53 protein-coding genes and 1 tRNA gene (1 of these 54 running past the window's edge) are annotated in these 57,671 nt (G+C 46.7%); 32 read left to right on the plus strand and 22 right to left on the minus strand.

Features of this window, described 5'->3' with window-relative positions; translation table 11 throughout:
- Positions 1–161 precede the first annotated feature (161 nt).
- Positions 162–1,823 carry a DUF655 domain-containing protein gene (locus IQ263_RS00805; RefSeq protein ID WP_194065717.1) on the plus strand — a complete coding sequence of 554 codons (1,662 nt, stop codon included), beginning with the start codon at positions 162–164 and terminating at the stop codon, positions 1,821–1,823.
- 114 nt (positions 1,824–1,937) lie between these two features.
- Here the strand turns inward: IQ263_RS00805 and cax are convergent, their stop codons facing one another.
- On the minus strand, positions 1,938–3,035 hold the full coding sequence (gene cax, locus IQ263_RS00810; RefSeq protein WP_194065806.1) for a calcium/proton exchanger: 1,098 nt from the start codon (positions 3,033–3,035) through the stop codon (positions 1,938–1,940).
- Between the two features lie 194 nt (positions 3,036–3,229).
- Between cax and IQ263_RS00815 the strand changes: the two genes are divergently transcribed.
- Positions 3,230–4,000 carry a Uma2 family endonuclease gene (locus IQ263_RS00815; RefSeq protein ID WP_194065718.1) on the plus strand — a complete coding sequence of 257 codons (771 nt, stop codon included), beginning with the start codon at positions 3,230–3,232 and terminating at the stop codon, positions 3,998–4,000.
- Between the two features lie 278 nt (positions 4,001–4,278).
- Here the strand turns inward: IQ263_RS00815 and IQ263_RS00820 are convergent, their stop codons facing one another.
- From IQ263_RS00820 to IQ263_RS00830, 3 genes are read right to left on the minus strand one after another with little or no spacing between them, the layout of a single operon-like run.
- The gene (locus IQ263_RS00820; protein WP_194065719.1) at positions 4,279–4,902 is read right to left on the minus strand and encodes a DUF6391 domain-containing protein; all 624 of its coding nucleotides are present in this window, start codon (positions 4,900–4,902) and stop codon (positions 4,279–4,281) included.
- Positions 4,903–4,937: 35 nt separating this feature from the next.
- On the minus strand, positions 4,938–5,720 hold the full coding sequence (locus IQ263_RS00825) for an MORN repeat-containing protein (protein ID WP_370588902.1): 783 nt from the start codon (positions 5,718–5,720) through the stop codon (positions 4,938–4,940).
- Positions 5,717–7,132 (minus strand): hypothetical protein, encoded by a 1,416-nt coding sequence (locus tag IQ263_RS00830; protein ID WP_194065720.1) that lies wholly within the window; start codon positions 7,130–7,132, stop codon positions 5,717–5,719. Before IQ263_RS00830 ends, IQ263_RS00825 begins: the two co-directional genes overlap by 4 nt.
- Positions 7,133–7,356: 224 nt before the next feature.
- Here IQ263_RS00830 and IQ263_RS00835 point away from each other — a divergent pair, with 224 nt between their 5' ends.
- A complete protein-coding gene (locus IQ263_RS00835; RefSeq protein ID WP_228049702.1) occupies positions 7,357–8,070 on the plus strand; it encodes a retropepsin-like aspartic protease family protein in 714 nt (237 codons plus the stop codon).
- A 147-nt stretch (positions 8,071–8,217) separates the two neighbouring features.
- Here the strand turns inward: IQ263_RS00835 and IQ263_RS00840 are convergent, their stop codons facing one another.
- Positions 8,218–8,418: a hypothetical protein gene (locus tag IQ263_RS00840; protein ID WP_194065721.1), complete on the minus strand. Its 201-nt coding sequence runs from the start codon at positions 8,416–8,418 to the stop codon at positions 8,218–8,220.
- Between the two features lie 368 nt (positions 8,419–8,786).
- Between IQ263_RS00840 and gpmI the strand changes: the two genes are divergently transcribed.
- The 5 genes from gpmI (at position 8,787) to IQ263_RS29105 (ending at position 12,722) form a co-directional block, all read left to right on the plus strand.
- Positions 8,787–10,385 carry a 2,3-bisphosphoglycerate-independent phosphoglycerate mutase gene (gene gpmI, locus IQ263_RS00845; RefSeq protein WP_194065722.1) on the plus strand — a complete coding sequence of 533 codons (1,599 nt, stop codon included), beginning with the start codon at positions 8,787–8,789 and terminating at the stop codon, positions 10,383–10,385.
- Between the two features lie 400 nt (positions 10,386–10,785).
- Positions 10,786–11,025, plus strand: coding sequence for a preprotein translocase subunit SecG (gene secG / locus IQ263_RS00850; protein ID WP_194065723.1), 240 nt, complete (start codon positions 10,786–10,788; stop codon positions 11,023–11,025).
- Between the two features lie 103 nt (positions 11,026–11,128).
- On the plus strand, positions 11,129–11,860 hold the full coding sequence (locus IQ263_RS00855) for a peptidase (RefSeq protein ID WP_194065724.1): 732 nt from the start codon (positions 11,129–11,131) through the stop codon (positions 11,858–11,860).
- Between the two features lie 109 nt (positions 11,861–11,969).
- A complete protein-coding gene (locus IQ263_RS00860; protein ID WP_194065725.1) occupies positions 11,970–12,437 on the plus strand; it encodes a bis(5'-nucleosyl)-tetraphosphatase in 468 nt (155 codons plus the stop codon).
- A gap of 159 nt (positions 12,438–12,596) precedes the next feature.
- Complete coding sequence (locus tag IQ263_RS29105; RefSeq protein ID WP_255515779.1) at positions 12,597–12,722, plus strand: hypothetical protein; 126 nt, start codon at positions 12,597–12,599, stop codon at positions 12,720–12,722.
- 13 nt (positions 12,723–12,735) lie between these two features.
- On the opposite strand, the gene IQ263_RS00865 is transcribed toward IQ263_RS29105, so the two are convergent.
- Positions 12,736–13,233 (minus strand): rhodanese-like domain-containing protein, encoded by a 498-nt coding sequence (locus IQ263_RS00865; protein ID WP_333294451.1) that lies wholly within the window; start codon positions 13,231–13,233, stop codon positions 12,736–12,738.
- Between the two features lie 564 nt (positions 13,234–13,797).
- On the opposite strand from IQ263_RS00865, the gene IQ263_RS00870 reads away from it, so the two are divergent.
- The 3 genes from IQ263_RS00870 to IQ263_RS00880 are packed head-to-tail and all read left to right on the plus strand — an operon-like array spanning position 13,798 to position 18,008.
- Positions 13,798–14,520, plus strand: a complete 723-nt coding sequence (locus tag IQ263_RS00870) for a hypothetical protein (protein WP_194065726.1) — start codon at positions 13,798–13,800, stop codon at positions 14,518–14,520.
- A gap of 48 nt (positions 14,521–14,568) precedes the next feature.
- A complete protein-coding gene (locus tag IQ263_RS00875; RefSeq protein ID WP_194065727.1) occupies positions 14,569–16,548 on the plus strand; it encodes an ATP-binding protein in 1,980 nt (659 codons plus the stop codon).
- A gap of 2 nt (positions 16,549–16,550) precedes the next feature.
- Positions 16,551–18,008, plus strand: coding sequence for a DUF1802 family protein (locus tag IQ263_RS00880; RefSeq protein WP_194065728.1), 1,458 nt, complete (start codon positions 16,551–16,553; stop codon positions 18,006–18,008).
- 91 nt (positions 18,009–18,099) lie between these two features.
- On the opposite strand, the gene IQ263_RS00885 is transcribed toward IQ263_RS00880, so the two are convergent.
- Both IQ263_RS00885 and IQ263_RS00890 read right to left on the minus strand, forming a co-directional pair.
- Complete coding sequence (locus IQ263_RS00885) at positions 18,100–18,816, minus strand: Uma2 family endonuclease (RefSeq protein ID WP_194065729.1); 717 nt, start codon at positions 18,814–18,816, stop codon at positions 18,100–18,102.
- 48 nt (positions 18,817–18,864) lie between these two features.
- Complete coding sequence (locus tag IQ263_RS00890) at positions 18,865–21,876, minus strand: bifunctional diguanylate cyclase/phosphodiesterase (RefSeq protein WP_194065730.1); 3,012 nt, start codon at positions 21,874–21,876, stop codon at positions 18,865–18,867.
- Between the two features lie 397 nt (positions 21,877–22,273).
- Between IQ263_RS00890 and nfi the strand changes: the two genes are divergently transcribed.
- Both nfi and IQ263_RS00900 read left to right on the plus strand, forming a co-directional pair.
- Positions 22,274–22,927, plus strand: a complete 654-nt coding sequence (gene nfi, locus IQ263_RS00895) for a deoxyribonuclease V (protein WP_194065731.1) — start codon at positions 22,274–22,276, stop codon at positions 22,925–22,927.
- Positions 22,928–23,526: 599 nt separating this feature from the next.
- Entirely contained in the window at positions 23,527–23,757 is a 231-nt protein-coding gene (locus IQ263_RS00900; protein ID WP_194012612.1) for a KGG domain-containing protein, read from the plus strand.
- 5 nt (positions 23,758–23,762) lie between these two features.
- Here the strand turns inward: IQ263_RS00900 and IQ263_RS00905 are convergent, their stop codons facing one another.
- Together IQ263_RS00905 and IQ263_RS00910 are read right to left on the minus strand one after the other, a co-directional pair.
- Positions 23,763–23,921, minus strand: coding sequence for a hypothetical protein (locus IQ263_RS00905; RefSeq protein ID WP_194065732.1), 159 nt, complete (start codon positions 23,919–23,921; stop codon positions 23,763–23,765).
- 221 nt (positions 23,922–24,142) lie between these two features.
- Positions 24,143–24,298, minus strand: coding sequence for a hypothetical protein (locus tag IQ263_RS00910; RefSeq protein WP_194065733.1), 156 nt, complete (start codon positions 24,296–24,298; stop codon positions 24,143–24,145).
- A gap of 54 nt (positions 24,299–24,352) precedes the next feature.
- Here IQ263_RS00910 and IQ263_RS00915 point away from each other — a divergent pair, with 54 nt between their 5' ends.
- Positions 24,353–24,883, plus strand: coding sequence for an FHA domain-containing protein (locus tag IQ263_RS00915; RefSeq protein WP_194065734.1), 531 nt, complete (start codon positions 24,353–24,355; stop codon positions 24,881–24,883).
- 858 nt (positions 24,884–25,741) lie between these two features.
- On the plus strand, positions 25,742–27,745 hold the full coding sequence (locus IQ263_RS00920) for an FHA domain-containing protein (RefSeq protein ID WP_194065735.1): 2,004 nt from the start codon (positions 25,742–25,744) through the stop codon (positions 27,743–27,745).
- Positions 27,746–27,923: 178 nt separating this feature from the next.
- Here the strand turns inward: IQ263_RS00920 and IQ263_RS00925 are convergent, their stop codons facing one another.
- Entirely contained in the window at positions 27,924–28,346 is a 423-nt protein-coding gene (locus IQ263_RS00925) for a hypothetical protein (protein WP_194065736.1), read from the minus strand.
- Here IQ263_RS00925 and IQ263_RS00930 point away from each other — a divergent pair.
- The 7 genes from IQ263_RS00930 (at position 28,345) to IQ263_RS00960 (ending at position 36,649) form a co-directional block, all read left to right on the plus strand.
- Positions 28,345–28,773, plus strand: a complete 429-nt coding sequence (locus IQ263_RS00930; RefSeq protein WP_194065737.1) for a hypothetical protein — start codon at positions 28,345–28,347, stop codon at positions 28,771–28,773. The two genes, IQ263_RS00925 and IQ263_RS00930, sit on opposite strands and share 2 nt — an antisense overlap.
- Before the next feature lie 225 nt (positions 28,774–28,998).
- The gene (locus IQ263_RS00935) at positions 28,999–30,141 is read left to right on the plus strand and encodes a DNA cytosine methyltransferase (RefSeq protein ID WP_194065738.1); all 1,143 of its coding nucleotides are present in this window, start codon (positions 28,999–29,001) and stop codon (positions 30,139–30,141) included.
- A gap of 200 nt (positions 30,142–30,341) precedes the next feature.
- On the plus strand, positions 30,342–31,682 hold the full coding sequence (gene miaB, locus IQ263_RS00940; protein ID WP_194065739.1) for a tRNA (N6-isopentenyl adenosine(37)-C2)-methylthiotransferase MiaB: 1,341 nt from the start codon (positions 30,342–30,344) through the stop codon (positions 31,680–31,682).
- A 255-nt stretch (positions 31,683–31,937) separates the two neighbouring features.
- Positions 31,938–32,339 (plus strand): hypothetical protein, encoded by a 402-nt coding sequence (locus IQ263_RS00945; protein WP_194065740.1) that lies wholly within the window; start codon positions 31,938–31,940, stop codon positions 32,337–32,339.
- Positions 32,340–32,516: 177 nt separating this feature from the next.
- A complete protein-coding gene (locus IQ263_RS00950) occupies positions 32,517–33,608 on the plus strand; it encodes a D-alanine--D-alanine ligase family protein (RefSeq protein WP_194065741.1) in 1,092 nt (363 codons plus the stop codon).
- Between the two features lie 263 nt (positions 33,609–33,871).
- A complete protein-coding gene (locus tag IQ263_RS00955; RefSeq protein WP_194065742.1) occupies positions 33,872–34,954 on the plus strand; it encodes an AI-2E family transporter in 1,083 nt (360 codons plus the stop codon).
- Between the two features lie 450 nt (positions 34,955–35,404).
- Positions 35,405–36,649 (plus strand): HhoA/HhoB/HtrA family serine endopeptidase, encoded by a 1,245-nt coding sequence (locus IQ263_RS00960; RefSeq protein ID WP_228049703.1) that lies wholly within the window; start codon positions 35,405–35,407, stop codon positions 36,647–36,649.
- A gap of 191 nt (positions 36,650–36,840) precedes the next feature.
- Here IQ263_RS00960 and IQ263_RS00965 read toward each other — a convergent pair.
- Positions 36,841–36,925, minus strand: a tRNA-Ser gene (locus IQ263_RS00965).
- A gap of 214 nt (positions 36,926–37,139) precedes the next feature.
- Between IQ263_RS00965 and IQ263_RS00970 the strand changes: the two genes are divergently transcribed.
- The 8 genes from IQ263_RS00970 to moeB all read left to right on the plus strand — a co-directional run bounded on the left by IQ263_RS00970 (position 37,140) and on the right by moeB (position 44,603).
- Positions 37,140–37,508 (plus strand): 2Fe-2S iron-sulfur cluster-binding protein, encoded by a 369-nt coding sequence (locus IQ263_RS00970; RefSeq protein WP_194012927.1) that lies wholly within the window; start codon positions 37,140–37,142, stop codon positions 37,506–37,508.
- The gene (locus IQ263_RS00975; protein WP_339384835.1) at positions 37,505–38,182 is read left to right on the plus strand and encodes a thermonuclease family protein; all 678 of its coding nucleotides are present in this window, start codon (positions 37,505–37,507) and stop codon (positions 38,180–38,182) included. The genes IQ263_RS00970 and IQ263_RS00975 overlap by 4 nt, the downstream gene beginning before the upstream one ends.
- A 363-nt stretch (positions 38,183–38,545) precedes the next feature.
- On the plus strand, positions 38,546–39,361 hold the full coding sequence (locus tag IQ263_RS00980) for an inositol monophosphatase family protein (RefSeq protein WP_194065744.1): 816 nt from the start codon (positions 38,546–38,548) through the stop codon (positions 39,359–39,361).
- A 102-nt stretch (positions 39,362–39,463) separates the two neighbouring features.
- A complete protein-coding gene (locus IQ263_RS00985; protein WP_194065745.1) occupies positions 39,464–40,441 on the plus strand; it encodes a J domain-containing protein in 978 nt (325 codons plus the stop codon).
- 382 nt (positions 40,442–40,823) lie between these two features.
- Positions 40,824–42,059: an ATP phosphoribosyltransferase regulatory subunit gene (locus tag IQ263_RS00990; protein ID WP_194065746.1), complete on the plus strand. Its 1,236-nt coding sequence runs from the start codon at positions 40,824–40,826 to the stop codon at positions 42,057–42,059.
- Positions 42,060–42,324: 265 nt separating this feature from the next.
- Complete coding sequence (locus IQ263_RS00995; protein ID WP_194010874.1) at positions 42,325–42,552, plus strand: ferredoxin family protein; 228 nt, start codon at positions 42,325–42,327, stop codon at positions 42,550–42,552.
- A gap of 319 nt (positions 42,553–42,871) precedes the next feature.
- Positions 42,872–43,351 carry a M67 family metallopeptidase gene (locus IQ263_RS01000; protein ID WP_194065747.1) on the plus strand — a complete coding sequence of 160 codons (480 nt, stop codon included), beginning with the start codon at positions 42,872–42,874 and terminating at the stop codon, positions 43,349–43,351.
- Positions 43,352–43,430: 79 nt separating this feature from the next.
- Positions 43,431–44,603, plus strand: a complete 1,173-nt coding sequence (gene moeB / locus IQ263_RS01005; RefSeq protein ID WP_194065748.1) for a molybdopterin-synthase adenylyltransferase MoeB — start codon at positions 43,431–43,433, stop codon at positions 44,601–44,603.
- Positions 44,604–44,783: 180 nt separating this feature from the next.
- Here the strand turns inward: moeB and IQ263_RS29685 are convergent, their stop codons facing one another.
- Positions 44,784–45,098, minus strand: a complete 315-nt coding sequence (locus IQ263_RS29685) for a glutaminase (protein ID WP_333194458.1) — start codon at positions 45,096–45,098, stop codon at positions 44,784–44,786.
- Positions 45,070–45,708 (minus strand): glutaminase, encoded by a 639-nt coding sequence (locus tag IQ263_RS29690; protein ID WP_339384836.1) that lies wholly within the window; start codon positions 45,706–45,708, stop codon positions 45,070–45,072. Before IQ263_RS29690 ends, IQ263_RS29685 begins: the two co-directional genes overlap by 29 nt.
- Before the next feature lie 669 nt (positions 45,709–46,377).
- Between IQ263_RS29690 and IQ263_RS01015 the strand changes: the two genes are divergently transcribed.
- Positions 46,378–46,725 (plus strand): hypothetical protein, encoded by a 348-nt coding sequence (locus IQ263_RS01015; protein ID WP_194065749.1) that lies wholly within the window; start codon positions 46,378–46,380, stop codon positions 46,723–46,725.
- Here IQ263_RS01015 and IQ263_RS01020 read toward each other — a convergent pair.
- Together IQ263_RS01020 and pap are read right to left on the minus strand one after the other, a co-directional pair.
- Positions 46,722–47,765, minus strand: a complete 1,044-nt coding sequence (locus IQ263_RS01020; RefSeq protein WP_228049704.1) for a YdcF family protein — start codon at positions 47,763–47,765, stop codon at positions 46,722–46,724. The two genes, IQ263_RS01015 and IQ263_RS01020, sit on opposite strands and share 4 nt — an antisense overlap.
- Before the next feature lie 431 nt (positions 47,766–48,196).
- The gene (gene pap, locus IQ263_RS01025; RefSeq protein ID WP_194065750.1) at positions 48,197–49,684 is read right to left on the minus strand and encodes a polyphosphate:AMP phosphotransferase; all 1,488 of its coding nucleotides are present in this window, start codon (positions 49,682–49,684) and stop codon (positions 48,197–48,199) included.
- A gap of 796 nt (positions 49,685–50,480) precedes the next feature.
- On the opposite strand from pap, the gene IQ263_RS01030 reads away from it, so the two are divergent.
- Complete coding sequence (locus IQ263_RS01030) at positions 50,481–51,440, plus strand: GNAT family N-acetyltransferase (RefSeq protein WP_194065751.1); 960 nt, start codon at positions 50,481–50,483, stop codon at positions 51,438–51,440.
- Between the two features lie 238 nt (positions 51,441–51,678).
- Here IQ263_RS01030 and IQ263_RS01035 read toward each other — a convergent pair whose 3' ends face one another.
- From IQ263_RS01035 to IQ263_RS01060, 6 genes are all read right to left on the minus strand, one after another.
- Positions 51,679–52,578, minus strand: coding sequence for an ABC transporter ATP-binding protein (locus IQ263_RS01035; protein ID WP_194065752.1), 900 nt, complete (start codon positions 52,576–52,578; stop codon positions 51,679–51,681).
- Between the two features lie 125 nt (positions 52,579–52,703).
- Positions 52,704–53,477 carry an ABC transporter permease gene (locus IQ263_RS01040; RefSeq protein WP_194065753.1) on the minus strand — a complete coding sequence of 258 codons (774 nt, stop codon included), beginning with the start codon at positions 53,475–53,477 and terminating at the stop codon, positions 52,704–52,706.
- Positions 53,478–53,882: 405 nt separating this feature from the next.
- Complete coding sequence (locus IQ263_RS01045) at positions 53,883–54,926, minus strand: hypothetical protein (RefSeq protein ID WP_194065754.1); 1,044 nt, start codon at positions 54,924–54,926, stop codon at positions 53,883–53,885.
- A 107-nt stretch (positions 54,927–55,033) separates the two neighbouring features.
- Positions 55,034–55,783: a hypothetical protein gene (locus IQ263_RS01050; RefSeq protein ID WP_194065755.1), complete on the minus strand. Its 750-nt coding sequence runs from the start codon at positions 55,781–55,783 to the stop codon at positions 55,034–55,036.
- 390 nt (positions 55,784–56,173) lie between these two features.
- Complete coding sequence (locus IQ263_RS01055; protein ID WP_194065756.1) at positions 56,174–57,199, minus strand: ABC transporter permease; 1,026 nt, start codon at positions 57,197–57,199, stop codon at positions 56,174–56,176.
- A gap of 436 nt (positions 57,200–57,635) precedes the next feature.
- Positions 57,636–57,671 carry the 3' end of a hypothetical protein gene (locus IQ263_RS01060; protein WP_194010863.1) on the minus strand. 309 nt of this gene lie beyond the right edge of the window, so the window shows 36 of its 345 coding nt (coding positions 310–345); the start codon falls outside the window, past its right edge — the gene reads right to left on this strand; its stop codon occupies positions 57,636–57,638.

Genomic DNA, 57,671 nt, shown 5'->3' on the forward strand with positions numbered 1-57,671 from the left:
GAATTGTGGGTAAGCCTATAAGCTGTTGCTCATATAGATTGTGTATGGCGATGGAGGGGGAGAGGGGGAGAGGGGGAGAGGATTTGACGATTTTTTATGATCGTCAAAATATACAATGTTTATTTGCACAACATCTTAACCTCAATAATTTTTTAAATTTTGTGACTGTACTTTATGATAATTTACTCGGTTTGTGTTGTGCTGGACTGCTGGCGATCGCTCTGGCGGGTTGCGGACAAGCAAAGCAAAAGGTGCAGAATTTGCCTCCGAGTCTGCCTCCGCTGCCTCAAGACGCCTTGTTGCAAGTATACTTCAATCAGTCCCTCACTTCTAATTATACAGAGCCTTATCGCGCGCAAACTAGACCTGGGGATGATTTAGAAAAGTTGGTCGCCGAGGCAGTAGCCAGTGCTGGATCGACAGTAGATGTAGCGGTTCAAGAGTTTCGCTTGCCCGGTATTGCGCGACAAATGGCCGATCGCGCGCGATCGGGCATTAAAGTCAGATTAATAGTCGAACATCTGTATACACGCCCTTGGAGCGATTATACAACCCTAGAGTTAGCGAAATTACCCGAACGAGATCGCGATCGTTACAACGAATTCGTCCAACTTGCCGATACCAATAAAGACGGCAAATTAAGCCCCGAAGAAATCAAACAAAACGATGCTTTAGTAATTGTCAAAAATGCGGGAATTCCTGTCATTGACGATACTGCTGACGGCAGTAAAGGCAGCGGTTTGATGCACCACAAATTTGTAGTCATTGATAACAAAACAGTAATCGTAACTTCTGCTAATTTTACAACCAGCGATATCCACGGCGATTTCAAAACAGCAGCAAGTCGCGGCAATGCCAACAATTTATTAAAAATTGCCAGCCCTGAATTAGCAAAAATATTTACTCAAGAATTTAACATCATGTGGGGTGACGGGCCCGGAGGTAAACCGGACAGCAAATTTGGCATCAAAAAACCGTTTCGCTCTGTCCAAAAAGTAATAGTAGGAAATGCGACTGTTGCGGTGCAATTTTCGCCGACGAGTGCGACTTTGCCTTGGGAAAACAGCGTCAATAGTTTGATTAACAAAAAATTGGGCAGTGCGAAAAAGTCGGTGGATTTGGCACTGTTTGTATTTTCGGCTCAGCGGTTGTCAAATACTCTGGAAATTACCGCTAGGGGGGGTGTTGCGGTGCGAGCTTTGATTGACTCAAATTTCATTTATCGCCCTTACAGCGAAGGTTTAGACATGATGGGGGGGACTTTGATGCAAGATTGCCGCTGGGAAGCTGACAATCGCCCGTGGAGAAAGCCGCTGACTACGGTGGGGGTGCCGCTGTTACCAATGGGCGATCGCCTGCACCACAAGTTCGGCGTTATCGACGGAAATACGGTGCTTACAGGTTCTCACAACTGGAGTGAGGCTGCAAATCACGGGAATGATGAGACGCTGCTGGCGATCGAGAGTCCGATAGTTGCCGCCCATTTTGAGCGGGAGTTCGATCGGCTTTACAAAGGTGCAATCTTGGGAATTCCCCACCGCATCAAAAAGAAAATCGACGCTAAGAAACAAGAATGCGATTCACTACAAGCAGCCTCAAAATCTGCGAATGCTAAACCTCAAATTGCAGGAAAAAAGTTAGTTAATTTGAATGCAGCCACTAAACAAGAATTAGAAACCTTACCGGGAGTAGGCCCGAAGTTAGCGGAAAAAATTATTGCAGCGCGAGAAAAACAGCCTTTCGAGTCTTGGGAGGATGTCGAAAGGTTGCAGGGAGTCGGAAGAAAGACAGCGGACAAATGGCGCGATTTAGTCGCATTTTAAAAGGATTTAGTCGCATCTTCAAGATCGGACGACAATTATTGATTCAACCTGCGCCGGCAGGTTTTGTATAGGCGCGAATTATATTCGCCGTCCTATCTGCCAGCAATGATTGATTCAAGTAATGGGGTGAAAGTAAAATGCCGATGCTAACACAATATATGTTGCTAAAAGCAGCACTCCTTCCAGCCAATTAGAGCGCCCGTCGAGACTGATTAGATTAGCTATTGTTACCGCGATCGCAACTGCGACTACTTCAAACGGACTAAAGTTTAAATCCATCGGCTGATGAATCACTAATCCAATAATCACCAATATCGGCGCTACCAGCAAAGCCACTAGCAAACTCGAACCCATCGCGACAGAAACTGACAAATCCATATTGTTTTTCATCGCAACTCCCACCGCAGTTACATATTCGGCCGCGCCGCCCACAATCGGCAACAGAATAACTCCTGTAAACAGCGGTGTTAATCCCAATCCTTTGGTTGTTTCTTCGACAACGCCCACGAAAATTTCTGATTCAAAAGCAACGGCAACAGTTGAGGCAACTAACACCCCTACCCACAGCCACAAATTCGGTTTGTGCGCTGTAGGTTCATCGGTATTTTGAGGATTTTCTGACTCTAGTTCGACTAACCCAACATCGTAAAGATAGCTGTGAGTTTTTAAGGAAAATAGCAGAGTTAGGGCGTAAACTGCAATTAGGACGATCGCAGTTATTAACGAAAGATTCTGAATGGCTGCTGGTTCCACTCCGTTTGAGGTGTAAATCACCATCGCCGGCAGCAGAATTGCAATCACCGCTAAAGTCATTGTGGAACCGTTCACCCGCGCGATGACTGGCTTAAATTCTTGTTCTTTGTACTTTAGTCCTCCTAGCAGCATGGACAATCCCATAACTAATAGCAAGTTGCTGATAATTGTGCCGGTGATGCTGGCTTTTACAATGTCAATCAAGCCTGCTTTCAGGGCAACTATGGCAATAATTAATTCCGTAGCATTGCCGAAGACTGCATTTAATAAGCCGCCTATGGATGGCCCTGTGACGATCGCCACTTCTTCTGTTGCTGTGCTCAACCAAATCGCCAGAGGTATAATACCTAAAGCGGATGTGATAAAAACTGCCAGGGAACCCCAGTGCAAATACTCAGCGGCAATGGAAATGGGGATGAAAACTAACAGGACTATGGAAAGAATTTTTTTGATTGACATAGGAACTCGGATGGTGTAAAGAAGGGTGAGGTCGAGTTGTCGGGGCGATCGCAAAATTGATTTTACACTATTCAACTATTCTCTGACAATTCTGGTGGCGAGTGCGATCCATAATTGGGAATTTTTAACCGCAAATGCACGCAGATCGAGGCAGATTGAATATAATAGAGTTATATCGACATCGGTGAAAAGATATGTCTCAATCTGTAGTGCCAGTTGTTGAATCAAAGCAAATTGATACTTCACCCACCTTAACCTTTGAAGAATACCGATTTTATCAAACTGATTCCGATCTACAATATGAACTGTACAAAGGCAAATTAATTCCGATGCCAACCGCAACAGTTTTACATATCAAAATTTGCGAATATTTAGTTTACAAATTGCAGCGTTACCTAGCTGAACACAATCTTGAATTAGTAGCAAAAACAGGTTTAGGAGTAAGAACAGAAGAAGATACTTCTCGGATTCCTGATGTAGTTGTTTGCACTCAAAGTCTTTTGGAACAAGCTGCTGCTAGGCGTGGTGCAGGCATCCTCGATTTTGAGGAAAAGCCCCTGTTAGTTATAGAGGTAGTGAGTCAAAATCGGCGCGCCGATTACGTGATTAAACGAGCTGAGTACGAACTAGCTAACGTGCCCGAATATATCATTGTTGACCCTACACCTAACAAAGAATTGGTGCGAGTCTTAGCCTTTCCTGAAGGGGAAGACATCTATACCCAGACTGATTTTAGGGCGGAGCAACAAATGGTATCTGTAGTATTTCCCAATCTGACATTATCAGTGAATGAAATACTGTCTCCGCCATTAGTTGAAGGGTTGATTAAAGCAGAACAAGCTCGGTTCCACGAACTTGAGCAGCAAGCTGCGGTGGAGCGCCAACGGGCTGATGAGCATGGCCAACGGGCTGAAAGATTGGCGGCGAGGTTGCGAGAATTAGGAGTAGATCCCGATCGCATTTAGGAGCTTCGATGACCCAGAAGTTATGAGTTAATTGTTATTAGTTAGATTAAATCCGCGCTGCATCGGAATTATTCAGATATCTATTCTATTCATCTGCGTGAATCCGCGTCAATCGTTTGTCATCTACGGTGAAGAAATTCTCTTTTTTTGACCGCAGATACAGGCAGATTAACACAGATTAACGCAGATGAGTTAGATATATTCCGGTTGCACAGTCCTTGATTGTTGACACTTTTTTGCGTCCGTGACTGCGATCGATCGCGCTTGATACTGTGCAACTATTCAACCCAACGCACCCGCACAAAATGAGCTTCGCGTCCCCAGAAGTCATGACTTACAGTAATATCAACCACACTCAAATTAAACGGAATAGCAGTTGTGACGTAACGCTGAGCCAGAGAACCCGCGTCAGGAGCTAACTGAGCCGCAGCCGCAGCCGCAGCACCCAAACCTAAAAGTTGCAGGATGGGCCCTTTCGGCAGGGCTAAATTGATACCGACAGCAAGTCCAGCAGTCAGTAGCATTGCCACGGACAAATTGGTGCCGCAGCGGGGATGTACGGCTAAATCCCACTCTCCGCCAGCAATCCGGTGCAAAGCTTCGTCCACTGCGCGGCGCAACTGTGCGATGTCAACGTGACCGTAAAGATAAAATCCTTCGTCTGTGGACATCCCGCCCAATAACTGATTATCGGCTTTTGCTGCCGCCGCAGGGCCAGATTGACTGAGTACCCAAACGGTAGCGTGTTCTAAAGCATGAACTTGACGCACAGTCAAGATTTGCTTCAAACCGGGCACGAAATCGAGTTGACGCAACAAGTCAGCATCTTGAGTCGGCTGCGGGGCAAAGTCGAAAGGAAACTCGTTAGCGCGATCGGAAGCAGAAGCAGTATTTGTCGTCATTTCAAAACAGCTCCACTAATATCAGATATTAAATTTTAGGGTTGAACGCGCTTGCCTGCGCGAAACTCTCCTGAAAACCGTCTGCCTTTAGCATCTGTAATTACTCCTCTACCGTGAGGGAGTCCCTTACGCAGTTCGCCTTGGTAGCGAATGCCGTTTGGGAAACTGCAACTACCTTTGCCGTCTAGCTGTTCGTTAAAAAACTGACCGTCGCAGCGGGTGCCGTCAGTGCGGGTGAAGACTCCCCGACCAAACGGGTTTCCTGCGAAAAACTGTCCGGCGTAGCGATCGCCGTTAGCAAAGATAAATTGCCCTTGGCCGTGCGGCTGACTGCTAGCGGCCCCCCCGCCAATTTGTTCGACAATTTGAAATGTTCCCCGGTAGCGATCGCCATTGGCAAAAATAGCTTCTCCCCTAACGATCAGACCGTTGCGGAACTCTCCCACCATGCGGGCATCGCTGGCGAACAGAAACACGCCTTGACCGTTGGGCACGCCGTTACGAAACAGTCCTTCATAGCGATCGCCATTCGAGTAGACGTATATTCCTTGTCCCTGGGGTCTGCCGCTGACGAAATTTCCTTGATAATTGTCACCATTCGAGTAGTTGCACTTGACTTGACCGTTCGGGGGAGAGCCTTCGCAAACGGGAGGGCGGGTTTGGTCTGATGCTGGCTCCGCCAATGAGGGCTGAGTGCTGGCTACCAACGAGAGGTATCCTACCCCCGAACTAACCAACATCAGGATTCCAAGTTTTTGAATTGAGCGAAGCATCAATGTTCTCAATTTTCGTTCCAAGGATTGAGGTAAATTTTTCATTTCACAGAGTTCTGGGCAACTTGGGGAGATTTTTCTCCCACAATTTTGGACACCTCTACACCGTTTTCTTCTAAAACCACAACAGGCTCGATTCCAGATTTGAAATCAACTCGTTTGATCAGCACCTGCCCGCTGGCAATCCGCTGTCCTACTTTGATATATCGACTGGTTGGCTCGTTAGGTGCTTTCACAATTACCAGTATGTCATTACCAACTCTGACTACGCCACTAACTTCAACTCCTCTGGCATTGTCTGTCGAAGGCGGAGGCGGTGGGGGTGCTGGAGTCGGTGGGGGCGGTGGTGGGTTTGGGTCTTGCCAAGAGGGCGGTGGCGTTAATCCTGGCAACTGGGGCAGACCGGGCAGTTCTCTGGTAGCGATGTTAGGAATTGTGGGAGGGCTGGGCGGGCGAGCCGCGATCGCTGGCGATCGTCCCGGTGAGGCTCCCGGTCGTCCCGGTGAGGTTCCCGGTCGTCCCGGTGAGGCTCCCGGTCGTCCCGGTGAGGTTCCCGGTCGTCCGGTAGTGCCTGTTGGGAAGCCCGGTATAGATGGCAGTCCGGGTATAGATGAGGCGGGAACTCCTGCTATGTCTGGGGAGCCTGCCGGTCTAGTTCCGGGGCGTCCGGGGCCCGCTGGCTGCCGTCCGGTGCTACCTGTTGGGAAGCCCGGTATAGATGGCAGTCCGGGTATAGATGCCGGATCTCCTGCTATGCCTGGGGAGCCTGCCGGTCTGGCTCCGGGGCGTCCCGGTCTGGCTCCGGGGCGTCCGGGGGCTGCTTGGGGACGCGCTGAAATTGGCGGTCTCCATTGGGGTAAGGAGGTTAACGGCAGGTTGGGAACACTCGACACCTGTACGGGGGTTTGAGATTGGGGAAGTTGGGCAATTTCACCGCCGCCCGGTGTGCTATTGCGCTGTGCTGGTGTCCACTGAGGCGGATTTCTCTCGTCTGGCAGCTTGGGCAGACTTGGCACTTGTCTGGCTGGCAGGGTTGGAAGTTCGTTGCCGCCCACGCCACCGTCTATTTTGAGCGGTTGAGGAGGAAGGACTGAGAATGGGTCGTTTCCTAAGCCCGGGATTGTGGTCTGTGGAATTCCCGTCCCGTTTACAATAGCTCCAGATGCTGTCTTTTTGCCTTGGATGTCTGCTTGAGCTTGTCTGGCCCGTTCGTCGGGGTTTGTAGATCGGATCAAGCCGGGGGGCTGGGCCGCGACTACGGGAGAAGGAAATGTCTGAGCTCCAGGACTGGGACTGGCGGAGGCGCCGGGAGTTCCGGGAGCGTTGGTGGCCGGTGACGGAGATGCTGCACCGGGAGTGGGAGTTGGACTGGGAGTGTTGCCGCCGCCGTCGCCGCCGCATCCTGCAGTCCAGAAAGCCAACATTCCTATAGTTGCAAAATATAAAAGTTTACGCATTGCCGATCGCCCTAAACGCCTGACTTTTAAGTGATCCAAATGACTAGCGACTTTGCTGCCATTTGCGGTTTTAAGTTTACCTGTGTTTGATGGTATGCGATCGCTTTTAAATTGCCAAGTTTTCCCGACGATCTGATGTTGCAGCGGGCGCTAGGTTTTCGGGAGCGGGTTAGGATATCAATGGCGGTCTTCTTTCGACATACTTAAATTACTAAAGGCATTTTATGGTGGCAAAAGTTTTTTCCAAGGGGATTTGGCGATCGGGCATTGTTTCTGCTGCTGTTTTGACCGCAGTTGGCTTAGTAGGAGGTGGCGAACTGCATTCTCCTTCACATCCGGCGGCATTTTCAACAAAACTTGAGAAACCGGGTTTATTGATGAAAAACCTAGAAGATCGGGCGCTCCCGCAGCGTGAAACCAATGCGATCGCATTGGTGTCGGATCGGAGTTACCAGCAGCTCGATCGCACTTTCACACCAGGCTCGATCGCCACAACTGGCAATGTGTACTCTCAGTTTCGCCGAGGCCCGTCAAATCGCGTCCAACCGCCGGCATCTCCATCTGCCAATCCAAAGGTATTTCAAGCTAAAATCAAGCGCCGCGATGGTGGAACGCCGGTGATTGACGTGGTATTTAACGGTGACAAGACTTTTGAGATGATTGTCGATACGGGGGCCAGTGGCACTTTGATTACTCAGCGGATGGCTGCTGTACTGGGAGTGAGGCCGGTACGCACCGTCAGGGCGGGGATCGCTGACGGTAGCGTTGTCGAGTTTCCGATCGGCTTAGTGCGATCGATTCGGGTTGGAGGTGCTGCGCTCCAAAATGTCGAAGTGGCGATCGCCAAACAAATGCCAATTGGTCTACTCGGTCACGATTTCTTTGGCAATTACGATGTGAAAATTAAAAAAGATGTTGTAGAATTTTATGTCCGCTGAGAGCGAGCCGATGCGGAAACCGATAGTCGATCGACTCCTGTAAAATTATTCGCAGCCCCCTCAAAGCTGTTTTATAGCAATTAGATTGAGGTATCGATCGATCAATTCCCCAATCCATCAATCTAAAATCTAAAATAGACGGGCTTCTCATTTTGTTGATATACCGGTTCTCAAGCGTGGTGAGGATAGCCCAATTCCCAATCCCTCCGCTTCGCGCTCGCCCAATCCCTCCGCTTCGCGCTCGCCCTGCGCGGGCCAATCCCTCCGCTTCGCTCCGCCCAATTCCCAACTCCCTGCGCGGGCCAATTCCCAATGCCCTGCGCGGGCCGATGCCCGATAGTACCTCATCGCTAGAACCCCTATAAAAGCTATATTTATTTCTTGAGGCAGTAGTCAAACGCCGCCAAGTGTGGTACTTTATTGAGTGTTTGCAGAGCCGTAGACCGTTGAACTATTTCTGAAAATCCGGTCGCAAAAGCACGGCGGCTGTTGGTGAGATCGGTAACAGTCTCAGACTTTGGATTCAAAATTGTTCCACGCAAGACAATTCGCCAATCAGGTCGAAATCAGTTCCCAAAATGCTGCATCTGAGGGAATTTAGGTTGGCTTTGTTGGGCCAAAGCGTAGAAAGTATGTAAACTGATTTGCGGAAGATGTTCCCCAAACTCGGAACTCATGACGATCGAGAAATTAGTTATTGTAAATAAGGTATTCGCATGGCACAAACGTCTGTATCTCCTGTAGTGCTGATTATTCTCGATGGCTGGGGTTATCGCGAACAAAAAGACGGAAATGCGATCGCCGCGGCGAACACGCCCGTAATGGACAGTCTCTGGGCCGCTTATCCCAGAACTCTGATTAGAACATCGGGCCGCGCAGTAGGGCTTCCTGACGGGCAAATGGGCAACTCCGAAGTCGGTCACTTGAATCTGGGCGCGGGCCGCGTGGTTCCTCAAGAGTTGGTGCGGATCTCGGATGCTGTCGAAGATGGTTCTTTGCTAGACAACCGCGCCCTACTTAAACTTTGCTCCGAAGTCCGCAGTCGGGGCGGCAAATTGCACCTGACTGGTCTTTGTTCCGAGGGCGGGGTTCACTCGCACCTGAGTCACATTTTGGGTTTGCTAAAGCTAGCAAAGGCCCAGGGAATTTCTGAAGTTTGCATTCACGCCATTACTGACGGCCGGGATACTACTCCGAAAGAGGGCGTGGAAGCTCTCGGCAAGATTCAAGGTTATATCGAACAGGTGGGAATTGGTCGGATTGCTACCATCAGCGGCCGCTATTACGCGATGGACAGGGACAAACGCTGGGATCGGGTGCAGCGTGCCTATGAGGTGATGACGATTGAGGGCGCGCCTGATGGTCGATCGGCAGTTGATGTGTTGCAAGCATCCTATGCGGTCGGATTGACCGACGAGTTTGCACTTCCGACTCGGATTGCTCCGGGCGCGGTGGCATCCGGCGATGGGATGATTTTTTTCAATTTTCGCCCGGACAGGGCTAGAGAATTGACTCAGGCCTTTGTAGCGCCGGATTTTAAGGGGTTTGAACGGCATTTAATTGAGCCGCTCAGTTTTGCGACTTTTACTCAGTACGACCCGAAGTTGTCGGTGTTGGTGGCTTTTGAACCGCAGAATTTGGACAATATTCTGGGCGAGGTGATTTCTCGTCACGGTTTGCGGCAGTTGCGGATGGCGGAAACTGAAAAGTACGCTCACGTAACTTATTTTTTTAATGGGGGTCTGGAAGAGCCTTTTCCGGGGGAAGACCGCGAGTTGGTGCAGAGCCCGATGGTGGCGACTTACGATACGGCACCGGAGATGTCGGCGGCCCTGGTGACTGATGTGGCGCTGGCTGCTTTGTCTAAGCGGATTTATTCGTTTGTGGTGCTTAACTACGCTAACCCGGATATGGTTGGTCATACGGGGATGATGGGTGCGACGATAATTGCGATCGAAACTGTGGATAAATGTTTGGGGCGGCTGTTGACTGGCATTAATAAGGCTGGGGGTACGGCAATTATTATTGCTGACCACGGCAATGCTGAGTTGATGTTCGATGAGAATGGCAATCCTTGGACGGCTCACACTACTAACCCCGTGCCGTTTATTCTGGTAGAAGGCGAAGGTGTGCAAATTCCGGCTCACGGCACTGATGTTCCTCTGAGGGAGGACGGTTGTTTGGCTGATATTGCGCCGACTATTCTGGATCTGTTGAGGTTGCCTCAGCCGCCGGAAATGACCGGACGTTCTATGATTGAACCGGCTGATTTTGAAGTTCGCGCCAATCGCACTCCGGTGCGGGTGCGACTGTAGCAGGTGTCAGGTTAAGGCTGAAAACCCTTGATAAGTCTGGTTTGTAGCCAAGGCCCGCTCCCCCTCGCATCCCCCGGATAGTCGGGGGACTTTGAGAAGAATCCTGTCCCCCCCCTTCTTAAGCTACGGTGTACACACATCTCTGTGTAGAACCAAAATCCTCGGAGATCCCCCTAAATCCTCCTTAGGTCGGGGGACTTTGAGAAGAATCCTGTCCCCCCCTTATTAAGCTATGCTAGGGGGATCGGGCTTCGGGTAAAAGCGAGATTTCTCAAGGTTTTCAGGGTTAAATTGGCACGATGAAAGGCAGTGCCGTGTCTAACCGAGGTTGTGCGCGATCGACCGAATTTGATATCATAATAAATTACTGATTACTAATTACCAATTACCCCCCCCGATTATGAATATTGTTTCTCTGTTACAAATGATCTGGTCTTTGTCTGCTCTAGGACTTGTGGTTTTGGTGTTGCTGCACAGCCCTAAAGGCGATGGTATTGGAGGGATTGGCGGACAAGCTCAATTGTTTACTAGCGCTAAGAGTGCGGAAACGACTCTGAATCGCATTACTTGGGGTTTGTGTATTGTTTTTATGGGTTTGACTGTAATCTTGAGTGCTGGTTGGTTGACTCCTGCGTCGTAAGATGAGGATTTTTAACCGCAAATAAACGCAGATTGACGCAGATATAAATGTGAGATAGTTTGCATTAATCTGCGTTTATTTGTGTTTATCTCCGGGCGGAACAATGCGGTTGTGGAAAGTTAGGATCAAAAATCGATTGCGGGCTGGTTTGGGATTGGCTTTATGTTGTTTTAGCCTGATAATTTTTAGTCAGGTTAATACTCCTGCTGCTAGTGTTTCTATTCTGGAGAATAGTTGGCCTGCTCCACAGGTTCACCCTTTGCCGCCAATGCTGGAAAATTGGCAGGATTCAACAAATAGCGGTGATTATTTCGATCGGGTTAAGCCACCGAATGTTGGTCATTTGCTGTGGTCGAAGTTCCCGATTCAGGTTTATGTTGAGCGTCCCGCTGATGCTAATAAGTCTGAAGAATGGATGAGCGCTGTGTTGGATGTTGTGCGGGAATGGGGCGTTTATTTACCTTTGGAGGTGGTGGATAGTTCGGAGGTAGCTGATATTACAATTTTACGTCGGGCTCCGCCTTTGCGTCAAGGGGTTTTGCGATCGCGCTCTGGGGAATCTACCTATAAATTGTACACCCGTCAAGATGGTGATAAAACTGTTTTATCTCACCGATTTTCGGTTTATTTGAATCCCAATCAAGTGGGTAAGTATGTTGCGGCGACGGCGCGACACGAGTTGGGCCACGCCTTGGGAATTTGGGGCCACAGTTCGATGGAGACTGATGTGCTTTATTTTTCTCAGGTACGCAATCCTCCGCCTATTTCTGCGAGGGATGTTAATACTTTGAAGCGGGTTTATCAGCAGCCAACTCGGTTGGGGTGGGAATTGTAGTTTAAACCACAAATTCCCGGCTCTTGGAAATCGCGTCTACACAAACGAAGTCCACCTGCGTGGACTAAGAGAAGATTCCGATTAGTTATTCATAGCAAAGAGAAGAAAGATGAAAGATGAAGCTTTTGGAATTGTGCCAGTTTTTGCGACAGAAACTGATAGTTTGTTTTTGTTGATTCAACATCAAGCCGGACATTGGGCGTTTCCTAAAGGTCACGCAAATCCGGGGGAATCAGCGCTAGAAACTGCGAAGCGGGAGTTTGAGGAGGAAACTGGCATCCGCGATTGTGAAGTGCTGGAGGAGCCTAGTTTTGTGGAACGTTATTCCTTTGTTAAGGAAGGGAAGCCTAGTTCTGTGCAACATTATTCCTCTGCGAAGGAAGGAGAATCAATTGAAAAAACTGTTACTTACTTTTTGGCTTTTGTAAGTTCAATGGAAGTTCAGTTGCAAGTAGAGGAAGTTCAAAATTCGGCCTGGAGTTCCTTTGAGGATGCAGTTAAGCTGATTACTTTTGATGGGAATCGGCAGATTTTGAGGGAAGTTAAAGCATTTTTGGACGATAAAAAAAATAGTTAATATCAAATCCGGTTATCTAAGCATAATTAAGTTTACAGTCAGGACTTTAGTTCTCTTTTAAAACTTTAATTCGCTAAGGGCTGAAGTCCTGAATGCAAACAAATTGTTCTGTTAGATACCCGACTTCTTGAAGAAGTCGGGTATCTATAGCAATCCTAAATGATTGTCTGTAGGGACACGGCATTGCCGTCTCCCGGACACGGCACTGCCGTGTCCCTACAGATGGATTTTGGGGAAATCACATTTATGTTCGCCGCACGTGATAATGATTTAGGATTGCTATAGGTATTATGTGAGATTATTTGTGGGTTTTCTGGGTTTTGGCGTGATGTTCTAGGCGAGCGAAAACGTTGTAGGCATCGGGCCCTGGATTGCCGTGTTCGACTGCGCCGTCGATGGGGCCGTCGATGGCTTTCCAAGCTGGAATTCCGCCTTTTAGTTCGGCTACTTTTCTAAAGCCGGCGGCGCGGAGAAGATTGGCGGCTTCTGCTGTTTGTGCGTCGGTTTCGCCGTAGATGTAGATGTCGCGAACGGTTTCTAGACTAGATTTTGCGCGCTCTACTAATTCGTCAATTGGCATCGGTACTGCGCCGGTAATGCGACTTTTGTTGAAGCTTTCAAAATCGCGCGCGTCGATGATTGTGAGTCCTGGTTCGCCCCAATCTAAACGGGCTTTGAGGTCGTGGCTGGATACTTGGGCTCTTAAAGCGGGAGGGGTGGAAGTAAGGTCGGGAAGTTTTTCTTTGATGTCGGCAATTTGGTCGGGAATAGTTTTCATAGGAAAAGAATTGTTCACTGTTTTGATTGCAATTGCAATGTAACGAGATGTGTAAGTTGAATGCGTCTTTCTAAAGGCATAATCGGGTATTTAACTAAAGTCGCAGTTGAGTTGAATTGTTGGTGGTTGACTGCTGTTGGGAACGCTATATTTGTTGAGTTTGTTAACCTGTTCCGGCCCGGCTGCGGATTGTTTTGATTGAAAAGTGCGATTTTATACCAGTTGTTTAAAACTATGCTAAAAAAGAAATTTTGTGTTTTTTTACTTTGTTGTTGAGGTGCGGATCTACTCGAAAAGTCGATGGACTGTGGGGATTTATTGCGGTATCCGCAGCCTGGGAATTCTCTGGTATGAATTTTGAAAATTGGTATTGTTTGCAGCGGATGTTTTGAAGTGCGATCGCCCTTTTGGTTGAGCATTGTATCAAATGATGACACTTTGGTCAATCCTAATTATTTTAAAATGAAAATTGCTGGATGCTGTGGGCGGTATGGTGCGCTATTTTGCTGAACAATTGAGATGTTTTTCTGCAAAATTTCTGGTAAGATTTGATACTAACAATAGGTATTTAAAGGTATGGATATGTCTGAAAACAGTGAAATTGCGGTGTCTAAAACTTTGACACCGGAACAGCAGGCGGTTTGGGATGCAAAGGCGAAGGTTCGGGTGCTGCTGAATTTGTGGGATTTGGGCGGTGGGAAGATGCAGGTTAAAAAGGGGGAGTTGACTAAGCGGATTGTTCGCACTAATGAGACGAGTCAGAGATATCTGGGAGTGCTCGGTGAGTTGCAAGAAGCTGGGGCGATCGAGTATTCGCTGGTAAATCGGGTGACGCTGGTGGAGTTGAGTGCGAAGGGGAAACAAGTTTTGGCGGATGGCTTGAAAAGTCCCGATTCTCTGTTTGAGTTTGATGGTTCTCAAATCGGTACTCGGCTGGGAAATGCTTTGTTGAAGTGGATTCGGCATCAGGATGGTGCGGCGGGTGTTGGGGTTGAGGCGGGGAAAGGGGATGTAGGGGCGATCGCATCCTATGAAGATTTTAAGGTTGTGGCGATCGATGTGTATGACACCTTGAACCGGGATTATAACTTAGACGATTTAGTGCCGATTTATCGGATGCGGCGGGCGATGGGAGAAAGGATTGGGCGATCGCAATTCAACGAGTGGCTGTTGGAAATGCAGGCTAATGATGTTTTCCAGCTAATGGCAGGAGAAACGCAAGACATCACCCCAGATAAACGTGAAGACTCAATCACCATTCCTGGTGGTGCATTGCGTTACTACGCCAAGCGTTTGAATTCATAAAATTGCCCTCAATCTTTTTGTGTTTCGTTAACCTCACACCCGATAACCATGAACAATATACCAGTTTCCCCAATAGAAACCCTGAATGCTGCAATCCAAAATCACAATCCATTTAGCAAAGCTGGCATTGTCAAAGAACAAGATATTTGGGGAAAAGGGTTCCCCGATATTCCCACTCTAAATGCTCACGCTTCCGATGCCATTTTTCAGGCTGTTGAAAAAGTACAGACAAGTCAATCCAGCCAAGAAAAGGTGACTTCACTGGTATTAACTGCTCAACAGGGAGTGGGAAAAAGCCACATTTTAAGTCGCACTCGCCACAGACTAGAAAGCAATGGTGGTGCTTTGTTCGTTTATGCCAGTGTTAATAATTACACTGACTTAAATTTGATAAAATACCAATTTCAGCAAACTTTAGCTAACAGTTTGAGTCACACAGGCAGCCAAAGCGTCATGCAATGGCAGGAAATAGCGGCAGCAATGGCAAACGAAGGTTTCAAAGCTATCAATTCTGCTTCACAGAATCTTTCTCCTCAAGAACTGATAGACCGATTTGACAGAGTATGTGCTAGTTGGGCAACTAAAAATAAGAATTTCATGAACACCCTGACTAAGCAAGTTCTCAAAACAAAATCAAAGGCAGATCCTTATATTGTTCGAGCTGTTTTGTGGACTTTATCAGAATCTGAAACACCTTTTGCTATCAAATGGTTATCTGGTGAAGAGTTAGATAAATCTAAAGCTGAGGAATTAGGATTGCCGGCTAATTCCGGCAAGACTAATCAGGACAGAGAAGCAGAATCTCTGAATAATGTCCAGCAAATTTTAAACTTGGTGAGTTACTACAGTCCTGTAATCATTTGTTTTGATGAAATAGATGTCAATACAAGTTGTAGAGATGATGGCTTGACAACACCGCAGGTAATTGCGGATTTAGTTAAGCGTTTGTATGATACTCTCGAACACTCCGATCTCGGTCAAGGTTTGGTTATTATCACAGTGATGATGCCCTATACATGGACAGACACAGTTAACGTAATGTCTGGCGGTATACCGGATCGAGTTTCAACATATACGCAGCGAAAACCAATCGATTTAAAATACTTAAATGGTGACTCTCTAGTTGATTTAGTCGGACTATGGTTGCAAGATTTTTATCAGGTCAGAAATTTAAATCCTCCTCATCCGGTCTACCCATTTGAGGAAACTCAACTGAGAGAACATGGTAGAGGTAAGCCAACTGTACGCGAAGCTTTGAACTGGTGTGCAGAGAATTTTCAAGTTTTCATGCCTCCAATGCCTGAACTTCCAGAAGATCCTATTGAGCGGTTTGAGTTTGCTTTAACCAAAGAACTTGAGGCAGACATTAGAGAGGAGATGGAGGATAATTCCACAATTGCTCAGGCTATTTACTTTGGCTTTGAAACCTTGAAAGGTCAGACAATTGACAAGGTAACAGTTGATGACATTACTGCTGAGATTAAACCAAAGGCAAAAAATGCGGGTTGGATCGGATTCAAGATAATTGGCACTGAAAACGGAAAAGCTATCAAGATTGGTGTGGCAATTATCCAAACTTCTCAATCTGAATTAGTTGCTGCATTAAAGCGCTTAATTGATTATCAGACCTTTGATTTGACGCGCGGTTGTTTAGTACGTTCCCAATCCAAAATAGAAAATATCAAGAAAACTTCTAAAGCCTACAAGCTACTAGAGGAACTCGTATCAGTAGAAAAAGGCGGTGAGATCGTGTATTTGGTTGAAGAGCAAATAAAACCGCTGATGGCTCTCCGTGCTGTTTGTAAAAAATGCCGAGATTATAATTTAACAGAAGACCAGGTTTTTGAGTTCATATCTCAGAAGCACCTCACTTTTGAGAATCCTTTACTGCGGGAAATTTTGAGCGATCCCTCCGGTGAAATGCCTGTCGTTGACGATGAAGATGAAAGCCTACTTTTAGAAGACATTTTCAACCCTCCCAGTAGTGATGATACAGATGATGGGGATCTAAGTGACCTATTTAGTTAACCATGAGCAAATCAATTTTGCTTCAAACAGCTCTGGCTTTACCAAATCCAGATATTGAAGCTTTAATCCAAGGACGAATGATTGCAGCTATGCCTCGGATGTTTCTGAATCCGGGGCGGACATTTGCTTTGTATCCAACCGATAATTCTAATATGCCCTTGATGAAACCTAAGCAAATGAGCTTGTTTTCAGAGTCAGGGCAATTAGAACTCCCCCTGGTAGTTTTAGATAAAGTTTCGATCAAAGCTTGGGCTAGGTGCGAATTGTGCCAAATGGTGAACGATGGTGAATCGTTAGAGGCTTTGTCGCGGTTAACAGTCTGGAAAACAGAGGCATTACAGCAAATTCTCCAGCAGCGTCCTTTTATTTTTGTAGCTTACCTGCGGGTTTATCTGCTGCCTCAGCCGCTGGAAATGCCAGTGCATCCCAGCGGCAATTTTGTATCTTTGCCAAAATCCCTAAATGTTACTGATTCAACGCCAGTGTTGAGCGAGTCTATCTTTGCCAAACGCCGTCAACAACTGGAAAAACTAGAGCCTCCTGAACATCCAGAATTGGAAGAGTTGCAAAGTGCATTAGTGCATTTATCCACCACCAACCCAAAAGCCAAACAACTAGACGCAGAAATCAAAATATTTCTAGGTTGGAGTAGCGACAAGCCTGTAAAACCAATCAAACCGGATTTAGCTTGGATAAATACCATAGCAGCTTTGGGAAATCGCACCAAAGAACTAGATACAAATAAAAGCAACTATCAAGCAGGAACAGACTTTGAAATTGTAGTGCGCGATAGCCTTGAGTTTTTGGGATTTACCATAGATTATGCTCACAAAGGTGGTGCTGGTGGCTTAGATTTATTATGCTCCAAACCTTACCCCTTAGTTGGCGAGTGCAAAGCCGGTAAAAAAATCCCTAACGATACAGCAGTTCAATTGCTGAATTTAGGAACGCTACGGCTCAAAGATAAAGAAATACTCGCAAAAGCAACTAAGTTGATTATTGGCCCTGGCGTTCCAACTACTCAACTTATGGATGCAGCAAAAGTACACGGTATGGCAATTATGAACCCTGAGACGCTTGAAAAACTGGTTAAACTTCAAAGCAACTATCCTAACTCCGTGGACTTATTTAAACTGAAAGAATACTTAAAACCGGGACAATCTGATGATGAAGTTGCTAAATATATTGAGCAAGTTGAACAAGAAATTAAAGTGCGATCGCACGTTCTTTCTATTCTGAAAAAGTATCACGAAATTTCTGGTTCTGAACGAGCAAGTGTCGATGCTCTTAGCGGTGCGTATTCTATGTCTAACCCACCCAAGAAGTTGTCCCGCGAAGAGTTGCACGAAATGTTAGTAGAACTTTCTTCTCCGCTGACAGGTTATGCAGGACGAATTAAAGGCGAGAGTTTAGGGCGCGATCGCTTTTATTTCCTGCGCGATTTGCAATTAGATGATTGAGACTAAAAAAGAGCGATTCCCTACCCTACGGGGAACGGGAACTCCTTCGGAGAACGGGATAGCTTTGCACGCGGGTACTTCATCCAATTTCCTACACAGTATCAGGATCTACGCCCAACTCCCGCAACCTCGCCGCCAATCTTTCAGCTTTCTGCAATTGAGCTTGTTCTGCCTTAATTAACCCTTCCACCAATGGCGGATCTAAAATTTCATTGACTGATAATCTCAGATTGGGAAATACTACAGATACCATTTCTTCACCCGGCAAGTAATTTACCTCTGTATAAATGTCATCACCTTCGAGAAATGCCATAACTCGCACCCGTTGTCTGTTTTCTGTTGGGTCAACAATTACATATTCCGGTACGTTAGCTAGTTGGTACTCTCCTCGTTTAGTTATATAATCTGCCCGCCGATCTTGGCTGACCACTTCTATTACTACTAACGGCGTTTCATCAAAGCCAAGGATGCCGGAACCGGGTCTTGCAAGAGCTTGTTCCCACAAACTTTGAGTGCAGACAACTACATCGGGAATGCGGGATGTAGCATCTTCTGTTCTCACTCCTACAGAAGTTTTTACTACTAAATCGAGATTGTGTTCAGCGAGATAACGCTGTAATTTGTAAACCCAAAATTCGCAGATGCTTGTGTGTAATGCGCTAGCCGTTGCCATCGGGATTAATTTGCCTTTGTACAGTTCATATTTTACATCAGGATCTCCTTGATAAACTCGGTATTCTTCAAAGGTTAAAGTTGGGGAAGTATCAATTTTCTGGTCGAGTACAACTGGGGCGATCGATTGAGACATAGGTTTTGATATTAGTTGGCCTTGATACATTTCCTATTGTAGATCGGATTACCATTTGGGCGATCGCCTCAACAAGGCTGTAGCTGCCTCGCTGTCGAGAGGTTTAGAGAAAAAGTACCCCTGACCGTACTCGCAGCCGATCGCCCGCATTTGAGCCAATTGCACGGCGGTTTCCACACCTTCTGCCACTACCTCCATCCCCAAACTGCGGGCCAGCATGACGATCGCCCGCACGATTTCCAAATTTTCCCCAGCAGAGCCGATGCGGCCGATAAAAGAGCGATCGACCTTCAAAATATTAATCGGGAATTTGTGCAAATAACTCAGAGACGAATAACCAGTACCGAAATCATCAATACACAACCCGATTCCCAACTCTCTCAACTGCGAAAGCATAGCCGCCGCCGCTTCCCCATCTGCCATCACCACAGTCTCAGTAATCTCCAACTTCAAACAGCGAGCATCAACACCAGTTTTCTGCAAAACTTGCTTCATTTGCTCGATCGAATCGGTTGCCGAAAACTGTCTTCCCGAAAGATTTACAGCTACTGTCAGACGCGAATTGTCAGCAGGTAAATTCAAACTTTGCCACTGAATAATTTGGCGACAGCTTTCATTCAAAACCCACAAACCCAAAGGCATAATTAAGCCTGTTTCCTCAGCCATCGCAATAAATTCCATCGGGGAAACCAAACCCCGTTCCGGGTGCAACCAGCGCACCAGCGCCTCAAATCCAATAACAGAGCCGCTTTTTAAACAAACTATGGGCTGATAATAAACAGTAAAAGGACATTCCAATTTAAGAGGAGGAGCCAATTGTGATTTCAAACGATCCCGCCGGCGATCGATTTCGCATACAGGCGAATTTTCCCCCACCAGCCCACCTGCAAAATTCACAATTGAATATGTCAAATTCAGTTCTTCAACCGACTGCCGCAAATCGTGTTCCAAGTGCATCAAAGCCACAGCCCGAGTGTGCATCGCACTGGTAAACACTTCGTAGCGAGCTTTACCGAGAGCTTTGGCGCGGTACATCGCAATATCAGCATCGCGCAAAATATCTCCAGGTAACTGATATTTTTCGGTACTCAAAGCAATGCCGATACTAGCAGTAATTAAAACTTTATGACCTTCTAAATAAAGCGGTCGTTCGATCGCCCTGAGAATTTCCTTTGCTTGGGCGATGGCCTCATCAACACCGTGAATTTCCTCCAGCAAAATCACAAACTCATCTCCTCCCAGACGAGCCGCCGTATCGCCCGGTCGCAAACAAGTCAAGAGACGGCGGGCTACAGCCACCAACAGCCGATCGCCCGTACCGTGTCCCTGGCTGTCATTAATCACCTTAAACCTGTCCAAATCCAGAAACAGCACCGCAAACTGATAGTTCGGATGCCGTTTGACGCGGGCAAAAGCTTGCCCCAACCTGTCAGTCAACAAAGCGCGGTTCGGCAACTCCGTCAGCGCGTCGTGCAAAGCATCGTGCAACAATTGGTCTTCAGCCGCCTTGCGCTCAGTCACGTCGTGACAGTTGACGACAATTCCCCGCACCGAAGGTTCCGCGAGCAAATTCGTCGCCACCGCTTCCAAAACGCACCAGAAACCGTCCTTGTGCCACACTCGGTATTCCGCCAATCCCATACCAACCCTCGGCATTTCGATGACACCTTGGAAAACTTGAGCCACCATCGGCAATTCGTCAGGGTGAATCAAATCAAATACAGAGCGGCCGAGCACTTCCGCCGTCGGGTAGCCCAAAATCCGCTCGGCGGAAGGAGAAACATAGCGGCAAAAGCCTTTTTCGTCCAGAATTACAATAATGTCTCTAGCATTTTCAATCAGCGAGCGAAAACGCTTCTCGCTTTGCCGCAGTTCTTGTTCCGTGCGCTTGCGATCGGTAATGTCGGTATTCAGGTAAATCAGACCGACAATTTTCCCCGTGGGGTCTTTAATAGCATCGGCCCGCAGCAGCACTTGCACAATTTCGCCACTTTTTGTGCGGTTGGTAACTTCACCAGACCAAGAATAACCTTGGGCGATCGTGTCCAGTACCTCCCTAGCGACGGCGGGGTCTACAAAAACTGTCGGTATACCTCCAGCGAGTTTCAATTCCTCTGCGGTGTCCCATTCAAATAGCTGAGAAAACGCTGGATTTTGATAAATGTGAGTGCCGTTGGCATCGCTCATGCCGATCGCGTCGCTCGAACTTTCCACCGCCTTGCGAGTCAGCACCAGAGCTTCTTCTGCTTGCTTGCGCTCGGTAATGTCAATCCCTACCAGACAAGCTGCATTCCCCCGATCGTACTTTTGAGCGACAATCAAATAATGTCCCGCCGACTGTCCGCCGTCGGTTTTCACCTTAGCGCTGAGTTCTTTAATCGCTTCCGTAGCGTCGCCGGCAAAAAACTCCACCACAAAAGAATGAAAATCCTCACTCGCGCCCAGAAAACCGATATCTTGACCGACAAAAGCCGAGGGCGGCAAACCGTGCAGTTTGGCTAGGTGCTGGTTAACCCCCAAATAGTGCAAATCCGAGCTAATCCAAGACACTGTTCCCGGAACTGCTTCCAAAATCGTTTGCAGTTGGTCGTTAGCTTGCTGCAAAGCTTCCTGTACTTCTATGCGTTCGGACAAGTCCGACTGAACGGCTACGAAGTGAGTCAATTTACCGCTGTCGTCTCGCAGGGGATATAGGAACAATTTGTTCCAAAAAGGAGTGCCGTCTTTACGATAATTTTTGATTGTTGTCTGGATTTCTCGACCTTGGCGCAAGGCCTCGCGGATCTTAGCTACGGTAGTGCGATCGGTATCGGAACCTTGCAAAAATCGGCAGTTGCGCCCCAACACTTCATCGGCGCAGTAACCCGTGATCCGCTCAAAGGCAGGATTGCAATAAAGTATGGGACAGTCTGGTGCAATGGCATCAGCAATGATAATAGCGTTGCTAGTAACTGCCAAAGCTCGATCGCGCAGCCACAGTGGATCTGAGGCCGTATGGCGATCGGCCGCACTTTCCACTTCACCTAAATTAGAAATTGACTGGTTTTCCCGATCTCCCATCAGCCGAACTTTCAAGCAAACCTTTACAATTTCCGAGTTGTTTCTTACTTTAGCGTTTTTCTGGGTGCCCGCCACGTAAATTGTATCTTGGCGTTAAAATACGTAGGATTTCACCCAGCGTTGTGATACCAAGTTCATAAAGTAGCGCTAGATATTATCCCCCACCCCCCAAAACATCGGGGGGGCTAAGACTTCATCAGCACATCTTTATAAAAATAGTATTGGTTGTCTTTTCTAATGTTGGTGTTGCGCCATTAAAAAAATCACATCTTCGCGATCGCGCAGTGAAAAACCCTGAATTTCTCCCCCATCAAAACGACCAAGGATCAAAATCCCAGATGAAAAATGGCAGAAAATAAGTTAAACTTAGATGAGAACGGTTGAATCAAGATATCTAATGTGGCAGCGACACCCTTGGCCCGAAACAATTGAAGAGGCGATCGCCATTCAAGAACACCTCCGGCCATTGGTAATTACCGAAAATCAACTTGAGACAGTTCGGTATGTCGCAGGCGTAGATGTCGGCTACAACAGTGCAGACAGCCTATCGCTGGCGGCTGTCACAGTTCTGAGCTTTCCCGACTTGCAATTGCAGCAGCAGTCTGTGGTTCGCAGTCCTACAGCTTTTCCTTACATTCCCGGTTTCCTGTCTTTTCGAGAAGTGCCTGCAGTCCTGGATGCTTTAGAAAATATCAGTTTGAAACCAGATTTGATATTGTGCGATGGTCAAGGACTCGCTCACCCCCGCAGGTTCGGTCTTGCCTGCCATTTGGGAGTTTTGACAGGAATTGCGACGATCGGAGTTGCCAAAACTCGATTTATTGGAGAACATTCAGAAGTAGGACTCGAACGGGGCAGTTGGCAGCCCTTGCTGGAGGATGGCTCGATTTTAGGTGCGGCACTCAGGACGCAAACAGGGGTAAAACCGATTTATGTATCGATCGGTCACAGAATAAACTTGATAAGTGCGATCGAGTACGTCCTGTGCTGCACCCCAAGATACCGCTTGCCTGAAACCACTCGATCGGCCGATCGACTAACAGCGGAATAACTGGCAAACCCGGAAGGGCTAGGTGGATTTTGGCATTTTTCGCATTTTCGATGGGGGATTTGACTTGCAGCGCCGTGAATCACCGGAGATTGAACTCTTGTCTAAAATTTCGATCTCTCTAGGGGTGAAGTCGGAAAGCAAGTATCGATTTTTGGGTGGGAACACAAAAAAAGAAAAGTAAAAAGACCAAAAAAGTATCCGTCTTTAGACTTGAAATTTTTGAAGTGTCGCCCCCTTGTCGAAAAATCCTCTGAGTTTACCGCCAATCAGCTTTCGGTTCCATCCTTCTAGCGAACTAAAGAATGACTATACCTGAGAAAGAGGTATAAAAGTTGAGGGATTTATAGAATGATTGAAAGACGGTAAACTGCTTAAACATGGGCGGCTCTAATTACAGTGCCCGGGCGTGAACTATTTTTAGTTCACATTTGTAAATTACAAAACAGTCATTCTGTGACTTAAACCAACAGTTTAAATTCGCGCGATGGCGTTTGATAATTTACCGTCTGATATCTCACCACTGACTGGAAATACCAATTACAGTGGGAGGCGAAGGCGCGATCGAGCTAAAAAATCAGAAAAAACACAAGGAGACAGTCATGGCTGAGAAAAGCAAACGCGGATTCGCTTCTATGGATGCCGAAAAACAGCGCGCAATTGCTAGCAAAGGTGGAAAAGCTGCACACGCGAAAGGAACAGCCCACGAATTTACTTCGGAAGAAGCCAGACAAGCTGGTCAAAAAGGTGGTGAAGCTGTCAGTAGAAATCGGGAACACATGGCTCAAATTGGTCGAGAAGGTGGTAAGAAAAGCCGCAAGAGCGAAAGTTAATTCTCTTAAACCTTTGCCTGCAACGAAACGAGCAAACGCTCGCGTTTGAGGAAGTGGAGCGATCGAATTCCCGCAATCAGCGAGTTCGATCGCCACATCAAAAAATCGCAAACAGCGCCCCGCTTGACAACTGCAAAAACCCCGCAGCCATTAGTGATTAGCAAGCAATCGCCGGCAAATCAATAACAAAGCGCCAGTCGGGTGCAGAATTTTTCAGGAAAAAAAGCTGGCAAACTGCGCGATTCGATTTCTCAAACAAAGCCGATAGGAATACGAAAAGCCCCAAAGTAGGGGCTTTTTTGTTGAAGTTAACAAAATATTTTTTTACATCAAGTCCGATAGATTACCATAACAAAAACCGTACTGCGAACCTTACTAATTGCGGTTAATCTGCCGGAAATGATATCAGAGGTATACATTGGGCGATCGCCATTGTGACGTCAGAAACCGGGTTTCTTTGCAGATTTCTGATTGCCAAACCCAAAACTCGTCGTAGAAACCTGGCTTTTTTGCCCGATCGCGCGAGTCCAAAAACGAGCATAAGTGTTGATATAAATAGGTAAAATATTTTATATGTTCAGGAAACAATAGAATTATGATAAACCAGCTAACTTTAACATGGACAGAGGCTGGGGTGCGTCAAACTCAGACGATTCAACACGGACAGCCGAGCAAAAATCCGGGAACCGTAAGACTGGGGCGCGATCGGGCAAAATGCGATCTAGTATTGGACGATCGCAGCGTATCGGGACTTCACGTCGAAATATTTTTCGATCGAGAATTGCAAGAATATGCAGTGCGGAATTTGCGCCCCACCAATCCCCCGCTGGTAGACGGAAAAATTCTCGCCTCCGGCGAAGCAACATTGAGATCCGACAGCCGGATCCATTTAGGCCAAGTGCAAATCGATGTGGTGTCTGCGCCTGCGGTACAAGTAGCCGCGCCGCAGACAGTTTTGCTGTGCGGGCCCGCGGTTCCAAGTTCTTCCCCGCCGACAGGGCCTTCAAAATATGGTTTGCAGTGTCCCAAGTGCAGCCGCGTTTCGCCTTACGCGCAGTTGAGTGCGGGGTGTCCGTGGTGCGGTACTTCTCTGGCGGCGGCGATGAGTGTGGTGCTTTCTCCTTGATGGCTTTTGATTTTTGATTTTTGATTGTGGCGAGATTTTTAATTTTTGATTTGAGACAGAGGCTAGGGCGATCGCCGATGCTAGGATCTGGTACATCTGTGCTTTGCATTTGAGGTGCGATCGCTCTCAAAAAAACATCCTTTTTGCCATGTCCCAGATGCTCTCGCTAAAATCCTAGCGTTTCCCCCAGCTCATTTTCCCTTCAAAATCTCGCGGGTAAAGTGAACCGAAGCCGCCCACACTTAAATATATCCGCCCATTTACCTTACTCATACCAATTTTCCAAATTAATGCAACAGTATATGTAGGGTATGGATAAATCGACAATCTCTAAAAAAAAGTGACAATCTAATAGCGACGCACCTTAATACATTGGGTGAACTAAACAACCCTCCGTTTCACTGCGTCCAACAATTTTATTGTTGCAACATTTTTTCTAAATGGTATAAACCCGGTTTCTAGGGAAATATCGGGCCCAGCAACCAGAATATTTCTAGACGGACGGGGGGTCATAAACCGGTTTTTTTTTACCAAAAAGCGCGTTGTCACCCAGAGTAAGGGCAAAAAACCAGGTTTCTTGGGTTTTAATGCGTAATTCCTGCATAAGTCTACCGAACTGCGTAGTTTCTAACTCCCCGTGCCTCTAAAACTACTAAAGTTTGTGAGATCAGCTCTCATCTCAATTCCGGTTGCACTCATACATGATGTTAACTGTTAACGGTTAACAGTTAACAGTCAACAGTGAATTTACTATTCCGATGAAGAGAGAATTTGATATCAAACCAGAACCCTCAAATTCAAAAATCTTTTTTCACAGAAAGCTCAAAGCCGACGGCTAATGTTTAAAAAATCATCATAATGAATCCTCAACCCTTGCGCCTGCGACTGACTTGGAAAGACACAACTACCGGGGATTGTCACTCTCCGATACTCGACTTGCCGATCGCCTTGGGACGAATTTTTGAAGCTATGCCCGCCACAATCAACGGAAAACGAGTTTCTCGAATTGCCCTCAGCAGCAGTCAAATTTCTCGCTTTCACGGAGTCATTGCTACCGAAGGCGACAGTATCGTAATTACTGACACCGGCAGCCGCAACGGTACTTTTGTCAACGGTACCCGCCAAAATCGGTGCGTGCTGGCCAACGGGGATATGCTGCAAATCGGGCCCTACGCGATCGGCATTTCCTTTGCTGTGAACTCCGCAGAAATCCACTCTGTCAATTCTCACATTTTCTTTAACCCGCAGACCAATGGGCCAGACCCGTCGATCGCGCCGCCAATGGTGTCGCCACATCCTCAAACAGCTAGCAGCGGAGAATTTCCGCCGATCGCATTTTTGCAGGCGAATCAAATAACCATGCGATCGCTCCAATCGATGGGAATCCCTGTAGTCGAAGTTGATTGGGCCGCCGTTGGGGGCGGCTTGGGCAGCTTTATGTGGGTGGATTTGCTGAGAATTTGCGGCGTGAAAGTCGATCGAATTGCGGTTTTGGGCCTGGAAGAGCAGCCTTACGCCCGCTACCGCCGGTTATGCCTAAATTCTCAAATTCCGCTGCGGGAACGGCTGCGATCGAATTCTGACGCTTGCCCAGACAACATTTGGGGCTGGCCTCCCTATGCCCTGCGGGAAGCTTGGCAGGAATTGCTCAAAGGGCGGTTGATTGTATCGCTAAAGTTGATGTGGCAGGTGTTTGCGGAACCGACTTTTGCCGAAACTTATACGCCTCGCGCCGGAAATGTGTTTGATGCGATTGACAGGGAAACTCTGCGAATTGGGTGGAGTCAGATGTTTCGCTACGGGAGAGTGCGGGCCATTCGCAAAACAGATGACGGCAGGTACGCGATCGCTTATTCTCGATCGAATGCCGATCATCGCGATCGGGCTTTTTTAATCGCCAAATACGTACACTTAGCCACGGGCTATCCCGCCATTCAATTTTTACCGGATTTGCAAGCTTACCGCGAAAAAACCCAGGATTTTGAGTCGGTTGTCAACGCTTACGAAAACCACGACGGCGTTTACCAAAAATTGGAGGCCAGCGGCGGCAGCGTGTTAATTAGAGGCCGGGGAATTGTGGCTTCGCGCGTGGTGCAGCGGATTTACGAAGCGCGACAGCGGAACCGCAATATTCAAGTATTGCATTTGATGCGATCGCCCAAACCTCAAGGTAACAAATTTAAACTCGCTCAGCGAAGAGTCGAAAATCACTACGAATTTCAACCTTTCAACTGGCCCAAAGCCTGCTGGGGCGGCGAACTCCGCGTACTTTTAGAAAAAGCTCAACCAGAATTGCGCCCGCAATTGCTCGCAGACTGGGGCGGCACCACTACAGCCAACCGCAGCGACTGGCGGCGGATAGTCAAAGAAGGTTTAAGTCAAGGATGGTATCAAATTACCTTCGGCGAAGTCGAGCGAGTCGAGCGCGACATTCAAAACCGCACCGTGACGTACATTCAGGAAAAAGAACTCAAGGGGCAAATTAAGTTAGAAGCTGATTTTATTATTGATGCTACGGGTTTGGACGCTAAAGTAAAAACCAGTCCCCTGTTAAACGATTTGGTAGTTCAATACAATCTTCCCCTCAACAATTTGGGGCGGCTGAGCGTGCACAAAAATTTTGAAGTCCCCGAATTGCGTAACACTTCCCCCACCCACGGAGAAGGGCGAGTGTACGCAGCGGGCGCGATTACTTTGGGCGGGGCTTACGCGCCGGTAGACAGCTTTTTGGGCTTGCAATACGCCGCCCTGCGTTCTGTTGAAAGTCTGGCGGTTGACAGAGTTCCGGGTGTCGGCAAATTGAGCGTTTGGCGATCGTTCATGCAATGGTTAAAGTGGATTTTAAATAAATCTCCCGGCTAATTTGAAGAAGTCAGTAGTTATTGGTTATTGGTTATTAGTTATTGGTTATTAGTTATTGGTTATTGGTTATTTGTTATTTGTTATTGGTTATTGGTTATTTGTTATTGGTTATTGGTTATTGGTTATTTGTTATTGGTTATTGGTTATTGGTTATTGGTTATTGGTGATTGGTTATTTGTTAGCTCCAATGCCCAATGCCCAATCCCTCCGCTCCGCCCAATTCCCAATCCCTCCGCTTCGCTCCGCCCAATTCCCAATCCCTCCGCTTCGCTCCGCCCAATTCCCAATCCCTCCGCTTCGCTCCGCCCAATTCCCAATTCCTCCGCTTCGCTCCGCCCAATTCCCTGCGCGGGCCAATCCCTCCGCTTCGCTCCGCCCAATTCCCAATTCCCAATCCCTCCGCTTCGCTCCGCCCAATTCCCAATTCCCAATCCCTCCGCTTCGCTCCGCCCAATTCCCAATCCCTCCGCTTCGCTCCGCCCAATGCCCAATTCCCAATCCCTCCGCTTCGCTCCGCCCAATTCCCAATTCCCAATCCCTCCGCTTCGCTCCGCCCAATTCCCTGTTTGGCCAATCTAAAATATAAAATATAAAATCGCATGACTCCCACCCTATTCGGCCGCTGGCAAACTCGCTTACTGCTATTTGCAACCGTAGGCGTTTTAGTAACACTGCCCTTTTTTATGGGTTTAATGACAACCAAATCCGGCTCAATTTTTTTCTTAATTTTAGGCTATCTAGCAATTTTTGGCCTCGGCTGGGATGCCTTATATATCTATATCCAGCAGTTTCGCTGGGATCGAGATTGGCCCGGTGTATTTCAATTGCTCGCCGGGATTTGGGAAGCGCTTTTTGTGTTATTTTTAATCAAGATTATTGGTTTGCCGGGAATACCTGCCCAAGATTTTGACTTGGGAGCTTTTGCACTGCATTATAGTTTAGTGTGGCTGGCTATTTATCTAGCATCGCAAACACTAATGCGGATTTTGTTTCCCCACTGGCGTTTCCGAGGCGGACAGTGGTTTTAAGCATAGATTTGAATTGCGTATTTTTGTGATTTTAAGTAAAACCGCAGATATCAGGCAGATAAACACAGATAAACGCAGATGCTTTTTATGAGAGACAAGCGACTAAATACATTGCAAGTCTAGTGGTGATATTCGTTAGCCGGCTTTGCCGATTTTTTGACTGTCAAAGGTGCAGAATTTACAGGATTTATAGTAAGCTTTTTATTCAATAAATGGGATGATTTAATGCACTCTCTTCCTTGTATATTTTCGTTCTTTTCCGGTTCAGGATTCCTTGACCTCGGTTTTGAATTGAGCGGCTTTAATGTAGCGTATGTCAATGAAATTTTCCCACCTTTTATGCAAGCATACCGCTACTCTCGCCAGTGTCTGAATTTACCGCAGCCAGAATACGGACACTGCGAAGGAGAGGAAGCAGATGTGACTCGACTTATAGAGGGAAAACCAGCACTTCATTTGCGCGAATTGATGCAGGATGCCCGCAAGCATCACGATATTGTAGGATTTATTGCTGGGCCACCTTGTCCTGATTTTTCTATTGGTGGCAAAAACCGAGGTGGGGAAGGAGATAAAGGTCAACTTTCAGCTTCGTACATTGAATTGATTTGTCAGCAGCAGCCGGATTTCTTTTTGTTTGAAAATGTCAAAGGTTTGTGGAGAACTAAAAAACATAAGGCTTTTTACGACGAACTCAAGCTTAAGTTGGCTGATTCGGGATATGTTTTTGTGGAAAGGTTAATAAATGCGATCGAATACGGTGTCCCGCAAGATAGAGACAGGATTATTTTAATCGGTTTCCAAAAAGATATTGTTAAAAATATGGGTATTTATTTAGATAAAAATAGCCCGATGTTGCCTGAAAATTTATTTCCTTGGTCGAATCAGATATTATATCCAAAATCTGAAGTTTTTGCTTGTCCTTGGCCTGAAATAAATGCCTTTGCCAGCGATAGTTTTTTGCCTTGTCCTGATAGCATTCCGCAAGAGTTAACAGCACAGTTTTGGTTCCAAAAAAATGATGTTGCAAACCATCCTAATGCCCAACACTATTTTCAACCAAGAGCGGGAATTAAAAGATTTGCTGCTGTCGATGAGGGAGATGATTCTAAAAAATCTTACAAGCGTTTGCACCGGTGGCGCTATTCGCCGACTGCTTGTTACGGCAATAACGAAGTTCACTTGCACCCCTACAAAGTTCGCAGGCTTTCTGTTGCAGAAACACTGGCTATTCAGTCTCTGCCCAAAGAGTTTGCACTGCCAGAAAATATGACTTTAACTAATATGTTTAAAACGGTGGGTAATGGAGTTCCTTACTTAGCTTCCCAAGGAATTGCTAAAACAATTTTACATTTTTTGGATTCTAAATAATATAGTAGTCTATCAAAATTACCCTCGGTAATTGGGTTTGTAGTGAGGGCTTGAGTCCTCAGAAAAAGAGAGGACTAAAGTCTTCACTACAAACGATTTCGAGCGTGGGTGAATTAACTGGAGATGATATTATCCACAAAAGTGTTATAATAGTTGGTTGAGCTTGAAAACCTAGATTTTTTATTTGCCTGCAATTCGCCATGACTGTTAAACCCCGCCGCTATCACATCACTACTTTCGGATGCCAGATGAATAAAGCCGACTCGGAACGGATGGCCGGCATTCTGGAAAATATGGGCTTTGAGTTTTCGGAAGACCCTAACGACGCTAGCTTGATTCTCTACAATACTTGCACGATTCGCGACAATGCCGAACAAAGAGTTTATTCTAACCTGGGAAGGCAGGCTCATCGCAAGCGCAAAGAACCTGGTTTGACTTTAGTTGTGGCTGGATGCGTGGCGCAGCAGGAAGGTGAAGCGCTGCTTCGCAGAGTGCCGGAATTGGACTTAGTAATGGGGCCACAACACGCTAACCGACTTGAAGATTTGCTGGAAGAAGTTTTTCAGGGAAATCAAGTTGTGGCGACTGAAGCTGTTGAGATTATGGAGGATATTACTAAGCCTCGTCGTGATAGTAAGGTGACTGCTTGGGTGAATGTAATTTATGGCTGCAATGAACGCTGCACTTATTGTGTTGTGCCGAATGTTCGCGGGGTTGAACAGTCACGAATGCCGGAGGCTATTCGGGCGGAAATAGAGGAGTTGGGCCGTCAAGGTTACAAGGAAGTGACTTTGTTGGGGCAGAATATTGATGCTTACGGGCGCGATTTGCCGGGGACGAAACCGGATGGCAGCAACCAGCATACTTTGACGGATTTGCTTTATTTTGTGCAGGATGTTCCTGGGGTCGATCGCCTCAGATTTGCTACTAGCCACCCGCGCTATTTTAATGAAAGATTGATTAAGGCTTGTGCGGAGTTGCCGCAGGTTTGCGAACATTTTCACGTGCCTTTTCAGTCTGGAGATAATGATATTTTGAAGGCGATGTCGCGGGGTTATACTCAGGAGAAGTACCGCCGCATTGTTGATATGATTCGCGGTTATATGCCGGATGCTTCGATTACTGCTGATGCGATTGTGGGTTTTCCTGGGGAGACGGAGGCGCAGTTTGAGAAGACTCTGAAGTTGATCGAAGATGTTGGTTTTGATTTGGTGAATACGGCGGCTTATTCGCCTCGTCCGGGAACGCCGGCTGCTTTGTGGGAAAATCAGTTGAGTGAGGAGGTGAAGGCCGATCGCCTGCAACGAATCAATCATGTAGTCACAACAACGGCTATGGAACGATCGCAGCGCTATTTCGGACGTACTGAGGAGGTTTTGGTGGAAGTTCAGAATCTTAAGGATTCAAGTCAGGTGATGGGACGCACTCGCGGCAATCGTCTCACTTTTTTTAAGGGCGATATTGCACAGTTGGCGGGGAAAATTGTGCGGGTTAAAATTACAGATATTCGCGCTTTTAGTTTGACTGGAGAAATGCTGTAAGGGTTTTGACAGAACTTGTGCAAGACCTCTATTATGTTGTAGGGGCCCCGCAAGCACCTGAGATAAAGATTATAGCAATCCTCGCATCAGTTTTGTAATTTATTGTAGGGCTGTTCCCTTTGAAAATCCCCGGTTAATCAGGGGTAGGCACGGGGCGCTACCCCCTACAAGTTTTGCGAATCATTTAGGATTGCTATAGTGCGATCGAGAGGAATGCAAGTCCTCATTTAAATTAACAAAAAAGGGTTTAAATTCATGACACCAAGTTCAGAATTCGACGAACAACAGTCTGCTTCACAAGCTGATTTGCCGCAGCCAAACGAAGAGGGAGAATATACAAGAACTTCGCACCAATATTGGGAAGTGGTAGATTCTGACCCGAACGGTCTCAACTGCCGCATGGGATCTCATTCGATTCGGGAAATTGAAGATCCGGGGAGCAAGATAGATTTAAATATTGGCAGTTGGCCTGTTGTTGGTACTTTGAAACAAGGGCAGAATTTTGAAATTTATCTCGGCCCTAGCGGATTGGGGGTTTTGTATGACGATCGACATCAACCTTGGTTTTTTGTGGCAAAAAGTGAGGGTGTCGGGGGGCCGAGTAATTGTTTTGTTCGGGCTCGCAGCAGTTTTGTGAAACCTATACAGCCGGAGTAGTCTGTATAGTTTATCTTGGCTAGAGATGGTTTACTTTCTAACAAAATATATTTTTTAACCGCAGAGGGCGCAGAGAACACAGAGGAAGAGTGGGAGGGAAGGGATCGGCGGTTTGTTTCTGCGTTGGCTGCGCTAAGTGCGTGTATATTTGTCAAAAAGTACCGGGAGTATTGAAAAATGACGAAGATGCGGATCGGGTTACTCTTCGGCGGGCGATCGGGCGAACATGAAGTTTCGATTAGTTCGGCGCGGGCGATCGCCCGCGCCCTCGCTGCTGATGCAAATGCCTCTAAATACGAAGTTCTGCCCTTTTACATCCAAAAAGACGGCCGCTGGCTGTCGGGCGCGACACCACAACAAGTTTTAGAAACAGGAAAATCTCTGGAAATAGAGTCGCAAACAGCACAAGGAGAACCCGAAAACTCTGCTTTGTCTTCTCCACAACCGCAATTTCCTAATTTTAATTCCGTAGATGTTTGGTTCCCGGTTTTGCACGGGCCCAACGGTGAAGACGGTACGGTGCAAGGGTTGCTTAAATTATTGCAAATTCCTTTTGTCGGTTCCGGGGTTTTGGGATCGGCGCTGGGAATGGATAAAATTGCGATGAAAATGGCTTTTGCTCAAGTTGGTTTGCCGCAGGTAAAATATGTCGCTGTCAACCGTTCCGATATTTGGTCTAATCCTTGCGTTTTCCCCAAACTGTGCGACAAAATTGAGGAAAGTTTGGGTTATCCTTGCTTTGTAAAACCCGCGAATTTGGGTTCGTCTGTGGGAATTTCTAAGGCTCGATCGCGCGCTGAATTAGAAGCGGCCCTCGACAGCGCTGCCAGCTACGACAGGCGGATAATTGTGGAAGCGGGTGTGGTGGCTAGAGAGTTAGAATGTGCGGTTTTGGGCAATGACAACCCAAAAGCTTCTACGGTGGGAGAAATTACTTTTAAAAGCGATTTCTACGACTATGAAACTAAATATGCTGAGGGACAATCCGATTGCTCAATCCCGGCAAAAGTTAGCGATGCGATCGCCTCGCAAATTCAAGAAATGGCAGTTCAAGCGTTTTTGGCTGTAGACGCAGCCGGTTTAGCGCGAGTAGATTTTTTCTACATTGAATCGACGGGAGAAGTTTTGATTAATGAAATTAATACTTTCCCAGGTTTTACAGCTACCAGTATGTATCCTCAAATGTGGGCGGCGGACGGCATTCCTTTTCCAGAATTAGTAGATTGTTTAATTCAATTAGCTCTCGAACGGCACGGGAAAAAAGGTTGAATCGCGAGTCGCTATCCTGTTTTGGTAGCAACAGCAAAAAGTAAGTTATTCCGCAGGTAATATATTTATACTGGCGGAAACGATATAAGATGGTTCTGGCAGGCAATGCCTGCCAGCAGCTCAATTTCTGCGGCTGGTCGAGCAACTGATGATTTTCTGCAGGCTGGTATAAATAAATTCAACATAAAATGGTTGACCCAGAACCGCGAATAGCAGTGTCAATCTCGCATCAGGCATCTCCAATTTTAACTGGGTTAACTTAGATGAGACGTTTCACTCAACTGTCGCATTGGTGGACTTACGGATTGTTCTTTCCGCTAACGGTACTCAACTGCTGGTTAGCGCTGCTGGTTTTTGAATATTTTCGGGCCCTGATTACCGTTTTGGTAGTCGCTACAGTGTTCTCTTTTTTGCTAGATTATCCGGTGCGCTTTCTCCGCAGATATGGTTTGAAGCGCGATCGGGCAGTTTTGTCGGTATTGTTTTTGACTTTACTGATATTAGTGGTTTTAACTATCACTCTGGCTCCTATTTTGCTCAATCAAGTCACTGAACTCGCCACGAGGCTGCCAACTTGGATAGTTTCTGGGACGCAACAGATTGAAGCATTTAACAAGTGGGTGGAAAATCGAAATCTCCGCATTGATATTACCAGTTTAACTGCTCAATTGAACGATCGACTTTCAGCTCAATTGCAGTTTCTCACGGGCGAAATCCTCAAATTTGGTTTGGGTGCGGCAGACAGTGCCGTGAATTTTCTCCTGACAATAGTCCTGACATTTTACTTGCTCTTGCACGGCGATCGCCTGTGGGAAGGATTATTTAAGTGGCTACCTTCCAAACTGAGCTTGCAATTGCGGCTGTTGCTGGCGCGAAGTTTCCACAACTACTTCGTCGGCCAAGCAACTTTGGCGGGTTTGATGGGACTATCGATGACTGTGGCTTTTTTAATTTTACGAGTTCCCTTCGGCTTGCTGTTCGGTTTGGGTGTGGGTGTAATGACGATGATTCCCTTCGGGGCACCTTTTAGTATTTGCGTTGTCAGTTTGCTGATTACATTAAACAACTTTTGGCTTGGTGTCACAGTTTTAGCTGTTGCTACCATAATCGATCAAGTCATTGAAAGCGGGGTCGCTCCTCGGTTATTAGGCGGTTTTATCGGCTTGAATCCCGTGTGGATTTTAGTGTCGCTGCTAATAGGGGTGAAAGTTGCGGGATTAGCAGGTTTGATAGTTGCGGTGCCGATGGCCGGTTTTATTAAGAATGCTGTTGATGCTTGGGAAATTTCTAGGCACAAATCGATGGAAATTGATGAGGTTAATGCTATTGAACCTATGGAGCAATAATACTATTTTAGATTTGAGATTTTAAAATTGGGAACGATCTCGCAGCCCGTAAAATAACCCCGATCGCCTTTGCAGTCAAGACTCAGGTTTTGACTGCAAACTAATTTAATTGCAGTCGCGACCGCTAAGTTGACAAAACTGATTCGATGAAGATTTCTTCCGAGAAAATACGGAATATGCGGGTCGGCTACCGTAGTATGTATTATCGCATTTAGGTGGCAATTGGCCAGTGCTGACAAAAGATCGCCCTTGCAAACAGCAATCAGCCATTAGCCGGGTACAGTCCGGTTTCTACCCCACCCTGTAGGGTAAACCCTACCAGGCAAGTAGATCTAACAAATGCTTGAATTAAAATTATAGAGCATTGAGTTGTAAGTTAGTTACACGGTAGTGCTAAAAATGCAAAACGATAATTATAAGTCTCGCCCATTTTCCAACCATATCAATACTATGTCAAGCAAAAATATGCCTAATCAAACTCAGCTTTCTCGCAAGTTTTCTATGCCCAAAAAACTTGCTTTTTTATCTCTAATTTTGATCGGCTCCACCGCAACTGTCGGCTGCAATGCCCTAACTTCTTCACTTCCCGGCTCTTCTAACGCCATCAAAGCTGAACCTGCAAATGCTGCATCGCCAATCTCAGGATTCCCGGCAAATATACTGCCTTCTCAAGACTCAAATTTTGTGAGTAAAGTGGTGCAGGAGGTCGGGCCTGCAGTGGTGCGAATCGATTCTTCTCGCACGGTGAAAACCCAACAGCCTGATGTTTTGAACGATCCGTTTTTCCGGCGCTTTTTCGGGCCGGACTCTCAGGTACCGCAGGGAAATCGGGTAGAACGAGGCTCCGGTTCGGGTTTTGTTTTTGGTTCCGACGGTCGCATTTTGACTAATGCTCACGTTGTTGACGGTGCCGATACGGTGACGGTAAAACTGAAGGACGGTCGCGAATTTGTGGGCAAAGTTTTAGGGGTAGATACAGTTACTGATGTGGCTGTTGTGAAAATTGAAGCTAACAATTTGCCTGTGGTGAGTTTGGGCAAATCTGAAGAGTTACTGCCGGGAGAATGGGCGATCGCGATCGGCAATCCCCTCGGTTTGGACAATACCGTGACTGTGGGGATTATTAGCGCTACAGGCCGTTCTAGCGCCGATGTCGGCGTTCCCGACAAGCGCGTCAGCTTTATTCAAACCGATGCCGCCATCAATCCCGGCAACTCCGGTGGCCCGTTGCTGAACCAGCGCGGTCAAGTTATTGGCATGAATACGGCGATTATTCAAGGTGCCCAAGGATTGGGTTTTGCGATTCCGATCGATCGGGCGCAACAAATTGCCGACCAATTAGTAAGCACCGGAAAAGCCGAACATCCTTATCTCGGCGTTCGGATGTTGAGCATTACCCCCCAAATCAAGGCAGAATTCAATAAAAATCCCAACCCTAAATTGAAGCTGACTGACGATAAAGGCGTGTTAGTTCTGGGAGTTGCGAAAGATTCTCCGGCCTCACAAGCGGGAGTTCGCGTTGCCGACGTGATTAAGAAAATTAACGGTTCAGAAGTAACTGATGCTGGCAGCGTACAGCAAATTGTCGAAAAAAGTAAAGTAGGCACTGATATGCAGCTTGAGTTGAGTCGCGGCGGGCAACCGGTGACTGTGGCGGTGAAAGCTGGTGCTTTTCCGGCCGATATGAAGCAGTAGAATGGTTGATATTTCAGGTTGAGTTAAGCCAGGGATTTTAGGTCTCTGGCTTAACTTTTAAGCTTTTTCGAGGGGCGGGTTTATAACATTTCTGGCAAAAGATAAGGGATTGACCGATCGATCGCTCAATCCATCAATCCCCCAATCTGTAATTTCAACTTGTAACTTACCTTTTTGACAAAGGCTATAAACGGAGAGGGAGGGATTCGAACCCTCGTTAAGTTGCCCTAAACACACTTTCCAGGCGTGCGCCTTCAACCGCTCGGCCACCTCTCCAGGACTAAATTTATTCATTTAGCCACAGCTAAACTATCTTAGCAGAACAAATCAGATTTGGGAAGGGGTAAGGGCATAAATTTGTTGTTTAATGTGGGTAGGGTGTCACGCGGGGCGGATAGAATTCTCCTCGCCGTAGCGCAAACCCATTGATATCAAGGATTTTGCCTGCCAAACCCGAATCTAAAATCTAAAATCTAAAATCTAAAATTCCATGACTCGTTCTTACACCATTAAAATTCATAACAGACAGACAGGCGATCGCCACACAGTGCGAGTACCCGAAGACCGCTACATCCTCCAAAGCGCGGAAAACCAAGGAGTAGAATTGCCTTTTTCCTGTCGCAACGGCGCTTGTACCGCCTGTGCGGTGCGCGTCAAGTCGGGGGAACTGCACCAGCCTGAAGCAATGGGGCTTTCTGTGGAACTGCAAAAAGAAGGTTATGCTTTGCTGTGCGTCTGCTATCCCCGTTCTAACATTGAGGTAGAGACGCAAGACGAAGACGAAGTTTATGAATTGCAATTTGGTCGCTATTTCGGTAAAGGTAAGGTTAGAGTTGGTTTGCCCTTGGATGAAGAATGATCTCAAATCCGGTAGCGGAATTATACCAGAGCGAGCCGATCGCGGGCGAGACATCACTACAAGGGAAAATTTATTACGAAACAGAAAACTTTTATTTTCCCTGCCAAAGTATAGCTTCCCTCAATTGCCAATTGCCAATTCCCCATTCCCAATTAATAATGCTGCTTTATCGGTTATGTGCGATCGCCCTTTGCGTGTTGTTAGCTAGCTGCCAAAAACCAGAAATGCCCCAAGGTACGATCGCCAAAGTAGAAAGAATCCTCAGCGGGCAAACAATCGAAGTTATCAGCACAGCCGACAAAATCGCCTTATTAGAACAAATCAGACTGATTGGTATTGATGCACCAGATTTTCAACAGCAACCTTGGGGAGAAGCAGCCAAACAAAGATTAGAACAACTAATTGGGGGGAAACAAGTATTGTTAGAATCCGACATCGCAGAAAAAGACCAGTTCGATCGCAAATTAGCTTATTTGTGGCAAGATGGAATTTTGCTCAACGAACAGCTAGTCAAAGAAGGTTATGTTTTGGCATCAGGGCGATCGCGCAACACGAAATATCAACAGCGACTCCTAAACGCTCAAGAATGGGCGAGACTCATGGGTAAAGGCCTGTGGAATCCAGAACGAGCTTTGCGCCAAACACCCGCAGAATTTCGTCAACAAAATCAGTAGTCAGTAGTCAGTAGTCAGTAGTCAGTAGTCAGTTGTCAGTAGTCAGTTGTTAGTTGTCAGTAGTTATTGGTTATTGGTTATTGGTTATTGGTTATTGGTTATTGGTTGTTATTAGCTATTAGTTATTGGCGATCGGCAAATGGTGATTAGTCACAGACTAAAAGCTCTTCAGTTATTACTAATAACTCATGAGCAATGATTTCCTTCTTCCTGATGACGTTGGACGGAAAGCTCGGCAGGGACAGCAAAACATGACTAATAACAACCAACAACTCACAAATGACAAATAACAAATAACAACTAACAAGCAACAACTAACAAATGACAAATAACAAATAACAACTAAGAAGCAACAACTAACAAATGACAAACAATCAACTGCAAAACTACTTAGAAATAGCCACCGAAGCAGCCCTAGCCGCCGGTGCCGTCCTGCAATCTTTCTGCGGTAAATTAGAAAATATTCAAGAAAAAGGCCGATCGGGCGATTTAGTCACAGAAGCCGACAAAGCATCAGAAGCCGTCATCTTAGAAATTCTCGGCCGCCACGTACCCGAACACGCCATCCTCGCGGAAGAATCGGGTTCATTAGGGAATGCAGCTAGCAAATACCTGTGGGCGATCGACCCTTTGGACGGTACAACCAATTATGCTCACCAATATCCTTTTTACGCCGTGTCGATCGGACTTTTAATCGACGGCATACCACAAATCGGCGTAATTTACGACCCTTCTCATAACGAATTGTTTCGGGCTGGCAAAGGATTGGGGGCGACTTGCAACCGGCGGGCGATCGCAGTTTCGCAAAGCTCAGAATTGAGAAACAGCTTGCTAGTGACCGGCTTTGCCTACGACCGGCGCTCCACAGCAGATAATAACTATGCCGAATTCTGTCACCTCACCCACCTCACCCAAGGCGTGCGGCGCAGCGGTTCCGCAGCCCTAGACCTAGCACATACAGCCTGCGGGCGATTGGACGGATACTGGGAACGGGGACTCTCCCCTTGGGACGTAGCAGCCGGCGTACTCATCGTCTCCGAAGCCGGAGGTCAAGTTACAGCCTATGATGGCGGTGCCTTTGAGATGAACTCTGGTCGAGTTTTGGCCACCAACGGCAAAATACACGCCGAACTAAGCGGTGCACTGCTGTCAGTTCCTCCCTTATCTTCATGGAAGTAGCGTTTCGACAGCAAGGGATCGGGGGTAATACGGGGGTCACAACCCCTTAAGTCAAGCTACATTAAAGGATAGTGAAAAGCCAGGAAAGCGAGAGTAAAAGTTATGTCTTTTGAAATGACAAAAGGGTTGTTCAAGTACGATTTTACGGATCAGCACGCAATTTTGGGAGTTCCTTTAGACGCCGAGTTTAACGACATCCGCAAGCGCTACATGAAAATTGCCCGACGCTTGCATTCGGATACTTGCTCTTTTGAAAGCCAAGCCGATAAAGATTGGGCCAACCAATTTTTGTCAAAAGTGGTCAATCCGGCCTACAATAAATTCTCCAAAGAAAGCGATCGCAAAGAATACAGCTTGCTGTTAGCAGCCATTGGTAAGCGTGTCCTTAAAGAACAAGGAAAAATGCACATCGAAAGTGCCGCAGCTAAAGAGTTAACTACCGCTAAAAATTTGGAAGAAGCTTACAAAACAGCAGTGGGTAAACTAGCTCTCAAGCAGTACGAATCTGTTGAGGAAACGCAAGAGGCGATCGCTCAAATTAGCGAACTAAACATGGTTTATTTGCTGCGAAAAGAACGGCTTGGCGGTGGGGATGGAACCAGTTCGCCCACAAAAACAGCAACCCCACCAACTAACACCGCAACAAAACCAGCAGCAGCAAAACCAGCAGCAACAAAACCAGCAGCAACACCCCCAGCAGCAGCAACCCCAGCAGCAGCAACCCCAGCGCCACCTCCGCCACCCAGAGCCCCAGTAGACTCGGTGGCTGACGGATCTTGCCGCCGAGCTCAAGGATTTATGGACAGCAAAAATTACGCTAAAGCAAGTTTGGAGTTGAGAGAAGCCCTGAAGCGCGATCCAAAACACAGCAAGGCTCACGCTATGTTAGCAATGTGTTACCTCGAACAAAATCAAGCGACAATGGCGAAACTTGAGATGAACAAAGCTTTGGCATCAAATCCTGAAGAACCGACGGCTTTGGAGGTTAAGAAAAAGCTCGAACAAGCTGCCTCAAAAGCCAAAAAAGGTGATGACAAACCAGGATTTTTTGCAAGTTTGTTTAGCGGGAAGAAGAAGTGAGAAATTGTGAGTTGTGAGTCAGGAATATTTAGAAATTGGTAAACTGCTCAGCAGTGAAGCGATCTTGCTCAAAAGCATCAAGAGTTGGTGATATCACATCCGATCGCACTGACGGGGAAAATGATTATTCCCATGCAAACCACAACGCCATCACGCCTTAATTTGTTAAAGTCGAGGGTTAAGCTTGCCTGCTTCGACTTTAACACCGTCCCCTAAAGCTAAGCTTCTAAGCCCAATCTAAAATCTCAAATCTAAAATCGATATGACACCTTAATTTGTTAAAGTCGAATGTTAGGCTTGCCACGTTCGACTTTAACACCGTCCCTAAAGCTAAGCTTCTAAGCCCAATCTAAAAATCTAAAGTCTAAACTCTAAAATTGATATGGTTCACCAACCCCCATCCGGTGCAAGAGATTTATTGCCCCTTGACGTTGCTCAAAAAATTTCGATCGAACGGCGCTTGCAGCAGGTGTTTCACCGCTGGGGCTATCACCGGATTATTACCTCTACTCTAGAAAGGCTGGAGACATTGATGGCTGGGGGCGCGATCGACCGATCGACCTTAATTCAACTCCAAGATGCCGAAGATGGAGAACTCGGCTTGCGGCCAGAATTGACAGCATCCATCGCCAGGGCGGCTGCGATGCGGATGTCCGGGACGCGCTGGCAGCCCCAGCGCCTCTACTACAACGCCAACGTCTTCCGCAAAGGAACAGATACGGGTTCCGGCGGGCAACAGGAGTTCTATCAAGCCGGGGTAGAACTCCTCGGCGCGGGGGGAAGCGTTGCGGATGCGGAAGTGCTGCTGCTGCTGTCTGAGTGCTTGCAAAACCTAGAAATTGATGACTGGCATTTGGTGCTGGGAGAAGCGGGCTTGACAGCAACATTGCTAGAACCGTTTGCGCCAAACCTGCGGCAAAAAGTGCGCCACGCGATCGCCAATCTCGATCGAATAGCCTTGGAAACCTTGCCGCTTTCTGACGAATTGCGAGAAAGAGCTCTGCTGTTGTTTGACCTGCGCGGCCGCCCAGAAGATGTATTGGAGATTGTGGCGAAGCTGGATTTAGATGTAGCGCAGCAAGCCGCATTAAATGAACTCAAAAGTGCGATCGAACTGCTGGAAAAATGTCAAGCCAAAATCCCCAATTTAAAATCTCACATCCACCTCGATTTGAGTTTAATTCAAACCTTTGACTACTACACTGGAATAGTGTTTGAAGTTGTCAGCAGCAGCAAAAGCGGACAGCGAGTTTTAGGACAAGGCGGGCGGTACGATCGACTGTTGGGACTCTTCGATCCCCAAGGCCAAAACTCCCCCGGCATCGGGTTTTGTCTGAATATCGAAGATTTGCACCAAGTATTGCTAACAGAGGGTCAATTGCCCGCAGAGACACCAGCCAGCGAATGGTTGATCGTGCCTCAAACTCCTGAAGCAGCCGCAGCAGCCTTTGATTATGCCCGCAAACTCAGAGAGTCCAGTCCCCCAATCCGGGTAGAGATAGATTTAGAGAATAGGGAAAACGAAGAGGCGGCCAGGGAATACGCGCGCGATCGTAGAATTGGTCAAATTGCCTGGATAAATGCCGAAGGCGCTGCAACAATTGAAACAGTAAACTAAGCTCGATTGTCAAGCTAACTCCTAACATCACGTCCCCCCAATTAGTTATAACAAAGACGGTTAGTAGTGCGGACTTGAGTCCGCAAAAAACAGGTTCATAGTGCGGACTTGAGTCCGCAAAAAACAGGTTCGTAGTGAGGACTTTAGTCAGCCAAAAACCATCTTGACCAAAGTCATCACAACGAACCAATTGTATTGTTGTAATTAGACAGACATGATATAATGTCAAATCTAAAAACTAAAAACTAAAATCTAAAATAGAAACATGGCACACACTATCGTTACAAATATTTGCGAGGGAGTAGCTGATTGTGTCGGCGCTTGTCCGGTAGCTTGCATTCACCCAGGCCCTGGCAAAAACGTCAAAGGAACCGATTGGTATTGGATTGATTTTGATACCTGCATAGACTGCGGCATTTGTTTGCAAGTCTGTCCAGTCGAAAATGCGATCGTCCCAGACGAACGGCCCGAATTGCAGCAAACACCAACTTGATAGCAATCACCCGTAATATCGTTGACCGTTGCATCGTCAGGTGATTTAACCGGCGCTAGAACACAGAGGACACAGAGAGAGAATAGAGATATGAATACAGGACGATGCTACCGGATTTGATATAAGGCGTGGAGTGCACACCCTACAGTTACAAATTATGCGTACATTGTACACATAGATAAACCGATAGGGTGTGCACTGCCCACCATAGATTCACGAATTATACACACACTTACATCAACTCCTTCTCTTCCCTTCTCCTCTCTTCCTTCGCGTCCTTAGCGCCTTCGCGGTTCATTAAAAAAAAGCCTAAAATAAAATGCAAAAAATCGCACTTACCCCCGAACACCTGTTATCAATCCGCACCCACGGCGAAAGCGCTTATCCAGAAGAATGCTGCGGTTTATTGTTAGGTACGATCGCAAAAAGTGTGAAAACTGTAGTAGAAGTTGTGCCGACTGACAACGCTTGGAGTGCCGAAGCTGAAGAGAATTGGCCAGAACAAAAAGAATTGACAGAACAACGCAGATATGCTATTAGACCTGAAGATATGTTGCGGGCGATGAAACACGCGCGCGATCGCAATTTAGACATCATCGGCATATACCATTCTCACACGGATTGTCCGGCAGTGCCCTCGGAGTGCGATCGCACATTGGCATGGGCCCAATACTCATACATCATAGTGTCCGTCCGACAAGGCAGTTCACAAGACCTCCGCAGTTGGAGTCTCGACTCCGAGGGCTACTTTCAAGCAGAGGAAATTGTCGCAGTCGAACCGACTCAGATTAAGAAATAGTTAGTAAAAATAACAAACACGCAAAAATGCGAAAAATTTAGATAGGATATAATTCAAAATCGGCCTATAACAGAATATCATGCTAAATCCTAATCTGGACGAGATCCAGCTCAACAAACAAGAATACGAACGCTACTCTCGCCACCTCATCCTCCCAGAAGTTGGATTGGAAGGGCAGAAGCGCCTCAAAGCAGCCAGCGTACTCTGCATCGGTACGGGAGGACTCGGTTCGCCGCTGTTGCTGTATTTAGCAGCCGCTGGTGTTGGCCGCATTGGGATTGTAGACTTTGATGTTGTAGACCATTCCAACTTGCAGCGCCAAGTAATCCACGGCACTTCTTGGGTTGGGAAACTGAAGATTGAGTCGGCGAAAAATCGGATTTTAGAAATTAATCCTTTTTGTCAAGTTGATTTGTACGAGACTCACGTTAGTTCCGAAAATGCGATCGCCATTGCCACTCCCTACGATATCATCATCGACGGCACGGACAACTTCCCGACTCGCTATTTGATGAACGACGTTGCAGTCCTGTTAAACAAACCCAACATCTACGGTTCCATCTTCCGATTTGAAGGACAAGCCACAGTTTTCAACTACCAAGGCGGCCCAAATTACCGCGATTTGTACCCCGAACCCCCCCCTCCAGGGATGGTTCCTTCCTGTGCCGAAGGTGGCGTTTTAGGCGTTTTGTGCGGCATTATCGGTTCTATCCAAGCAACGGAAGCTATCAAAATTATCTTGGGTCAAGGCACAACATTGAGCGGCAGATTGTTGCTTTACAATGCCCTAGAAATGACATTCCGCGAATTGAAACTGCGACCGAATCCAGTGCGCCCCGTAATTGAAAAATTAATCGATTACGAACAATTCTGCGGCATTCCTCAAGCTAAAGCCCAGGAAGCGCAAGAACAACAGCAAATTCCTGAGATGACTGTCACCGAACTTAAAAAGTTAATCGATAGCGGTGCGAAGGATTTTGTACTGTTAGATGTTCGCAATCCCAACGAGTATCAAATTGCTCAAATTCCTGGGTCAGTTTTGGTGCCTTTACCAGATATCGAACACGGCGAAGGTGTTGCAAAAGTCAAGGAATTGTTGAACGGGCATCGCTTGATTGCACACTGCAAAATGGGCGGGCGTTCTGCGAAGGCCTTGGGCCTTTTGAAGGAAGCGGGAATTGAGGGGATTAATGTTAAGGGCGGGATTAATGCTTGGAGTCAAGAAGTAGATTCGTCTGTTCCTCAATATTAAGCTCAATCTTGTTGTGGGGCGGGTAATTTGCCCGCCCCACTGCGAACCGTTTTTGTGATGGTAATCGATCGGATATGATATGAGAAGGTCGATCGACCTTCCAAATCCCCAATCCCAGATAGCCAAATATTTCCCCGCCATAACTCAAGGAAATTAAGAGCAATTCAACAGCAATCTTATTTAATCAAATACGCTCAGTCGCAAAGCTTTAGCTATTTGTTTCAATAGAAATAAGCCGCCGACAGAATTTCCCTCCCGATCTAGGGGCGGACTGTAACAGCCGATCGCACCTTCGCCCGGAATTACCGAAAGCATTGCCCCGCTAACTCCCGACTTGGCCGGCAGTCCCACCCGCAGCGCAAAACGACCGGATGCTTCATACAAACCGCAAGTAGCCATCAGCGCTTTGACAGTGCGGCAGTTTTCCCAAAGTGCTTCGTCACTCTTTACCAACACCATTCCCAGCTTAGCCAAATCCTCCACAGTTCCCGACAAACAACAAACTCGATTGTAGGTTGCTAAGGCTATTTTCGGCGTTTTGCAGATAACCAAATTTGAGCATTGCTAAGGCGAGCTCCCGATTATTTTGATTCCGCTTTTGATTGACTGAATCCAGCATTAACTCGTCAACAAATAACTGACTGTTTGCTTGTTGGTTCAGCCAAGTTCGCAAGTTTTGACAGCGCGCCACAGCATTGTTACCGGGAATCAGAGACGCTAGGGCGATCGCCCCGCTATTAATCATCGGATTTCTCGGCTTTCCTCCATCTATTTCCACTTGAGTCAGCGAATTGAAAGGCATTTCCGAAGGATCGCAGCCCACGCAGTCAAAAACCGTTTTTTCGCCCAATTCGCACAGCAAATAAAGCAGCACCAAAGGCTTGACTGCGCTCATCAGCGGGAATGTTTTAGCAATGCTGCCCCAGCTCAAAATGTTACCGTCAATTGCCCGAATTTGCACGGCAAACCATTCTCTTTCGGGTTCCGCAAGCAGAGGTACGTATGCGGGGACTTGACCGGATTTACTGCGATTAATTGCCTCTTTTGCCCAAGCGGCCAGTTGTTCTGGTTGCAGGGAAGATAGTTTGCTAGTGGATTTTTTCACTGTCGATTAGTCCGTAGGCGCAAATAAACCGCAGAGTGTAAAGCTATCACAGCAGCCAGCGAAAGATCCGTTGCGCTCGATCGGGAAACACCTATGTATTGTCAAACTTCATCACCTACATTTGGATCGTTTGAGATTTTAGATTAACAGTCCGATCGCGCTTTCGATACTATTTTCAAAAAAACAATGCAACTGCAGGCAAACTTTAAACCCTTATGCAGTCTGTCATTTCCAATCTTATATTGAAACTATCAAAATAAAAATTATCTCAGCCAGAAATCAGTTTCTTAAAATAATTACGCCACTTGAGGTATTGCCAGAAACACGGTTACTTACGCGATCCCAAGCAAGCTCTGCTGTAAGCGTATTGACATTTTCATCGGCGCGGAGATAATAAATTTATTGACAATTTTTGAGAAAAAATCTGTCTTTGCATAAAAACCTCTCTTTCACCCAGATATATAATAAGCAGCTTGGCTGACAGCGCTGTGACCCACAACCAACCAGCAGTAACTTGAAACGCCTTCAGGTTCTTCTGTTTAATCCCCAGCCAGGGGCGGGGTGCATATTTAACTTAACTCAGAAAGAGTTCGCGGAATCCGGCCCGGAAAACCCCCGAACCTTTAAGAATGATTACCCAACCCGATTCACCAAAACCAGGATCAAACAATGCCAGAAGCAGCAAAAGCAGAAGAAGCACCAAAACCCGCTCCCCTGACTTTTAAGGGCGTGTGCAAAGACGGAGTTCTCAAAGGCAAAGAAATCGAGGGCTTATTAGACATCAAAATCAACGTTTCATCTATCAAATCCCCAGAAGCGCCAGCCCCTAAAAAATCCGAGTGGGAAGCGCCTATATTTTGGGTCGTGTTCTTGTTAACTGCCAACTTTGCCGTCGGCGACCCCGCAGGACTCAGAAATTACAGCTCCCCACAAAGGCGTCATTCTCAGGAGATGTTAAACCAATCTGGGGAGCAGTCGCTGTTGCCTCAGAAAAACACCAGCAACTCGCCACTTTAGGCTCTGGGAGCCTGCCAGCCACGCATATAGTAATAAAAAGACCCGAAATATTCATCGAATACTCGCGTCGTAGTTACCAAAGCTTCTGCATTAGGCAGAAAATCTGCCGCGTCTAAGCGCAGTCTCGATTTCCCTCCTGACACGGGCTGGTAAGTGTAGAAGTCGGTAGCTCTGGGAATCACCTGGATACCCATATTTGCAAAAGCTAGGCTGGCACGGCGCATCTGAATCGCAGATGTTACCAGGATTACTTTACGCCCAACGCCGCGGCTGTCGAGGATTTTTCTCACTTCCTCGGCGCTGGTGCGTATGTTGCGGCCGTTATCGTCGAGAACGATACTGGTGCGCGGCACGCCCATGTTGGTGGCCAGCAAAGTCTTGATATCCTTAGCTTCGCCAGTAGAATTCTGTAAATCTGCTCTGGGCGCGGCGGTAACAATCACCAAAGGTGCTAATTGTTTTTTGTACAAAACGGCAGCGTAGGGCAGGCGATTGCCTGTCTCTGCCATTTGAATCGCTTCTTGGTTGGCGGTGTGGCCGTTAGTCGTTCCCTTACCGAGGAGGACGATCGCCGCTGCTGTTTCGTCGCAGCAAACTGTGCGAGCAGCCGCATCCCGTTCAGCTTGATCGGCGAACCAGTAAGCGACAACTGGCATACTCGAAAGAATCAAAACTAGCAGTGCTGCCAGGATCATTCTCGGTGCCGGGTTGCGGATACCTCCGTTAGTAATCAGCGCCGATGCAATCACCAGCAGGGTGATCGAAAAACCAAGCGGCTTAAAGAAGAAGGCTATGAGGCCGAAAATCGCTGCTCCGACTGGCGTGTCTGGCGCGAAAAAAGCCAGGAACAAAAGGCTGATCAGCAGCAAAACGCGCAGCCTGTCTATTAACGGATTGTCTTTGCCTCCTGATTGATCCCACCACGATTTGATCAGTGAGAAGAGGAGGAATAGAAATAGAATGCGAGCTAAAAGTTCTGGCATCTTGCAATATTCTGTGTCTTCATAAATTAGTACGGAAGTCTGGAAACGATCGCGCATTTAGCTGCGCGAGGAAATACTGGTATCGGTGGTTTTTAATTTTTGCCAATAACCCAGTCCGATCGCATTTCTCAGAAAGGTTCGATTCCCCTCAGCTCTCAACTATTGGTTGCAGGCTGCAAGCCCGCTACTTCCAGTCAATCGATTGAAGAATTGAATAATTTTAGATTTTAGATGGACTCCACAGATAAATCTGGGAGCTGGCACTTCGCTCTAAAATGTTAGGATCTCCAAACAAGATAGTCGGGACACGGTACCCGTTTTGGGGCGGGTTACAGATTGCTGAGAGTTAATTGGTAATTGATAATTGGTAATGGTTGATTGGTAATTGCTAATGGAGCGAGCCAGCAGCCTGTAAAATTGGTAATTCCAGCCTGCTTTCTGCTGCCTGCTATTTTCCCATTATCTGTTACCCATTTACCAATCCCAATTTATAGGCGTTTCAGTTGATTCCGAATTGCCTGCGTTACCGTTTGAATTACTTTAACACGAGCATAATACTTGTTATCGGCCGCAATTAGCGTCCAGGGAGCTGTCGGCGTGCTGGTGCGCTGAATCATTTGATTTACCGCCACTTCATAATAATTCCACTTTTCTCGATTCCGCCAATCTTCTTGAGTGAGTTTGTATTGTTTAAATGGATTATTTTGTCGGTCTGTAAACCGCTTTAGTTCCTCGTCGGGACTGATGTGCAGCCAGAATTTAACTAAGAGACAACCGAAACTGGTGAGTTGCTCCTCAAATTCGTTGATTTCCTGGTAAGCTCGACGCCATTCGAGTTCGGTGGCAAATCCTTCGACTCGTTCGACGAGCACTCTACCATACCAACTGCGATCGTAAATGCTGATTTTACCAGCAGTCGGCAACTCCCGCCAGAAGCGCCAGAGATAGTGGTGAGCTTTTTCTTCCTCCGTCGGGGCCGCAAAGGCATTGACGGTATAGCTGCGGGGGTCTAGGATGTCCGTCAAACGTTTGATCGCACCTCCTTTACCGGCCGCATCCCAACCTTCAAACAGCACTAACACGGGGATTTCCTTTTCGTGGATACTTTGTTGCAGTTGGCCAAAACTCGTTTGTGCTTCGCGAAGTTCGTGTTTGTATTCCTCTGGCGACAAGGATAGAGTTAAATCTACTTGGGCGAGCAAGTCTGGTTCGGTGGGTTGCAACTTTTCTTGAGGTGGCAGTTTCAGGGGTGCAGATTGCGCTGGCTGTGTGTCTAAGGCTTCTGTAATTTTGGCTGCCATTTGCGTTAAAACTTTGACTCTCGCCCACCGCTGACAGTCGCCTTCTACTAGCGTCCAAGGTGCCGGGCCGGTGCCGGTTTGAGTTATCATTTCTTCGGCTAAAGTTGTGTATTCTTGATATTTTTTGGCTTGTTTCCAATCTTCCGGCCGCACTCGCCAAGCTTGTAAAGTATCGTCTTCTAGTTTTTTGAGCCGATGTTTGAGTTCTTTTTTGCTCAGATGAATCCAAAATTTGGCAATTGCCGCGCCGTCGTTTACCATCATTCGCTCGAAGGCGTTGATTTGTCTGATGATTGTCGGTACTTCGGCCTCGGAGACTCTCTCGAACAACCGGTCTTCTAAAAGATGAGTGTACCAACTGTGATAAAAAAAGCCAATCCGACCGCGGGCTGGGAGTTTCTGCCAAAACCGCCACAGAAAAGGATAGTCCATTTCTACCTCTGACGGCGGCCAAATCGGGTGAACGGTAAAGCCGCGCGGGTCCATGTAACCCACCATTTTTTTGACGAGTGCGCCTTTGCCCGCAGCGGCCCAGCCTTCGAGTACGATGATTACGGGCATTTTTTTTTCCCAGCAGGTTTGTTGGAGCGATCGCAACTGCTGCATTAAAACTTCTATTTTGGCCTCATAGGTTTCTTTATCCAGCGAAATATCTAAATCGAGGTTGTCAAGCATATTTACCTCACACAAATCCCAGAAAGCAGTTTAACGTCAGTTTAACGTTCGGATAAAGTTAAATCTTCAAGTCTGGCAAAAAGTTATCAAAACTATACTTACGAACGCTTCAAAGCGCGCTGCTTCTGCCGTCTCAACCAGGATCGGGCTAATACTAACAAAACTCCCCTCAGATCGAACTTGCCAAAAAAAACCTGAGCGGTTATAGTTGACTTAGGGAACTTTTTAAGAACTTCAACTGTTCCCCTCGCCCGATCGGGTGAGTTAAAAGAAGCAGCAACAAATTCTTGAAAGAGGATTTGTTGTAAGATAGAGCAAAAGTAAAAATTAACTACCCGGTGGGGGTGAAAACTTCTTTACTTAGCTGCATTAAATTTATTTAAACAACAGTTACTTAAGCACCAGCTTTGATAACTGCGAGGACGCTCCTTGCAAAGGTTGGGCGTTCCTCTGACCACAGACTCCAATAAAAAAAACCGCCCAAATGGGCTAACCAATTTTTATGATTGCGCTATGAGATAAAACCTGAAAGCCTGGGTGATATAAACAGGTTTATGAGTTTTATCAACATCATTCTCTAATACTAAAATCAGTTGAGGTGCGGACTGCTGCCGCCCCAAAAAAACATTGATTTATTGTGTAACAGGCTTTCTGACTTGTTACACCCTAAATTAATTTATTGTGGAACAGCCATCTTGACTATTGTTGACATTTGTGCAAAATGTCAGAATTACTGTACTCATTTGCCAATACCGATTAACAGGAACATTCCGAAATTACGGATTGTAAGTTTTTTATGAATATCTTGACAACACGCTCATACAAGGGCGAAAGTGACTGGTGCGCGATCGCAAATTTAATCGATGATTGCGAAACAGTCGATCGACTAGGCGAAGAAGTTTCAGCAACTGAACTAAAGCTGATCCTTGACGCCCCCCAACTCGACAAAGCCCGAGATGTCCAATTGTGGGAAGACGGTAACTGCAAACTCATCGGTTTGGCACTGTTAGATATGCCAGATTCCACCGATGAAATAGAAGCTTGTCTCTGGTTTTACGTGCATCCAAATGTACGCGGTGAAGGCTTAGAAAAAGACATAATTAAATGGGGAGAAACACGCCTGGGCGAAGTAGGAAAAAAACGCAATTTGCCCGCCAAATTGCACACCTACAGCCGTGAGGATAAAACCGATCTGATGCTGCTGTTAGAGAAACAGGGCTTTGAAGTCGATCGCTATTTTCTCACAATGGCGCGATCGCTCGCCGAACCCATTCCCACACCCGAATTTCCCGCAGACTTTGCCCTGACACACGTATCGGGAGAACAAGACATCCAACCCTGGGTAGAAATGTTCAACCAGTCATTTATCGATCACTGGAACCACCACGATTTAACTGCCGAAATCGTGCGCTACTGGATGCAAGACGAAAATTATCAGCCGGAATTAGATTTAATTGCTGTTTCGGGCGATCGTAAATTTGCAGCTTTCTGCGACTGTCAAATCAAACCCCAAAAAAACCCCCGCAGCGGCACAAAAGACGGCTGGATTGAATTATTGGGAACGCGGCGCGACTTTCGGAAAATGGGTTTAGGAAAAGCAATGTTGTTAGCCGGATTGCACACCTTAAAAGCAGCGGGTGCAAATACCGCTAAACTCAGCGTCGATGCTGACAGTTTGACAGGCGCGACAAAGCTTTATAAATCAGTCGGTTTCCGCCCGATGGAAACTTGGCAATCGTGGGCAAAAGCCGTCTAAACTGATACTTATATCAATTCCGGTTGCATCGGAATAATAAAATCGAGTCAACAGTCAACAGTCAACAGTCAGTAGGGGCGGTGGATGGTGCGGGCCCGCCCTCTTAACAGTCAACAGTCAACAGTCAACAGTCAACAGTTACCAGGAAGAGCCTGGTAATGCAGATGCTTTGGCTATCTCGGCGCGAACAATTTTGTAGGGTTCGTGGATAGTGCGGGCCAATCCTCCCTTGTCTGTGTCATTGTTCGCTTTGTTTCGTCACCTCGACATAAATATGTTCTAAACGCACCGGATACCGAGCGATCGAATAAATAGAAATCCCATCAAAAAGCAAAATAATCTCTTTTAATTCCAAACGTTCCGGCAGCCAAAAAGCCAAATCGCTACCGTAGCGGCGGGGAATGAAACCGTATTTTGCAGCGCGGGCGATCGCCTTTTCTTCCTCCGCAGTTTTAACAACAATAATTTCCTGAGCCGGAATCAGTTTTTGCAACTCCTCCAAACTGCCCTCAGCCACAATACTACCATTCTTTAAAATTCCAATTCTTTGACACAAACGCTCAGCCTCATCCAACAAATGAGTAGTCAGCAAAATTGTAATACCTTCCGATTGCAAGCGCTGAATCAACTCCCAGATTTCATAACGAGCCTCAATATCTAAACCCGTTGTCGGTTCATCTAAAATTACTAATTTAGGCTGGTGTACCAAAGCCACCGCAATATTCAAACGGCGCTGCATCCCTCCGCTCAAAGTTTCCACCGGACTTTGAGCTCTATCAGTCAAATTTACAGCCTTTAAACATTGTTCAACTTGATAGCGGCGCTGCTTCCGGTCTAAAGCGTAAATTTGAGCAAAAAAATTGAGATTTTCTTCGCAGCTAAGGCTTTTGTAAAGCAAATTTTCCTGTGGCGCTACACCTATTAACAATTTAGTAGACTCCGAAACAGGTTCGCCATTGATAGAAACTTTGCCGCTGTCAGCATTTAGCAAACTGCATAAAATATTGATAGTTGTAGTTTTTCCCGCCCCGTTTGGCCCGAGCAAACCGTAAATTTCTCCAGTTTGAATGTGCAGTGTTAAATCTTTAAGCACTGAACGCCGGCCGTAGGATTTATTGAGCTTTTCTATTTGCAGCAAAATTTTACATCTCCTTAAGTTTAATAGTACGATCGCACAGAGTTAGCTAGAAACCCGGTTTTTTACGACAAATACTGCGCTTTCGCCCACAAATTCAGTAAAAAACCCGGTTTATTCGGTCTTACTTAAAGTCTTCTTTCCACTCTCAACATCCGCCGATAAGACATCCATCCGCCTCCGAGCATTAAAATAGCAAAAATAAACAAAAACCAGAAGTGCGATTCAATATCAGCAAAATCTTTGCCGCCAGCCCATACACCCATCAGCGCTTCGTTCATGTGATAAATTGGATTGTACTGGGCGATATCCAGCAGAGTTTGGGGAAAAAGCGAAGCAGGCAAAAATGCCCCTCCTAAAATTAACAAAGGAACGCCGAAAGCCGCTACTAGCGAGTTGACATCTTCAGTGCGCCTCGCAAACTGCGTGCCGAGAATAAAGCCGACTCCTACGTAAGATATAATACTCAGTAAAATAATCGCGCATCCTAATAGAATAGAGCCTTGAAATTGTGCTCCGAAAAAAGAGGCGATCGCATATACTAAGATTACCTGACCGATGCCGATACAACTGTGAGCCAGAAAAATTCCTAAAAAGTAAGAAGTGCCGCTCAAGGGGGAAATAAACAAGCGTTTGAGAGTGTGCTGTTCTCGCTCTGAAACCACCGTTGCTACGCTGCCGCCGAGACAGCTAAAAAATAAAGCCGCTCCTACTAAACTTGCAGGTGCGGCACTTTCAAAGGCTTTGTCTGTAGTGAGATTAGCCCGTTCTTTTAAAATTAAAGCGTTAATTAGCAAGATAGAAATTGGGAAAATACTCCACAATACTAAGCTGCGCCGCCGTCTTCCCAATTCAATTAAAATTCGCTGCGCTACTGCGAGGGTTTCGTACCAGTATTTCATAGAGTTTTTATTAGCATTGTTAGAACTAGAAATTGATAGTGAGCCAGAAAAAAAACTTACAATCAAAAGGGTTCGTAGTGAGGACTTTAGTCCGCATCAAGAAGGACTAAAGTCCTCACTACAAACCTTATTGATGGTGTTAAATTTACCTGACATTATATGACAATTGATAACGACACCACGGCATATTATATCGCGTCCGGTATATTAAAAACGATAAAACTGCTTCGTAGTGCAGACTTTAGTCCGCACTACTAACCAATCATTTTTGTTACGGCAATCAACCGGACACGATATTTTACCATATAAAGATCAATAATTTTAAATATTAATAAAAAACCCGCCCGCGCGGGTTTTTTGATTCAATCGGACTCGGTTTTAACTCTTCACTTTCTGTCGCTGCGCTCATTTAATACTAAAGTTCGTACCTCGATAGCATCCTTGAAAAGAAGTTAAACTTGTGCGGTTTATCTGTTCCAATTTGGTGACTAGAGAGTCATTTTCGCTACTTTCAGGAGTAGCATTCCACTTGTAGATAAAGTTGCCGATATGCTCTCCGGTTTCTTCGTAACTGTGCTCTTCTATGGGAATTCCAGAAACTCCAGAAACAGTTTGGTTGTGGTATCCGTTAACAATGATTTTCTCGATAACTGCTCCGGGTTCTACATTCAGGTTCCAGTTAATCGGTTCGTAGGCAGAAAGTGCAAGAATTATTGGCTTGTTTCGGCGTTCTACTTTGACTTCAATAGTGCTTTTCGCTCTTTTTCCGTTCCCGTGAGCGGCATTTGCTTCGTAAACCCCGATTAAGTGAAGCTCTTTATTTCCCTTTGACGAACCGACATAAGATGAAAAATCGTCGGAACCGCCAATCCCGCAGTTGGCGCTAGAACTAATTGGGGAAATAAAAGTTGTTTTTTCGGCTAGTTTCTGTTGCACCGCCGGGACAACCCAGAGTCCGGTTCCGACTCCTAAAGCACCTATCAAAGCGGCTGCGATGCCGAAAGGAATGGCGTTTGTCAGGTTGCGAAAGGCTTTTTTGGCGGTTAGTTTAGATAGCGTTTGCTGCCACGTTTCAGGGTTTGGTAGCGAACTCTGGCCGCCATCGAGACAAGCTAACAAAGCTAAACTTTCCGGCTGTTCGAGCAGATTCTGCACTGCTTTCTCTTCGCCGGCGTAGAGAATTCTAGTTTCTCTGTCTAAAAGCAGCCAGTAGCGATCGCCCTCACCGAAGTTGTATTCTCGTACAGCAGGCTGAACTAAATCGTGCTGCAAAAACACCAGCCAAGCCATATTATTGCCGGTGCCGACTGTTTTGCCGTCGCTGGAAATAATTTGGTCGATGTCTGGTTCCCAACCCCAGGCTACCCAGCGGCTATCTCCTCGATAACCAAGGGATTTTTCCAGTTGCGGGTGAGCAGTTATTTCTAAGCGTTGAACTAAGTTTGACACAATAGGTATCCTCAAGCGCGTGAAGCGAAGCTATCCTGTTCGCGAAGCGTTCCCGAAGGGTAGGGAATCGGCACTTCAATGTCTTAGCTTAACTCATCCCAGGCAGTTCAAAAAGTGCCCGTGCCATTGCCATTTCCACCGTTTGGAGACAAATTGTTGCTCCGGGGAGTGATATTCGGCGAAGTTCCCGGATTGAGATTACTGGGAGTGGTATTCGGCGAAGTTCCAGGATTGAGATTACTGGGAGTGATATTCGGCGAAGTTCCCGGATTGAGATTATTGGGAGTGGTATTCGGCGAAGTTCCCGGATTGAGATTACTGGGAGTGATATTCGGCGAAGTTCCCGGATTGAGATTGTTGGGATTGGCGGGATTGGGCGAAGTTCCCGGATTGAGATTGTTGGGATTGGCGGGATTGGGCGAAGTTCCCGGATTGAGATTGTTGGGATTGGCGGGATTGGCGGGATTGGCGGGATTGGCGGGATTGGCGGGATTGGCGGGATTGGCGGGATTGGCACTCCCAGGAGTAGTTATGGGAGTGCCCACAGCATCTCTCGTGACGCTGTTGGGGTTCGGGGCTGCAGCCGGATTACTTACGTTGCGGTTGTTTGCAGGAGCATTGGCGGGGTTGCCGGCGGCGGGAGCCGTTTTTTGGGGCTCGGCGTTGGTGCCGCACAATCTGACTAAATCAAAAGTTGTACCGCTTGGGGTTTCGATGAAGCAAACCGGCACGTCTACTCGGGGGTTTGAGGCTCTGGGAAAGTTGCCTGCGTCCACCATCGGGCGGCTAAAGGCAGCTTCAGCCATTAGTGGGGTTAAAGCAGCCGATAGAGCGACTGTTATTTGTAATAATTTCATCAGCTTTTCCTCAAATTTTGCTTTTTATTGCTCTAGTATTGCCGATAAACTGCAAAGTGTCCTGAGTCTAAAAGCCGATATTTTCGATCGCTCTTTCTTAGGCGGCTCATTTTGGCTGCAACATTTGGCGCACGCAGAAAAATGATTCGGCGGTTCAAACCGCCAGAAAGTCAAACAAAGATGATCCGGCGGTTGAAACGCGGAAGAGTCAAACAAAGTCGGCGCAGGCCGACTGGTTGATCAACATGATCCGGCGGTTGAAACCGCGTCTACAGAAACAAAGTCGGCCTGCGCCGACTGGTTCATAAAGGGTATCCAAAACCCGGATTTGGTATGACAACTAACAACTAACTACTAACCACTGACCACTGACAACTAACAACTGACTATTTAGTACCGAATGCGCGGGTCAATATAAGCATTCAAAACATCAATTACAATGCTAGCAATTACCACAATCCCAGCAAAAAATACCACAATACCTTGAACAGTTGGATAATCCCGCAAACTAATCGCTTCGTAAAGGCGATTTGCCAGCCCCGGCCACGAAAAAGTAACCTCGGTTAAAATAGCGCCGCCCAACAGTGCAGCAAAAGTCAATCCTAAGACAGTAATCACCGGAATTAGCGCATTTTTCAGAGCGTGAGCCCATAAAATCTGAAATTCAGGAATGCCGCGAGCTCGGGCTGCTTCCACATAATCTGCTTGCAAAGTTTGCTTGAGATTCACCCTGACAATTCGCTCAAAAATGCCGCTCAAAAGAATGCCCAGCGTCAAACTCGGAAGTGCCAAATAATGCAAACTGGTGAGAAACTGACCCGGGTTAGCGCTCAGGAGACTGTCTACAGTGTAAAGTCCCGTGTAGCTTTGGGGGGCTCTTAATGTGACGGGAAAGCGGGTTCCCAAGGGAAACCAGCCCAACTGCACCGCGAAAATCAACTGCAAAACCATGCCAGCCCAAAAAGCCGGCAGCGAGTAAGTGATAATGCCAAACAAACGGCCTGCTGCATCGAAAATAGTGTTGGGGCGGGATGCTGCGAGGGAACCGATACTGATACCGACAATTAAAGCTATGGCCATGCTACACACTGCTAATTCCACTGTAGCGGGGAAATAATCTCCGATAATTTGCCAGACGGTTTGTCCGCGAGTGGTGATGGAGGTTCCCAAGTCGAAGCCCAACAAGTCTTTCATGTATTTAAGATATTGTTCCCACAGGGGTGCATCGAGGCCTAGTTGGGTTCGCATTGCTGCTTTGGCGGCGGCGGGAGCTCGCGAACCGAGAATTGCATCGATGGGGTCGCCCGGAGTGGCCCGCAGCAGCAAAAATACTGCTGTGGTGATTGTCCACAACATTAGCGGTGCTAGGAGTAGGCGGACAAAAATATAAGATTGCAGGGCTTTTGAACGAGACATAATATTTGGTTAGTTGTTATTGGTTATTGGTTAGTTGTTAGTTGTTAGTTGTTATTGGTCATTGGTTAGTTGTTGGTTATTGATTGTCGTTGTTGGTGGGTTATTAGTTATTGGTTGTCGTTGTTGCTTGTGGGTTATTAGCTACTGGTTGTTAATTGTTAGTTGTCAGTCGTTAGTTGTTATTAGAAGTTGGTAATTTAGCATGGTTCCTTTCTTTCCTCTGATGACGTTAGACGTTCGATAGGGAATCACTAATAACTAGCAACCAATAACAGCCAACCAATAACCAATAACCAATAACTAACTAACTAATAACAACTAACCAACAACCAATAACAACTAACCAACAACCAATAACAACTAACCAATAACCAATAATTAATAACCAATAACAGCCAACCAACAACTAATGACTAATGACTAATGACCCATTTTCCTATTCGCCCAGCAGCGATTCAAATGCGGCTTGTAA

The organism is Tychonema sp. LEGE 06208, from assembly GCF_015207505.1.
Lineage (GTDB): Bacteria > Cyanobacteriota > Cyanobacteriia > Cyanobacteriales > Microcoleaceae > Microcoleus.

What these genes read in the sequence shown, in the direction of transcription:
- cax (WP_194065806.1), bottom strand. Translation starts at nt 3,035, where the DNA reads ATGTCAATCAAAAAAATTCTTTCCATAGTCCTGTTAGTTTTCATCCCC.
- IQ263_RS00815 (WP_194065718.1), top strand. Translation starts at nt 3,230, where the DNA reads ATGTCTCAATCTGTAGTGCCAGTTGTTGAATCAAAGCAAATTGATACT.
- IQ263_RS00820 (WP_194065719.1), bottom strand. Translation starts at nt 4,902, where the DNA reads ATGACGACAAATACTGCTTCTGCTTCCGATCGCGCTAACGAGTTTCCT.
- IQ263_RS00825 (WP_370588902.1), bottom strand. Translation starts at nt 5,720, where the DNA reads ATGAAAAATTTACCTCAATCCTTGGAACGAAAATTGAGAACATTGATG.
- IQ263_RS00830 (WP_194065720.1), bottom strand. Translation starts at nt 7,132, where the DNA reads ATGCGTAAACTTTTATATTTTGCAACTATAGGAATGTTGGCTTTCTGG.
- IQ263_RS00835 (WP_228049702.1), top strand. Translation starts at nt 7,357, where the DNA reads ATGGTGGCAAAAGTTTTTTCCAAGGGGATTTGGCGATCGGGCATTGTT.
- IQ263_RS00840 (WP_194065721.1), bottom strand. Translation starts at nt 8,418, where the DNA reads ATGAGGTACTATCGGGCATCGGCCCGCGCAGGGCATTGGGAATTGGCC.
- gpmI (WP_194065722.1), top strand. Translation starts at nt 8,787, where the DNA reads ATGGCACAAACGTCTGTATCTCCTGTAGTGCTGATTATTCTCGATGGC.
- secG (WP_194065723.1), top strand. Translation starts at nt 10,786, where the DNA reads ATGAATATTGTTTCTCTGTTACAAATGATCTGGTCTTTGTCTGCTCTA.
- IQ263_RS00855 (WP_194065724.1), top strand. Translation starts at nt 11,129, where the DNA reads ATGCGGTTGTGGAAAGTTAGGATCAAAAATCGATTGCGGGCTGGTTTG.
- IQ263_RS00860 (WP_194065725.1), top strand. Translation starts at nt 11,970, where the DNA reads ATGAAAGATGAAGCTTTTGGAATTGTGCCAGTTTTTGCGACAGAAACT.
- IQ263_RS29105 (WP_255515779.1), top strand. Translation starts at nt 12,597, where the DNA reads ATGATTGTCTGTAGGGACACGGCATTGCCGTCTCCCGGACACGGCACT.
- IQ263_RS00870 (WP_194065726.1), top strand. Translation starts at nt 13,798, where the DNA reads ATGTCTGAAAACAGTGAAATTGCGGTGTCTAAAACTTTGACACCGGAA.
- IQ263_RS00875 (WP_194065727.1), top strand. Translation starts at nt 14,569, where the DNA reads ATGAACAATATACCAGTTTCCCCAATAGAAACCCTGAATGCTGCAATC.
- IQ263_RS00880 (WP_194065728.1), top strand. Translation starts at nt 16,551, where the DNA reads ATGAGCAAATCAATTTTGCTTCAAACAGCTCTGGCTTTACCAAATCCA.
- IQ263_RS00885 (WP_194065729.1), bottom strand. Translation starts at nt 18,816, where the DNA reads ATGTCTCAATCGATCGCCCCAGTTGTACTCGACCAGAAAATTGATACT.
- IQ263_RS00890 (WP_194065730.1), bottom strand. Translation starts at nt 21,876, where the DNA reads ATGGGAGATCGGGAAAACCAGTCAATTTCTAATTTAGGTGAAGTGGAA.
- nfi (WP_194065731.1), top strand. Translation starts at nt 22,274, where the DNA reads ATGTGGCAGCGACACCCTTGGCCCGAAACAATTGAAGAGGCGATCGCC.
- IQ263_RS00900 (WP_194012612.1), top strand. Translation starts at nt 23,527, where the DNA reads ATGGCTGAGAAAAGCAAACGCGGATTCGCTTCTATGGATGCCGAAAAA.
- IQ263_RS00910 (WP_194065733.1), bottom strand. Translation starts at nt 24,298, where the DNA reads ATGCTCGTTTTTGGACTCGCGCGATCGGGCAAAAAAGCCAGGTTTCTA.
- IQ263_RS00915 (WP_194065734.1), top strand. Translation starts at nt 24,353, where the DNA reads ATGATAAACCAGCTAACTTTAACATGGACAGAGGCTGGGGTGCGTCAA.
- IQ263_RS00920 (WP_194065735.1), top strand. Translation starts at nt 25,742, where the DNA reads ATGAATCCTCAACCCTTGCGCCTGCGACTGACTTGGAAAGACACAACT.
- IQ263_RS00930 (WP_194065737.1), top strand. Translation starts at nt 28,345, where the DNA reads ATGACTCCCACCCTATTCGGCCGCTGGCAAACTCGCTTACTGCTATTT.
- IQ263_RS00925 (WP_194065736.1), bottom strand. Translation starts at nt 28,346, where the DNA reads ATGCGATTTTATATTTTATATTTTAGATTGGCCAAACAGGGAATTGGG.
- IQ263_RS00935 (WP_194065738.1), top strand. Translation starts at nt 28,999, where the DNA reads ATGCACTCTCTTCCTTGTATATTTTCGTTCTTTTCCGGTTCAGGATTC.
- miaB (WP_194065739.1), top strand. Translation starts at nt 30,342, where the DNA reads ATGACTGTTAAACCCCGCCGCTATCACATCACTACTTTCGGATGCCAG.
- IQ263_RS00945 (WP_194065740.1), top strand. Translation starts at nt 31,938, where the DNA reads ATGACACCAAGTTCAGAATTCGACGAACAACAGTCTGCTTCACAAGCT.
- IQ263_RS00950 (WP_194065741.1), top strand. Translation starts at nt 32,517, where the DNA reads ATGACGAAGATGCGGATCGGGTTACTCTTCGGCGGGCGATCGGGCGAA.
- IQ263_RS00955 (WP_194065742.1), top strand. Translation starts at nt 33,872, where the DNA reads ATGAGACGTTTCACTCAACTGTCGCATTGGTGGACTTACGGATTGTTC.
- IQ263_RS00960 (WP_228049703.1), top strand. Translation starts at nt 35,405, where the DNA reads ATGTCAAGCAAAAATATGCCTAATCAAACTCAGCTTTCTCGCAAGTTT.
- IQ263_RS00970 (WP_194012927.1), top strand. Translation starts at nt 37,140, where the DNA reads ATGACTCGTTCTTACACCATTAAAATTCATAACAGACAGACAGGCGAT.
- IQ263_RS00975 (WP_339384835.1), top strand. Translation starts at nt 37,505, where the DNA reads ATGATCTCAAATCCGGTAGCGGAATTATACCAGAGCGAGCCGATCGCG.
- IQ263_RS00980 (WP_194065744.1), top strand. Translation starts at nt 38,546, where the DNA reads ATGACAAACAATCAACTGCAAAACTACTTAGAAATAGCCACCGAAGCA.
- IQ263_RS00985 (WP_194065745.1), top strand. Translation starts at nt 39,464, where the DNA reads ATGTCTTTTGAAATGACAAAAGGGTTGTTCAAGTACGATTTTACGGAT.
- IQ263_RS00990 (WP_194065746.1), top strand. Translation starts at nt 40,824, where the DNA reads ATGGTTCACCAACCCCCATCCGGTGCAAGAGATTTATTGCCCCTTGAC.
- IQ263_RS00995 (WP_194010874.1), top strand. Translation starts at nt 42,325, where the DNA reads ATGGCACACACTATCGTTACAAATATTTGCGAGGGAGTAGCTGATTGT.
- IQ263_RS01000 (WP_194065747.1), top strand. Translation starts at nt 42,872, where the DNA reads ATGCAAAAAATCGCACTTACCCCCGAACACCTGTTATCAATCCGCACC.
- moeB (WP_194065748.1), top strand. Translation starts at nt 43,431, where the DNA reads ATGCTAAATCCTAATCTGGACGAGATCCAGCTCAACAAACAAGAATAC.
- IQ263_RS01015 (WP_194065749.1), top strand. Translation starts at nt 46,378, where the DNA reads ATGCCAGAAGCAGCAAAAGCAGAAGAAGCACCAAAACCCGCTCCCCTG.
- IQ263_RS01020 (WP_228049704.1), bottom strand. Translation starts at nt 47,765, where the DNA reads ATGCGCGATCGTTTCCAGACTTCCGTACTAATTTATGAAGACACAGAA.
- pap (WP_194065750.1), bottom strand. Translation starts at nt 49,684, where the DNA reads ATGCTTGACAACCTCGATTTAGATATTTCGCTGGATAAAGAAACCTAT.
- IQ263_RS01030 (WP_194065751.1), top strand. Translation starts at nt 50,481, where the DNA reads ATGAATATCTTGACAACACGCTCATACAAGGGCGAAAGTGACTGGTGC.
- IQ263_RS01040 (WP_194065753.1), bottom strand. Translation starts at nt 53,477, where the DNA reads ATGAAATACTGGTACGAAACCCTCGCAGTAGCGCAGCGAATTTTAATT.
- IQ263_RS01050 (WP_194065755.1), bottom strand. Translation starts at nt 55,783, where the DNA reads ATGAAATTATTACAAATAACAGTCGCTCTATCGGCTGCTTTAACCCCA.
- IQ263_RS01055 (WP_194065756.1), bottom strand. Translation starts at nt 57,199, where the DNA reads ATGTCTCGTTCAAAAGCCCTGCAATCTTATATTTTTGTCCGCCTACTC.